The 57,671-nt window shown below is 45.7% G+C and carries 53 protein-coding genes and 1 tRNA gene (1 of these 54 running past the window's edge); 30 read left to right on the top strand and 24 right to left on the bottom strand.

What is annotated here, in order from left to right:
- Positions 1-257 precede the first annotated feature (257 nt).
- Positions 258-334: transfer RNA gene (locus ACX5J7_RS07390), tRNA-Ile, on the bottom strand.
- Positions 335-765: 431 nt separating this feature from the next.
- Between ACX5J7_RS07390 and ACX5J7_RS07395 the strand changes: the two genes are divergently transcribed.
- The 11 genes from ACX5J7_RS07395 to ACX5J7_RS07445 all read left to right on the top strand — a co-directional run bounded on the left by ACX5J7_RS07395 (position 766) and on the right by ACX5J7_RS07445 (position 10,331).
- The gene (locus tag ACX5J7_RS07395; RefSeq protein ID WP_333973165.1) at positions 766-1,575 is read left to right on the top strand and encodes an MbnP family protein; all 810 of its coding nucleotides are present in this window, start codon (positions 766-768) and stop codon (positions 1,573-1,575) included.
- Between the two features lie 297 nt (positions 1,576-1,872).
- Positions 1,873-2,202: a hypothetical protein gene (locus ACX5J7_RS07400; protein WP_015066359.1), complete on the top strand. Its 330-nt coding sequence runs from the start codon at positions 1,873-1,875 to the stop codon at positions 2,200-2,202.
- Positions 2,203-2,561: 359 nt separating this feature from the next.
- Complete coding sequence (locus ACX5J7_RS07405; protein ID WP_483380145.1) at positions 2,562-2,888, top strand: DUF3718 domain-containing protein; 327 nt, start codon at positions 2,562-2,564, stop codon at positions 2,886-2,888.
- A 146-nt stretch (positions 2,889-3,034) separates the two neighbouring features.
- The gene (locus tag ACX5J7_RS07410) at positions 3,035-3,796 is read left to right on the top strand and encodes a LytR/AlgR family response regulator transcription factor (RefSeq protein ID WP_498706671.1); all 762 of its coding nucleotides are present in this window, start codon (positions 3,035-3,037) and stop codon (positions 3,794-3,796) included.
- A 173-nt stretch (positions 3,797-3,969) separates the two neighbouring features.
- Positions 3,970-4,383, top strand: a complete 414-nt coding sequence (locus tag ACX5J7_RS07415; RefSeq protein ID WP_012517424.1) for a CidA/LrgA family protein — start codon at positions 3,970-3,972, stop codon at positions 4,381-4,383.
- Positions 4,376-5,086, top strand: a complete 711-nt coding sequence (locus ACX5J7_RS07420) for an LrgB family protein (RefSeq protein ID WP_333969623.1) — start codon at positions 4,376-4,378, stop codon at positions 5,084-5,086. Before ACX5J7_RS07415 ends, ACX5J7_RS07420 begins: the two co-directional genes overlap by 8 nt.
- A gap of 280 nt (positions 5,087-5,366) precedes the next feature.
- Entirely contained in the window at positions 5,367-6,362 is a 996-nt protein-coding gene (locus tag ACX5J7_RS07425; RefSeq protein WP_020745444.1) for a response regulator, read from the top strand.
- Positions 6,362-6,853: a PAS domain-containing protein gene (locus ACX5J7_RS07430; protein WP_333969621.1), complete on the top strand. Its 492-nt coding sequence runs from the start codon at positions 6,362-6,364 to the stop codon at positions 6,851-6,853. The genes ACX5J7_RS07425 and ACX5J7_RS07430 overlap by 1 nt, the downstream gene beginning before the upstream one ends.
- A 90-nt stretch (positions 6,854-6,943) precedes the next feature.
- Positions 6,944-8,713 carry an Lcl C-terminal domain-containing protein gene (locus ACX5J7_RS07435; protein WP_278383197.1) on the top strand — a complete coding sequence of 590 codons (1,770 nt, stop codon included), beginning with the start codon at positions 6,944-6,946 and terminating at the stop codon, positions 8,711-8,713.
- 2 nt (positions 8,714-8,715) lie between these two features.
- Positions 8,716-9,279: an Lcl C-terminal domain-containing protein gene (locus ACX5J7_RS07440; RefSeq protein WP_081365697.1), complete on the top strand. Its 564-nt coding sequence runs from the start codon at positions 8,716-8,718 to the stop codon at positions 9,277-9,279.
- Between the two features lie 257 nt (positions 9,280-9,536).
- Positions 9,537-10,331 (top strand): YggN family protein, encoded by a 795-nt coding sequence (locus ACX5J7_RS07445; protein ID WP_012517430.1) that lies wholly within the window; start codon positions 9,537-9,539, stop codon positions 10,329-10,331.
- Between the two features lie 124 nt (positions 10,332-10,455).
- On the opposite strand, the gene hemW is transcribed toward ACX5J7_RS07445, so the two are convergent.
- The 4 genes from hemW to ACX5J7_RS07465 all read right to left on the bottom strand — a co-directional run bounded on the left by hemW (position 10,456) and on the right by ACX5J7_RS07465 (position 14,971).
- Positions 10,456-11,595 carry a radical SAM family heme chaperone HemW gene (gene hemW, locus ACX5J7_RS07450; RefSeq protein ID WP_498706675.1) on the bottom strand — a complete coding sequence of 380 codons (1,140 nt, stop codon included), beginning with the start codon at positions 11,593-11,595 and terminating at the stop codon, positions 10,456-10,458.
- Positions 11,588-12,190 carry an XTP/dITP diphosphatase gene (locus ACX5J7_RS07455; RefSeq protein WP_012517432.1) on the bottom strand — a complete coding sequence of 201 codons (603 nt, stop codon included), beginning with the start codon at positions 12,188-12,190 and terminating at the stop codon, positions 11,588-11,590. Before ACX5J7_RS07455 ends, hemW begins: the two co-directional genes overlap by 8 nt.
- A 210-nt stretch (positions 12,191-12,400) precedes the next feature.
- A complete protein-coding gene (gene srmB / locus ACX5J7_RS07460; protein WP_015066365.1) occupies positions 12,401-13,627 on the bottom strand; it encodes an ATP-dependent RNA helicase SrmB in 1,227 nt (408 codons plus the stop codon).
- A gap of 150 nt (positions 13,628-13,777) precedes the next feature.
- Positions 13,778-14,971, bottom strand: a complete 1,194-nt coding sequence (locus ACX5J7_RS07465; RefSeq protein WP_498706677.1) for a tRNA nucleotidyltransferase/poly(A) polymerase-related protein — start codon at positions 14,969-14,971, stop codon at positions 13,778-13,780.
- 220 nt (positions 14,972-15,191) lie between these two features.
- Here ACX5J7_RS07465 and ACX5J7_RS07470 point away from each other — a divergent pair, with 220 nt between their 5' ends.
- A complete protein-coding gene (locus tag ACX5J7_RS07470) occupies positions 15,192-16,103 on the top strand; it encodes an ExeA family protein (RefSeq protein WP_012517435.1) in 912 nt (303 codons plus the stop codon).
- A complete protein-coding gene (locus ACX5J7_RS07475; RefSeq protein WP_498706679.1) occupies positions 16,096-17,343 on the top strand; it encodes a general secretion pathway protein GspB in 1,248 nt (415 codons plus the stop codon). The genes ACX5J7_RS07470 and ACX5J7_RS07475 overlap by 8 nt, the downstream gene beginning before the upstream one ends.
- A gap of 162 nt (positions 17,344-17,505) precedes the next feature.
- On the opposite strand, the gene ACX5J7_RS07480 is transcribed toward ACX5J7_RS07475, so the two are convergent.
- From ACX5J7_RS07480 to mutS, 9 genes are all read right to left on the bottom strand, one after another.
- On the bottom strand, positions 17,506-18,693 hold the full coding sequence (locus tag ACX5J7_RS07480) for a cyclic di-GMP phosphodiesterase (RefSeq protein ID WP_015066368.1): 1,188 nt from the start codon (positions 18,691-18,693) through the stop codon (positions 17,506-17,508).
- Between the two features lie 277 nt (positions 18,694-18,970).
- Entirely contained in the window at positions 18,971-19,576 is a 606-nt protein-coding gene (leuD, locus tag ACX5J7_RS07485; RefSeq protein ID WP_012517438.1) for a 3-isopropylmalate dehydratase small subunit, read from the bottom strand.
- Between the two features lie 3 nt (positions 19,577-19,579).
- A complete protein-coding gene (gene leuC, locus ACX5J7_RS07490) occupies positions 19,580-20,980 on the bottom strand; it encodes a 3-isopropylmalate dehydratase large subunit (protein ID WP_071958669.1) in 1,401 nt (466 codons plus the stop codon).
- A gap of 9 nt (positions 20,981-20,989) precedes the next feature.
- Positions 20,990-22,087 (bottom strand): 3-isopropylmalate dehydrogenase, encoded by a 1,098-nt coding sequence (gene leuB, locus ACX5J7_RS07495; protein ID WP_498706683.1) that lies wholly within the window; start codon positions 22,085-22,087, stop codon positions 20,990-20,992.
- Positions 22,088-23,647: a 2-isopropylmalate synthase gene (gene leuA / locus ACX5J7_RS07500; protein WP_071958671.1), complete on the bottom strand. Its 1,560-nt coding sequence runs from the start codon at positions 23,645-23,647 to the stop codon at positions 22,088-22,090.
- Positions 23,648-24,077: 430 nt separating this feature from the next.
- Entirely contained in the window at positions 24,078-24,818 is a 741-nt protein-coding gene (locus ACX5J7_RS07505) for a hypothetical protein (RefSeq protein WP_012517442.1), read from the bottom strand.
- Positions 24,819-24,962: 144 nt separating this feature from the next.
- Positions 24,963-26,255, bottom strand: a complete 1,293-nt coding sequence (gene eno / locus ACX5J7_RS07510) for a phosphopyruvate hydratase (protein ID WP_015066371.1) — start codon at positions 26,253-26,255, stop codon at positions 24,963-24,965.
- Between the two features lie 59 nt (positions 26,256-26,314).
- Positions 26,315-27,946, bottom strand: a complete 1,632-nt coding sequence (gene pyrG, locus ACX5J7_RS07515) for a CTP synthase (RefSeq protein WP_498706685.1) — start codon at positions 27,944-27,946, stop codon at positions 26,315-26,317.
- Positions 27,947-28,082: 136 nt separating this feature from the next.
- A complete protein-coding gene (gene mutS, locus ACX5J7_RS07520) occupies positions 28,083-30,674 on the bottom strand; it encodes a DNA mismatch repair protein MutS (RefSeq protein WP_474376124.1) in 2,592 nt (863 codons plus the stop codon).
- A 160-nt stretch (positions 30,675-30,834) separates the two neighbouring features.
- Between mutS and ACX5J7_RS07525 the strand changes: the two genes are divergently transcribed.
- From ACX5J7_RS07525 to ACX5J7_RS07540, 4 genes are all read left to right on the top strand, one after another.
- Complete coding sequence (locus ACX5J7_RS07525; protein ID WP_474376122.1) at positions 30,835-31,374, top strand: CinA family protein; 540 nt, start codon at positions 30,835-30,837, stop codon at positions 31,372-31,374.
- A 120-nt stretch (positions 31,375-31,494) separates the two neighbouring features.
- Positions 31,495-32,541, top strand: a complete 1,047-nt coding sequence (gene recA / locus ACX5J7_RS07530) for a recombinase RecA (protein ID WP_012517447.1) — start codon at positions 31,495-31,497, stop codon at positions 32,539-32,541.
- 301 nt (positions 32,542-32,842) lie between these two features.
- Positions 32,843-33,664 carry an ATP-binding cassette domain-containing protein gene (locus tag ACX5J7_RS07535; protein WP_015066373.1) on the top strand — a complete coding sequence of 274 codons (822 nt, stop codon included), beginning with the start codon at positions 32,843-32,845 and terminating at the stop codon, positions 33,662-33,664.
- Positions 33,648-34,844, top strand: a complete 1,197-nt coding sequence (locus ACX5J7_RS07540) for an ABC transporter permease (RefSeq protein WP_012517449.1) — start codon at positions 33,648-33,650, stop codon at positions 34,842-34,844. Before ACX5J7_RS07535 ends, ACX5J7_RS07540 begins: the two co-directional genes overlap by 17 nt.
- 154 nt (positions 34,845-34,998) lie before the next feature.
- Here the strand turns inward: ACX5J7_RS07540 and ACX5J7_RS07545 are convergent, their stop codons facing one another.
- Positions 34,999-35,316: an EscU/YscU/HrcU family type III secretion system export apparatus switch protein gene (locus ACX5J7_RS07545; RefSeq protein ID WP_012517450.1), complete on the bottom strand. Its 318-nt coding sequence runs from the start codon at positions 35,314-35,316 to the stop codon at positions 34,999-35,001.
- 11 nt (positions 35,317-35,327) lie between these two features.
- On the bottom strand, positions 35,328-37,913 hold the full coding sequence (locus ACX5J7_RS07550; RefSeq protein ID WP_474376121.1) for a flagellar hook-length control protein FliK: 2,586 nt from the start codon (positions 37,911-37,913) through the stop codon (positions 35,328-35,330).
- Between the two features lie 308 nt (positions 37,914-38,221).
- Here ACX5J7_RS07550 and ccmA point away from each other — a divergent pair, with 308 nt between their 5' ends.
- The 10 genes from ccmA (at position 38,222) to ACX5J7_RS07600 (ending at position 46,508) form a co-directional block, all read left to right on the top strand.
- Positions 38,222-38,845 carry a cytochrome c biogenesis heme-transporting ATPase CcmA gene (gene ccmA, locus ACX5J7_RS07555; protein ID WP_287148887.1) on the top strand — a complete coding sequence of 208 codons (624 nt, stop codon included), beginning with the start codon at positions 38,222-38,224 and terminating at the stop codon, positions 38,843-38,845.
- Positions 38,845-39,510, top strand: coding sequence for a heme exporter protein CcmB (ccmB, locus tag ACX5J7_RS07560; RefSeq protein WP_012517453.1), 666 nt, complete (start codon positions 38,845-38,847; stop codon positions 39,508-39,510). Before ccmA ends, ccmB begins: the two co-directional genes overlap by 1 nt.
- A complete protein-coding gene (locus ACX5J7_RS07565) occupies positions 39,510-40,292 on the top strand; it encodes a heme ABC transporter permease (protein ID WP_015066376.1) in 783 nt (260 codons plus the stop codon). Before ccmB ends, ACX5J7_RS07565 begins: the two co-directional genes overlap by 1 nt.
- A 1-nt stretch (position 40,293) precedes the next feature.
- Positions 40,294-40,509 carry a heme exporter protein CcmD gene (gene ccmD / locus ACX5J7_RS07570; RefSeq protein ID WP_015066377.1) on the top strand — a complete coding sequence of 72 codons (216 nt, stop codon included), beginning with the start codon at positions 40,294-40,296 and terminating at the stop codon, positions 40,507-40,509.
- Positions 40,510-40,555: 46 nt separating this feature from the next.
- The gene (gene ccmE / locus ACX5J7_RS07575) at positions 40,556-41,050 is read left to right on the top strand and encodes a cytochrome c maturation protein CcmE (RefSeq protein WP_015066378.1); all 495 of its coding nucleotides are present in this window, start codon (positions 40,556-40,558) and stop codon (positions 41,048-41,050) included.
- 3 nt (positions 41,051-41,053) lie between these two features.
- Entirely contained in the window at positions 41,054-43,111 is a 2,058-nt protein-coding gene (locus ACX5J7_RS07580; RefSeq protein WP_498706689.1) for a heme lyase CcmF/NrfE family subunit, read from the top strand.
- Positions 43,104-43,772 carry a redoxin family protein gene (locus ACX5J7_RS07585; RefSeq protein ID WP_498706690.1) on the top strand — a complete coding sequence of 223 codons (669 nt, stop codon included), beginning with the start codon at positions 43,104-43,106 and terminating at the stop codon, positions 43,770-43,772. The genes ACX5J7_RS07580 and ACX5J7_RS07585 overlap by 8 nt, the downstream gene beginning before the upstream one ends.
- 92 nt (positions 43,773-43,864) lie before the next feature.
- Entirely contained in the window at positions 43,865-44,299 is a 435-nt protein-coding gene (locus ACX5J7_RS07590) for a cytochrome c-type biogenesis protein (RefSeq protein ID WP_041703046.1), read from the top strand.
- A complete protein-coding gene (gene ccmI / locus ACX5J7_RS07595) occupies positions 44,296-45,582 on the top strand; it encodes a c-type cytochrome biogenesis protein CcmI (RefSeq protein WP_498706691.1) in 1,287 nt (428 codons plus the stop codon). Before ACX5J7_RS07590 ends, ccmI begins: the two co-directional genes overlap by 4 nt.
- A gap of 2 nt (positions 45,583-45,584) precedes the next feature.
- On the top strand, positions 45,585-46,508 hold the full coding sequence (locus tag ACX5J7_RS07600; RefSeq protein WP_024015825.1) for an MlaA family lipoprotein: 924 nt from the start codon (positions 45,585-45,587) through the stop codon (positions 46,506-46,508).
- A gap of 153 nt (positions 46,509-46,661) precedes the next feature.
- Here the strand turns inward: ACX5J7_RS07600 and galE are convergent, their stop codons facing one another.
- The 8 genes from galE to ACX5J7_RS07640 form a co-directional block, all read right to left on the bottom strand.
- Positions 46,662-47,684, bottom strand: a complete 1,023-nt coding sequence (gene galE, locus ACX5J7_RS07605; RefSeq protein WP_474376118.1) for a UDP-glucose 4-epimerase GalE — start codon at positions 47,682-47,684, stop codon at positions 46,662-46,664.
- Positions 47,681-47,983: a DUF6170 family protein gene (locus ACX5J7_RS07610; protein ID WP_012517463.1), complete on the bottom strand. Its 303-nt coding sequence runs from the start codon at positions 47,981-47,983 to the stop codon at positions 47,681-47,683. The genes galE and ACX5J7_RS07610 overlap by 4 nt, the downstream gene beginning before the upstream one ends.
- Before the next feature lie 99 nt (positions 47,984-48,082).
- Positions 48,083-49,603 (bottom strand): peptide MFS transporter, encoded by a 1,521-nt coding sequence (locus ACX5J7_RS07615; RefSeq protein ID WP_012517464.1) that lies wholly within the window; start codon positions 49,601-49,603, stop codon positions 48,083-48,085.
- Between the two features lie 220 nt (positions 49,604-49,823).
- Positions 49,824-50,942, bottom strand: coding sequence for a KpsE/RkpR family capsule polysaccharide export protein (locus tag ACX5J7_RS07620; RefSeq protein ID WP_474376117.1), 1,119 nt, complete (start codon positions 50,940-50,942; stop codon positions 49,824-49,826).
- An 11-nt stretch (positions 50,943-50,953) separates the two neighbouring features.
- Complete coding sequence (locus ACX5J7_RS07625; protein WP_012517466.1) at positions 50,954-51,628, bottom strand: ABC transporter ATP-binding protein; 675 nt, start codon at positions 51,626-51,628, stop codon at positions 50,954-50,956.
- Positions 51,625-52,404: an ABC transporter permease gene (locus ACX5J7_RS07630; RefSeq protein WP_012517467.1), complete on the bottom strand. Its 780-nt coding sequence runs from the start codon at positions 52,402-52,404 to the stop codon at positions 51,625-51,627. The genes ACX5J7_RS07625 and ACX5J7_RS07630 overlap by 4 nt, the downstream gene beginning before the upstream one ends.
- A 2-nt stretch (positions 52,405-52,406) precedes the next feature.
- Positions 52,407-54,236 (bottom strand): polysaccharide biosynthesis/export family protein, encoded by a 1,830-nt coding sequence (locus ACX5J7_RS07635; RefSeq protein WP_474376116.1) that lies wholly within the window; start codon positions 54,234-54,236, stop codon positions 52,407-52,409.
- A gap of 4 nt (positions 54,237-54,240) precedes the next feature.
- Complete coding sequence (locus ACX5J7_RS07640; RefSeq protein WP_015066386.1) at positions 54,241-54,639, bottom strand: hypothetical protein; 399 nt, start codon at positions 54,637-54,639, stop codon at positions 54,241-54,243.
- 493 nt (positions 54,640-55,132) lie between these two features.
- Between ACX5J7_RS07640 and wecA the strand changes: the two genes are divergently transcribed.
- From wecA to ACX5J7_RS07655, 3 genes are all read left to right on the top strand, one after another.
- Positions 55,133-56,194, top strand: a complete 1,062-nt coding sequence (wecA, locus tag ACX5J7_RS07645) for a UDP-N-acetylglucosamine--undecaprenyl-phosphate N-acetylglucosaminephosphotransferase (protein ID WP_015066387.1) — start codon at positions 55,133-55,135, stop codon at positions 56,192-56,194.
- 112 nt (positions 56,195-56,306) lie between these two features.
- Positions 56,307-57,194, top strand: a complete 888-nt coding sequence (locus ACX5J7_RS07650; RefSeq protein ID WP_474376115.1) for a glycosyltransferase — start codon at positions 56,307-56,309, stop codon at positions 57,192-57,194.
- Positions 57,191-57,671, top strand: partial view of a glycosyltransferase family 2 protein gene (locus ACX5J7_RS07655; RefSeq protein WP_474376114.1) — the 5' portion only. The gene runs 398 nt beyond the window's last position; only the first 481 of its 879 coding nucleotides appear in the window; it begins with the start codon at positions 57,191-57,193; its stop codon lies beyond the right edge, outside the window. Before ACX5J7_RS07650 ends, ACX5J7_RS07655 begins: the two co-directional genes overlap by 4 nt.

Here is a 57,671-nt window from a genome sequence, read left to right on the forward strand (position 1 = left end):
GTAGAGCCATGGGATGGTGTTATCAATCGTGTAAGGTGAATGCTGATCCCCCGTTTATGGGGTAGAGCCATGGTTTTAGAAACTTTGAAAATTATCGAATAAGAGTGATGACCCATTGCGGATGGGATGGTGTTATCAATCGTGTAAGGTGAATGCTGATCCCCCGTTTATGGGGTAGAGCCTAGAATAATAAGTAGCACAGAGGTAGCACCAACCAAAACAGGTTAGTAGTAACTATCGATGAAGCGTAGGAAAAATGGTGGCCCCACCCTGACTTGAACAGGGGACCTGCCGATTATGAGTCGGATGCTCTAACCAACTGAGCTATGGGGCCATTTTGAAATGTGCTGTGAAGTTTTTAATTGCAAATAGCTTTGCGTAACAACCACGAGCGAGCGCAAGTATAAGCAGTTTTATTTGCCTTGTCACGCCTCGCTAGTGGCTTTGTGATTTGTTTGCTTTATTTTTGTTCACTAAGCCGTGTTTTTCAGGTCTTACACCACCTTTTAATGTATCTTTATCTTATCACATCCTTTTACACTTAAAGCTTTGGTGTAACTAAGTGGTATAAGCTTTCGCCATTGTTACTTTAAGCCGCACGTTATTATTGTTTCTATTTGCTCGTGTACCTTGACTCACAAAGGCTAAAAGCATCACTATTGGCGAAAATGCAGATTGTTGAACCAAACGCCTAGAACAGCGGGTGTTAAACAAGCAGTTATTCGTACCAAAATTGCTGAATATTTATAGGAAGTAAATAATTACATGAAAATGCCTTTTCGCATGGGTGCCATGCCTTCGCTTCTTTTAACAGCGCTGCTTGCGCTAGCTGGGTGCGACGTTATTGACTTTAAAGGGCGCGAGCCAGGTGAAATCCCTTTTAAACTGGTGGGTGTAGACACGGGTGCATGCCCTATGCTCATGAGTATCGGGCAAGACCGTTGGAATATCGACTATTTTGGGTTTTACCTAAGCAAGCCAGAAGTGCGTATTGATGGGAAGTGGCAGCGAGTTAAGTTTAAACAAACAAAGTGGCAAACGCCGAACGAAGCCTTATTGAAGTTTCACAATAAGTGTATCACCCCAGACGATGCCAACAGTAAACTAGTGCTTGATGTTTCAGAAGAGCTGTTAAAACTGGCGACTAATCTTCGCTTTACGATGGGGCTGCCTTTCGACGTTAATCACGCCGACGCCCTTACACAGCCTTCACCGCTTAACGATAGTTCGATGTTCTCAAATCGACGAAACGGGCATCAATTTCTAAGGTTGGACGTATCTAAAAACGCTAAGGAAACGCGGGAGTGGTCCTATCATCTAGGCAGCGCAGGCTGTGGGTCAGAGTCTGAAGCAGCTCCCCCTGAAACATCGTGCGCGTTCACTAATCGCGTTGAGTTTATTTTACCAATGACACAGCTAGACACCGATTTAGACATAGAAATTTCAGTATCTAATATTGTTGCGCAAGTCGATATAAACGACGCAGAAAGTTGTGTATTTGCCTCTTCTGAGGTGTCGCCCTGCGACAAGCTTATTCAAAACCTGGTACACAGGCCGTGGATTAAGTGGCAGTAATAGCCTTTGTATCGGTAAAAAAGTTAGGCCTTTGATTGTTTTGTTGTTTGCATTTTTATTGAGGCCGACTAAAACGGCGCGTTTGTTTATCGATATCAATGGTAAAAAGTGAGTATTTAAACACCAAAGGTGCAAAAAATAGCGATTTATTGCTCATTTTGTGTAATTTATGTTTATACTTTGCACGCATATATCAACCAAATGCTGATGTGTTGTTTATTAACATCGTGATAAACTCAAAAACTCAGAATCTTTGTTAATAATCAAAAAAGCAGGTAAGCGGTCGCGGAGATAAGAATGACTGAAAAACCCTTCATTACTAGTGGTCGAAATACCATCATTCACAAAATAAGAAAATTAGATTTATTGGTTATCAATGGCGATGATAACCCGCCTATTATTGTAACTTATAAAGGTATCAAGCAGTACGAAGGCAAAGTGCCTGAAAACAAGCGCGATGCTAAAATGATGGATATGGAATTGGTAGATGTTACTACCAGCGATGTTTTCGGCGACGAAAAAACACTAGTGTTTATACAAACGCTAAATGGTAAAGAATACAAGATTGACTACTCAAAAGTTGGTACGAGTATGTTTATCAAAATCCACCAAGACAGCATTTTCTAAAGCACACTCGCGTCACGCGCAAACAATGTGATTTAGACGAGCGGGGTCGAGTGGTTTGACCCCCGTTGTCAGCTTTCAATAAATTAACGCCACCAATAATTCCTCTCTTTCCCTATCTCTACACGTAACGGTTATTACGTTGCTCAGTTTAATAATGTTGCAAAGTGTGTGTTAAGTACGACTAATAACAGTTTAGACCGATTATTAAACCTTAGCTTTTGTACGCTTGTCGCAATATCGCATATAGCGGTGCTTTAACGTTTTTATAGCGTGAACTTAACATAGTTTCACTAATTTAATGGTGCGGCGACAAAGAGAGGTCGTCACCGCGTCACCGAATATTATCAGAGGAACTTGTTATGTTTATGTCACGCCGTGTTACCCAATTTGCTTTAATTGGCATTAGTTTGTCGCTAACCGTTTCAGCTGCAAGCGCAGCTTCTTACCCCAAAGCTCTTGAGAATGAGTTAATCGCCGTTTGTAAGGCTGTTAAAAGTGATAGCCGTTTGCAGCTACACCGCGCAGTAAAGGCGACAGGTTTGACCATGCGAGATCTGCACGATGGATTAGTTTGTAATGGCCAAGATATGTTGACCTTTGCTGTGACGCACAATGCATCTGAAACCGCTCAACATATTGCACGCCGTATTAATGCAAGCCCCAGTGTATTAACAGCAAAACGCTAGTGAAAACCTTTATGCACTGGCAATTGGGCTACGTAATGCGTGGCCCCTTTTTTCACGCTAACTGGTATTCGCTTTAGGCTGTTGCGGGCTAAGACGATTCGAAAATATTCAACACGAGTACGGTTCACACGTGCAAGGGAACGCAGATGATCGCACTGGTTTTCTTACAATCTGTTGCTATGCAAACTTCGCTTTGTACCATGCTTGAAAAGATCGGCCTATTCAGACATGTTTACGGCGCGCATTCGGTTGGACATAGTTTGGCACTTGCTGAAAAACACCCCCAGTCCATCGGTTTTTATAGCGTGTCGAAGTCTAGCCGTAATCTCGCTTCAAAGCATTGGCTCGCTGTAGGAGATAAAGACGAAGAAGCCATGCTGGCATTTAATCATAATGCTTCAGGGTTCATTACGTCTCCGTTTGATGAACAGCAGGTGCGGTGCACTGTTGAACACGTTAAAGCTAAGCACTATTGCCACAAGCGCGATGTTCAATTTAACCTGTTAGTGAAAGGATTATGTAAGCAATATGGCGTATCTGAATCTGCGCTTTTAGCTACATTGAGGCAGCAGCTCTATAAAAACGCGCAGCCAAATGTAGTAGGAATACGCGCAGAAAACGGATGGTGCTGTTTGAACCCCGCAGACATCAAGTGGATAGAAGCAGCGGGGGATTACATGTGTGTGCAGACATTATCGGAAAGTTACATCGTTCGTACCACCCTGTGCCATTTGTTAAAGCGGTTAGGCGAACACCACTTCAAACGCTGTAACCGGTCGGTAGCGGTTAACGCAAAATACGTAATGCATATAGAACAAAAATTGAATCAACAGCGAGTTGTCATGCACGGTGGCGAAGCGTTTAAAATAACGCACAAATATTACTATCAGTACTGGCATGAAGGCTAAGTTGACGACTCGCCATTACCGACTTTATATTGCTAATTACTGTGCAAACGTGGCGTTTTTAGCGAGTGCTTGCACTTCCCATACTCTTCCCACATAAGACCATGGTACTGCTGGTGGTTAAACCTGCTAATGGTTACACTGTTTTGCTAAACGGGTAAAAAAAGGGAGAGCAAGTGAGAAATGCGATAAACACGGTGGTAGGGGCAGTGTTGGTGTTTACTGCATACTACGTTGGCCTGCTCATCGTTAACCTAACTTCTCTTCCCGTGCCAGGCCCATTGGTGGGGCTTCTTTTATTAGTAGGGGTTTTATTTGCCTTTCCCCAAACAGAGCGCCAGGTTGCTCGGGCTGTTACCTTCCCCCTTAAGCATATGTCGCTGCTTTTTGTGCCAGCGGTATTGGGCGTATCTATTTATTGGTCTGATATCAAGGCTAACGCCCTTGCTATCGCTATCGCAATTATTATTACCACTTCGTTTTGTTTAGGTCTCACAGCGTGGCTGACTCAGGCGCTTCTTAATACCAAAAGCACGCATAAAACGCAGCTAAACAACATCAATAAGAACGAAGGAGGTACAAATGATTGAGGCGCTCAATCACGCCTTTAGTTTACGTGGGCTGTTTTGGATAAGCGTTTCTATTGTGAGCTATATCGCAGCACTTTGGGTCAATAGATTATGTAAAGGGCATCCGGCAGCTCACCCTATCGTTACCACTGCACTTCTCGTATCACTAGGGCTGTATCTTACCCATACGTCAGTTACTGCGTACCAACATGCAGCATCTTTATTATATTGGCTGTTAGGACCAATTACCGTTGCCTTAGCGTTGCCTATTTATCGGCAGTGGCAAAAACTCAAACACTATGGTTGGCGTCTTTTAGTAAGCATTGCTTTTGGGGGCGTGCTAGCGCCAATTGGGGCGTGGTTAACACTGTTTGTGTTAGATGCACCAAGGGCCATGCAGTTTACTATACTGGCTAAATCAATTACTACGCCGCTAGCTATGGAAACAAGCGCCCAGATAGGCGGCATTCCTGCATTAGCTGCAGTATTTGTTATTGTAACTGGCGTGGTAGGGGCGATTATGGCCACTTCAATGTTTTCTTTGTTTAATGTAACTAATAGACAAGCACAGGGGATTGCGCTTGGCACGGTTGCTCACGCGGTAGGCACGGCAAAAGCTATTCAAATGGGAGAGGATGTAGCGGCAATGGCCACATTGGGCTTATGCGTGAACGGCATATTCACTGCTGTCGCGTTACCCATTGTTTTTGGGCTGTTTGTTTAACCATTTGAAAGCAAGATAACTGGGCCGGTTTTATAAATACAGAGTTTTAAGGCAAAGCAAAGTCGGCTGGCAATATTCCCCAAAAGTGCTATTTCTTAGAGAGGCGTTTCGTATCACTATATACGGAAGATTATCTGATAATAAAAGTAGTGACCCAGCCGTTCAGTTAGCAAGCGGGAAAATCGTTACTACAGTTCATTGCAGTTGTGCCGATACAATTGAAATTGCTAGAAAATGCCAGTGGTTTCTGGTCTAAAAAGCTAGGTGGTAAAAGAACTTAATGTTTTCTGTACTCGTATGTGACGACTCTCTGGTTGCCCGCAAGCAAGTGGCCAAGTGCCTTCCTCAAGATTGGGAAGTAGCGGTCCATTTTGCCAAACATGGGCAAGAAGCGCTGACGGCGCTGGCAGAGGGAAAAGGTGACCTTTTGCTGCTTGACCTTAATATGCCCGTTCTCGATGGGTACGGCACGCTGGAAGCAATTCAGAAGCAGGGCCTTAAGACGAAAGTTATTGTCGTATCTGGAGATATTCAACCAGAAGCTCATGACCGGGTGACTTCCTTAGGTGCCTTAGATTTCATTCGAAAGCCCGTTGACCCTAAGAAACTGGCTGAGGTGTTAGATAAGTACAATATTCTTCATGCTGAGGAAGACGATGTTGTAGAAGCGTCCCCGCTAGACCCGGATATTCGCGATTGCTACCAGGAAATTACTAACATTGCTATGGGCCAAGCGGGTGATCACCTTGCCCGTACAATGAATGTATTTGTAGAGCTGCCCATTCCTAATGTAAATCTTATTGAAGTCTCAGAGCTTCACATGATGCTTTCAGATATTGAATGCCACGAGCAGGTTACCGCGGTATGCCAAGGCTTTTTGGGGCCGGGAGTGAGCGGTGAAGCACTGTGTATTTTAAGCGATTCAAGCTTTGATGATGTGGCTAAAATACTTAATGTGGAAGGGGAAGTAGACGATCAACTTCAGTTAGAGCTCTTGATGGACGCCGCCAGCATACTTATTGGCACTTGCCTAACGGGTTTGGCGAACCAAATGGACATTAACTTCAGTCAGGGCCACCCCATAGTACTTGGCCAGCACCGCGCTATCACTGAAATTATTGCCATGAATCAAATCAAATGGAAGCGTACCTTAGCGATAGAGCTTAGCTATGGTCTAGAGGGCTACAACGTACAGTGCGACTTAATACTGTTATTTACCGAAGAGTCGATGAAGATGATGAATTCTAAACTTGCCCACTTGTTGGAGGATTTTTAATGAGCCAACATTTAGATGAGTTCCAAGAATTCCATTGGATGATGGATATGCTTCAGACGGTCGATGTGGGTATTGTTGTTTTAGATAGAAACTTTACTGTTAAAGTTTGGAATGGCTTTATGGAAAGTCACAGCGGCCTTCTGCCTAGCGAAGTAAGAGACAAGAGCTTGTTCTCACTATTTCCTGCCATTAAGCAAGACTGGTTTATGAAAAAAGCGAAGCCTGTCTTCGACTTAAAAACACGCGCTTTCATGACATGGGAGCAGCGCCCCTATTTGTTCAAGTTTCCCAACTACCGGCCGATTACAGGTAGTGAGTCTTTCATGTATCAAAACATCACGCTTTCTCCACTTACATCAACTACGGGCAAAGTGGATTTTATCAGTATGATGATTTATGACATGACTGATGTGGCGGTAGGTAAAAAGCAACTTGAGGCGTTACAGGTAACCGTGTCTGAAGCCCAAGAAGCGAAAAGTTCCTATTCCTAACTGCTGCATATTGCTAATCGGCAATACCATCTATATCAAGTTTTGACTCGCACTACGCTTTAACAAGTAGGTAGTGCGGCGGGAGTACGTATGCAATTCAGTGTGTTTTCAATCTCAAGCTACTTTCCTCGCGCTATCGTTCGCGGATTAGTATTGTTCGCAACAGCGTTACTGCTTGCTGCTTGTGGCGGCGGAGGCGGTGACGGCGATTCAGGTGGTGATGGCGGCTCCGGCAGCGGTGACCTTGTGATAAACGCAGGCCCCGATGCGACTGTTACCGAAGGCGTCACTTACACGTTGAGTGCGCAAGTAAGCGGAGGGGATGGCACATACACCTACAATTGGAGCGCGTCGCCTTCGTTGTCTATCACTCATGAAGACACCAGCGATTCTGCTGCAAGCTTTGTTGCCCCGCTAGTTAATAACGCCACTGAATACACATTAACGGTGTCTGTTAATGACCAAAGTGGCAACACCGCGAGCGACTTTACGGTGATCACTGTGGCGCCGGTTAATATTGCACCTGAAGCGAGCATTGATGTGCCTGAGTGGGATGGGCTACCTGCAAACACATTCCCAGGCGGTGTGGAAGTTATCTTCGACGGTACGGGAAGCAGTGATTCTGACTCAGCGTCCTCTGATGGCGATATATCCGATTACGTTTGGACACAGACATCAGGCACCAATGTTATTACGGGTGTCGACACCAACTTATCTACACTGACTATCGTCACACCTATTGCCAATGAAGAGCAACAGCTAACTTTTCAGCTTGAAGTAACAGACAGTGAAGGTGCTACTGATGTAGAAACCGTTACTATTACCGTACAATCTGAAACCGATACGCTGCCCGTAGTCAGTGCGGGAGTTTCTCAAGGCGTGTTCAGTGGTGAGGTGGTAATACTTGAAGGGGAAGCTAGCACTAGCATTCCAAGTGCCTTACCTCTTACCTACTCATGGGAGCGTAGCAATAACGTTTCATCTACAGATTCAGGCGTTACCATTCGCTCTGTTGATGACAGTGACGCGCTTTCAACCTTTGCTATTGCACCGGCAGTCACCACATCTACAGTTGTTGCCTACACGCTTACCGTGACAGACGCTAATGACAACAGCGTTGAAGACACCATAAACGTGCAAATACGTCCAATGCCAACACCGTTACTCAACGACACGGGCTTTTTGCAGCAGGCCACCAATAACGCGTTAACTGAAGCACAACAAAACGATTTTCCGGGGCAAGATGGTCAAAGAGGCGCCGACATCATTGAACAAAACGGGTTAATTGAAAAAGCGGGTCGCGGTAAAGCTGGCTTTGACTTTACCCGGTTGAATGCAAATGGTGATGAGCAAGATGCCAGTGCTGATACTTGGTCGTGTGTGCGCGATAACGTGACCGGGCTGGTGTGGGAAGTGAAAACTGATGATGGTGCGTTCCAAGATAAAGACTACACCTACTCTTGGTACAGTGAAGAAGTAAACGGCGGGTTTGAAGGTGATCAAACGGGGCTGAATGCGACCTGCTTACTGACTAGCTGTAACACGTCTGCTTATGTACAAGCCGTTAACGCACAAGGTCTATGCGGTTTTTATGACTGGCGTTTGCCTACACATGATGAACTTTTCTCATTAATGCATTTGGGTATTGCCGATGATGTGGCCATTGATGAAGATTACTTTCCTAACACCGGTGCCGTTACCAATGAACCATTGTGGTACTGGACCTCTGTACCGAGTGCAGATGGTGTAAATAGTGACGATGCGCAAAATGCATGGGCGTTAGATTTCGACTCAGGGGTAGATAACTTCCTCAACAAATCATCAGCCGCTCGCGTGCGTCTAGTAAGAGCGGGGAGATAAACATGAATAAAGTAGTCAATGTCAAAAAACGTAACAGCCACGTGCTATCTTCAGTGAAAACCCTTTTTGCTTCAGCGCTTTTGGCCTGTACGTCACTGTCCACGTTCGCTCAGGAGTGTTTGTCTGATGGTCTTGAGACCACGCCAAACGATAATTTTGAAGCGGTTACCACCAGTAGTTTGTTAGATACGACAACAGATTTGGTTTGGAAGCGCTGCGCAGAAGGGCAAACATGGGATGGTTCTACATGTAGCGGCGAAGCGGTTAAGTATACGTGGCAGCAAGCGCTAGTTTTAGCTCACGAAGCAAGTAACGATGATTTACTGGGGTGGCGTTTGCCTAACGTAAAAGAGCTAGCGACGCTCACTGAGCGAGATTGCGTTCGCCCAGCAATTAACAGCTCACTGTTCCCGGCTACACCACCGGATGACTTTTGGACATCTACGCCTTCTGCAGATGACCCCGATCGCGCGTGGGTTGTGGCATTCTTTAATGCCAGTCACTCAATCAAAGAGAAAGACCGCTTTATCTATGTACGTTTGGTTCGAACTTACACAAACGAATAAGCGGTACGCTATCGCCTCTTAGCCTTTTGTCTAGTATCGGCACCTAAGACTTTTTATCATCAAAGCACGCTCTATAATGCGTGCTTTGTTGTTTTAGGCTAGCACGCTTTGAGTTGAGACTATCGCCAGCCTTACTTAAGCAATAGAAGAGATTCGAGCAGATAGGACATCTCGACATGTTCAACCTGATTTTTAGCACGTTAGACTCATGATGGCTTTTTATTTCGCAGTAAGCTAGCCACAATGATGGTATGAAAATGATATCGCGCCTAAAGGCAGCTTTCTTCACAATTTGTTTATTCGCTGGTCTTAGTACATCAGCGCAAGCTGAATATACCTGCAATATTGATTTTGCTTACGGTATTGCTGTTAATAACACACAGCTTAGAGTGATGGACAAAACCCGCACTGTGGTTCAAATAAATGACCGGAATCAATTGTTCATTGGCGGCCGTTGGCAAACCTTAAGCGAACAAGAGCGGCAATGGCTTGAAGAGTATTCGTCTGGGCTACACTATGTGGTGCCGAAAATGATTGTTTTGGCTACGGAAGGTGTAGACCTTGCCATTGATACCATTGAACACGTGTATTTAGGGCTAGTTGGAAGCGACCATGATAGCTATGAACGGTTAAATGCCGCAATGAAACGGGTACAAAACCGGGTTAAAGACAAGTTTAGACACGCTAGCAGTCATTATTTTATTGGGCCGGGATCGCTGGAAAGCGTTGACGAGTTTGTAGACAGTGAAATTGAAGCGCAGCTAGAAGAAGCGATTTCAACCTCGGTAGGTGGAATACTCTCTGCCATTAGCGGCATCAATACCGGGAGCGGAGAAGTGAACCAGGAAAAGGTAGCTGAAATAACCCGCCAGCTTAACAACGTGGGGGAACACTTAGACGTTGGTGACAAAGCCACAACATTGCGCAAAAAAGCAGAGTGGTTCTGTGAGAAACTAAAACGACTTGATGTTGCCGAAGAGAAATTACGCGCCAGCATACCTGGGCTACAGCCATACAATATCATTACTCGGCATGACAAAACCGACGATTAACGTTTTGCTATGCAACATGCCCACGGAAGCACGCGAAAAACTGAAGCTTACAAAAATAGCCTTAAGAAAAAGAACCTCACGAAAAGCCTGCTAAAACGCAGGCTTTTTTAGTATTAACGCTAGGCTAAACAAAGCAAGACAAGAGCGAATTTAAATACCGACGACCTTTTGCGGTTACTTGCCAGTGGGTGTCCGATATGGATAACAGCCCTTGATGCTGTGCATCACACAGGGCACGCTCTACTTCATCAGTTATAGCGATACCGGTAAAGTCGCTAAAATCACGGATAGCGCAAGGCTCCACTAAGCGAAAGCGGTTCATAAAGAACTCGAAGGGTAAATCGCCAGCTTCAACTTGAGATTGCGTATCCAAGTAAGGGCGGCTCATTTCCATGTAGCCCCTTGGATGCTTAACCTTAACAGTACGGTGAATAGTACCATTAGCCGCATCGGTGATTTTTCCATGGGCTCCACAGCCAATGCCTAAGTAATCACCAAAGCGCCAGTAATTTAAGTTGTGACGACATTGGTGGCCCGCTTTGGCATAGCCTGAAATTTCATACTGCTGATAGCCTGCGTTTTCTAAAAGCTTATGGCCCTGTTCCTGTATTTCCCACAAAATGTCATCGTCGGGCAATTCAGGCGGTTTCGAGTAGAAAGGCGTATTGGGTTCGATAGTCAGCTGATACCACGACAAGTGATACGGATTTAAAGCAATGCCTTGCTTTAAATCTGACATAGCATTGTGAACGCTTTGCTCGGGAAGGCCGTGCATCAGATCTAGGTTAAACGTGGGCAACCCCGCACTATGTGCTTGTTTTACCGCGTTTTCAGCTTGGCTTTCATTGTGAATGCGACCAAGCACCTTTAAATGCTTAGGCTGAAAGCTCTGTATACCAACGGAGATGCGGTTCACGCCCGCCTGATAAAAGCCGGCAAACTTTCCTGCCTCTACCGTACCTGGGTTCGCTTCCATGGTGATTTCAGCATTGTCGCTTAGGTTAACGCGCGCTTTTACCCCGTTTAAGATATCTGCCATGGCATCAGCTGAAAATAAGCTGGGTGTGCCGCCACCAATGAAAATAGTTTCAACAACGCGGTCACCAATACGCTTTGCATCAATGGCTAAATCATCAAGCAGGTGGGCCACATATTCTTTTTCGGGGAGGTCAGACTTAAGCCCGTGAGAGTTAAAGTCACAGTACGGGCACTTTTGAACGCACCAGGGAATGTGTATGTACAGGCTTAGCGGAGGATTACGCAAACGTTGCTCTCATTGTATCAAGCAAAATACTAAGGGCGTTACCCCGGTGGCTTATGCGGTTTTTCTCGGCCTTTTCCAATTCAGCAGCGGTGCAGCCGTGAGTTGGCACGTGGAACACAGGGTCGTAACCAAAACCGTCGTTACCAGAACGTGCGCTTAAAATTTCCCCTTCCCATTTACCTTGGCTAACCAGCGGTACAGGGTCGTCGGCATGACGCATGAACACTAAAGTACAGAAGAAGTGTGCCTTGCGATGAGTTTCGCCATCAAGGGAAGCTAATAGCTTGTCGATATTGGTATCATCAGTTGCATCAGCGCCAGCATAGCGTGCTGAATAGATGCCGGGTTCACCGCCTAGGGCATCCACCACCAAGCCTGAGTCGTCAGCAATAGCAGGAAGGCCGGTCACCTGTGCGGCATGGCGCGCTTTAATAATGGCATTTTCAACGAATGTGGTTCCCGTTTCCGGTACATCAGATACACCTAATTCCTTTTGCGCTACTACGTCTACACCGTAATCTGCAAATAAGGATGCAAACTCACGCACCTTGCCTTGGTTACCTGTGGCGAGAACAATTTTTTCTGGAAATTTCATTATGTACTCTTTTGAACTGACGGTGAGCTAAAGCGGAGGGAGGCGGCTGCAGGCGAAACATTGCCTCCACAAACACGCGGTAAACACATCCATGTGCGCTCCGCTGCCGCATCCCTGCGGCAGAGGGTTTGTGTCGGCAATGTTCCACCTACATCCTAGCCCACCGCATTAACTCACCTGAATGTTACTTATTTACTACCTTTGCACTCTTTACTTTTTCTTCTTAGGCTTGGCTTTCGCCTTAGTTTTATCTTTGGCCTTCACTTTTTTCTTTTTCGGGCCAATTTTAGGCGTTTTGTTTTTAGGGCGTAGCTCGTCGATAACACGGGCTTTTAAAGGCTCGCCCATGTAACGCGCTGCTTTGGTTACCATTTCAAAGTCGTGTGCTTCAACCAGTGAAATAGCCGTGCCTTTAGCGCCTGCGCGGCCGGTTCTACCAATACGGTGAACGTAAATATCGGCTTTGCGCGGCATATCAAAGTTAATAACATGACTGACGTTTGGCACGTCAATGCCACGGGCAGCTACATCAGTCGCTAACAAAATAGGGACTTCGCCACTTTTAAAGCGGGCCATAGCGGCGTTGCGTTTGTCCTGCGGCATTTCACCTTGTAACCAGCACACCTGAATATCTTGTGAAGCTAGAAAGTCTTTTAGCATTTGCAGGCGGTCGCGGGTTTTTACAAATACCACCGCCGATGTTGTAGTTTCCTGCTTCAAGATATTCACCAGAAGAGCTTGCTTGTGGTTCATGTCATCAGCAAGGTGATACCACTGGTGAATTTTATTCTTCTCTTTGCGCGACGGGTTTGCTTCAACAATTTCGGGGTTATTAAGAATGTCGTGAGCGAAGGTCTTAACACCTTTACCTTCAAGGGTGGCCGAGAACAGCAGGTTCTGCTTGCGCCAGCGCGCTTCCGCCGCAATTTGGTTCACCACAGTCGAGAAGCCCATATCCAGCATACGGTCGGCTTCATCAAGAATTAAACATTCAATATCGCGACAGTCTGCCGCTTCTTTTTCAATGTGTTCAAGAAGACGGCCTGGTGTGGCGACAAGAATATCTAAGTTCTTGCTAAGCGTCTCTTTATCTGTGCCGTAGTTAATACCGCCAGTAATTACGCCACACACAAGCTGGGTGTGCTTGGTAATGGCAACCGCTTGCTCGTAAACCTGCAAAGCCAGTTCGCGGGTTGGCGTTAAGATCAAAATACGTGTCGCACCCGGCTGTTTGCGCGGGTAATCAAGTAAAAACTGGCATGCTGGCAATAAGAATGCAGCGGTTTTACCTGTACCAGTTGGCGCAGACGCTAAAATATCTCGGCCGTCTAGCGCGTGTGGGATCACCAATTCTTGAATGTTAGTTGGAGCTTCAAACCCCATATCTGCTGCTGCGTGACACAGCGCATCGTCTAATTCGAGTTCTTCGAAAGTCATAGTATAAAAAATGCTCTAAATGAATGGGGCATATTGTAGCATTGCTATACCAAAACATAGAGAAAAACTGCTGTTAAATTCGCACGTAGGAGGTAAAAACACATTCAAATACCAAGTAGTTCACCATATTTGGTACCGGTGGTTTTTAAACTATTCGCCTATCGAAGCAATGGCGTCTAATTTCGCTTGGTTCAGGGCTTCTTTTATCGCTGGGCCTTTAACGCCCGTGGCAATGATGTCTTGCACATTTACTTGGTTGGCCGCGCTCAAAGCGTTTTCTATGTGCTCCTGTTGGCGCTGCCAATCTAAGTCCTTGTAATGAGCATAAGGCGCAAAAGCCTTAAGCAACAGGGTAAAGCGCTCGCTTCTTCGCCATGCATCACAGCCATTGAATAAGGCGAGTAAGTCGGCGGGCGAGTTCTGCGTGTTTAATAGAAAATCTTTAAACTTGCAGGCAAGAATGACAATCTCACTTAGTTGATTCTGCACTTTCAGTCGATTGCATAACCGCTTCGCTTCCTCTTCATTAAGGTGAGCGAGCAGGGCAGTGAACCTTATTATGAGGGTAGTTGTGCCTGAAGAGCTGCTTTCAGGTATTTTGGTTTCAAGCGGTTTATTTTCAAGTTGCCCGCTTTTATCGAAGTTTTCTTTTGCGGCATTTTCTAGCGCTACCGCTGTTTTTAATGTGGCTATCGCCGCATCTAAATTACTTTCTAGTTCAGCAAACCAGTCATTAAGGCCATGAGCTTGGTTTAATACAGTGAAAAACACATGCGGCGTTTTCTCTAAAAGACTACGTTTTGTTTCTTGCCATACGCGCTCTGCGCTTAACGCACTTAACTCGCCGCTTTCGGCCATAGACTGCATTAGCGCCATGGTCTCATTGGCAATGGTAAACCCTAAATAAGCGTAACGAGTGGCAAAACGGGCCACGCGAAATACCCGAAGTGGGTCTTCACTGAAGGCTTCTGATACGTGGCGAAGTAGGCGGTTTTCTAAATCTTTTTTACCACCATAGGGGTCGATGAGGTTCCCCAGATTGTCTTGGGCTATCGCATTAACGGTCAGATCTCGGCGCAGTAAGTCTTCTTCTAACGTTACCGAGCTTGACGCATCGCACACGAACCCAGTGTAGCCTTTACCTGACTTACGCTCTGTGCGAGCAAGGGCGTACTCTTCCTGAGTTTTGGGGTGCAAAAAAACAGGGAAGTCTTTGCCCACTTGGGTAAAACCTTGGCTAAGCATTTCTTGTGGGGTAGCGCCTACTACCACATAGTCGCGTTCAATCACTTTTCTATTTAACAGTGCGTCACGTACTGCGCCACCAACGAGATATACTTGCATGCTCTTCCAACGATTTTTTTTAGTCAGTAATACTTTTTAGATTGGGGATGCATCAACTTTTGGCGTGTAACGAAAATAAACATTCCCCACGTAATAGTGGCGCAGTATAGCAATGTTACAAATAAAATTCGTAGCCACGTCGTTATGCGCTTTCACTTACAGGTTGCGTCTGGTAGTTTAATCCACGTCAAAAACAAAACAAATAGGCGCTTCAGCAACCATGTATTTGAATTATTTCGGGTTAAATGACAATCCTTTTTCGATTGCGCCCAACCCCGATTATTTGTATATGAGCCCACGACACAAAGAGGCATTGGCTCATTTAACATTTGGACTCAGGGAGAGTGGTGGTTTTGTAATGCTCACAGGAGAGGTGGGGACAGGAAAAACCACGGTTTCAAGAAAGCTGTTGCAGCAGCTGCCGGACAATACCCAAGTCGCCATGATCCTAAACCCAACGCTATCTGCATTAGAGCTATTAGCCACAGTATGCGACGAATTGGGTTTGGCATATAACTCCGACAAAGCCAGCTTAAAATACTTCACCGATTTAATTTTGTCGAAATTAGCGGAAAACCATCAGGCGGGTATCAATACAGTGTTAATGGTTGATGAAGCTCAACACTTATTGCCTGAAGTATTAGAGCAGCTGCGCTTATTAACCAATTTAGAAACCAACCGTGAAAAACTGTTAAAAGTGGTGCTAATTGGCCAGCCCGAGCTACAGCAATTGTTAAAGCGTAACGAGTTGCGCCAGTTGGCCCAACGTATCACTGCCCGTTATCACTTACTTCCTTTAACCGCGCCAGAGGTAAGCGCGTATATTGCGCATCGCTTAAGTGTTGCAGAAGGGGACATCAGCATATTCAGTAAGTCTACGCTGCGCGCAGTGCATCAAATTACTGGCGGGATCCCAAGGGTAATCAATTTGCTTTGCGACCGCGCCTTAACGCTATCGTTTACCAAGCAGCATGCTGTGGTTCAAAAGCCCATTTTCTTGGCAGCAGCAGAGCAAATATTGGGCGAAGACGTAGTGAGCCAGCGTGTGCAAAGTCAGCGAAAGTGGTACTTGGTATCCGCCTTTTTCGTCGCCGTTGTGTGTGGTTACGGGGTGGGGAGTTTGTATGTCTAATATCGTAGCCATTGAAAACGTAAAGCCCGGTATGGTGATAGTACAAATACTTAAGCAAAACGGGCCGGTAAAAATTCGAAAATCAGGCTTGGTGACCAGTGATGCTATGGTTCAAGGGTTGTCAGAAATGGGCGTGCAAGAGGTTGAAATAGACCCAGACCAAACGGTGGAGATTGCGCCTGCGGTGCATCATAGAACCCAAACTCAAGCCTTATTGCGAGGCGAGCACGATACGACAGCCAAATTTGATAAGTCGCTTAATGAGCAGTTTAATCGCAGTTTATTCTTACCCACGGTAGAAGGGTTACCATCCGCATGGAAGCTCTATACTAAGCAGATTGCATTATTTGCAGTGGTCATTATTGTCGGTTTGGGTATAGGCTTTTGTGCTGCAACAATCGAACGCTGGTGGCCCATAGTAACTTCACAAACCGCCAAGCTTGAAAGCTCGCCTGCTGCTGAAACGGAAAACAGTACAACGGATAATGAAAATAACGAGGGAACACCGAGCCTACATGCAGCGCAAAATAGAGAAGAGCTAAAACAGGCTTCGGTAAAGGGGGCCTCAGAAAGCGACACGACTTCTCAAACTACACAGGGTAACGTGGGGCAGAATAATTCACAGGGGGATTCTGCTGGCTCTCAACCTATTAGTCCGTCGGGAACAAGTGGCTCTGTTGGTCAAAGCGGTGGTGCTAGCAGTCAAGCGGATGGCCTTAACGCAGAAGTACGACAACCTCTAGCTAACCCAGTAGCCCAAAGCGAGAGCGAGAGAGGCAGCGTTGATGCAAATGGAAAGGAGGCGGCGCAATCACAGCCCGCCTTAGGGGGGGGCACAGCACAAGAATACGAAGGAAAGGTCCTCAACGAGGATACATCGAATTCTGATGTATCGGTATCGCCCGAACTCATGGCTCGCTTTAACGCAGCGGTTGAAGCCCTTGATACTAAAGCCCAAGATAATGAGCGACCTGATGAGAATGTGCTAACGGTGAAAGATGATATTCCCAGAGTAGATCAGCTTCCCGTTCGCTTACTTACGCGGCTTCCTACAATGAACTTTAGTGCCCATATGTACGCGTCTCGCACGGCTGATCGGTGGGTCAGGGTAAACGGGCGGCAACTAGGTGAAGGCGATTGGATTGCCGATAAGGTGCAAATTATTAATATAGAAGCGCAGCGGGTAGTGCTTTCATTTGAAGATGAATTGTTTACCATGGCGGCGTTGACTGACTGGTAAAGACCTGCCACTTAAATGTGACGTATCTTTTATGCGCATTTACTTACGCGAGAAATTAAAAAGGTCCAGCGCGGGGTGAGCTTTAAAAGTAGCACGCATTTCAAAATGACGAATTAGGACTGACGGCGATATTAAATCGGACTCAGGCCTATTAGTGTTAGCTTAAAGTGGCATTTGGTTAACGAAAACGTCTTTAAAAAACTTAGGCAGGTTTAAACTGAACTCTTCTGGTTTAACGCCTGAGACAATTTCATCATCGTACAGACTAAGATCAACACGTTTCACTTCGTTGAAGTGTTGAGATGTAACGCTGTAAAAGGTCATAACATGCGGGCTTACCGGGTCTTTGGGGTTTAGTTTACTTACTATGCCTAGCTTGCCGCTTTTAAGCCTAACCAGTGAACCTACAGGGTGTACGCCAATACACTGTATGAATTGCTTCACCAATTCCTGATCTAAATTTTCAGTAGCAGTTAAACGCTTCAAAGCCTGGGTTGGCGTAATACTGTTTTTGTGCGGACGGTTCGATGTCATAGCGTCATACGCATCAACAATGGCGGCAATGCGAGCAAACTCAGATATTTCGTCGCCCACTAATCCTTTGGGATAGCCGCTGCCGTCAACCCGTTCATGGTGCTGTTCAATAATACACAGTGAGAGGTCGGAAATGTCACCGCACTGAGCGACCAAATCAGCACCTATTTCCACGTGTGTTTTCATTACATCCCAGTCGTTTTGAGAAAACTGCTCCGTATTATTACGAATTTCTTCTGGTTGCGAAGACATGCCAATATCCATCAGCAGAGCGCCTAAACTAACTTGTTCAATGGTGTCTCTGTCGAAGCCAAGAAACTCACAAAAGATACCGCTGAGCACGCTGCAGTTTATACTGTGCTCAAGCAAGTAATGGTCTGTATCTTTGATCATAGTCAGACAGCTAAGCGCATCTTTATTATCAAAAACGCTTTCTATTAAACTTTGCGATAGGGATTCCACTGGGGACAAATCTTTTGCCCCACCATTTTTCAATGACTTTAAAAAGCGGCTTTGGATAGAGAGAGCGCTGTCGTATAAGTCGTTAGCTTCATTAATAGAGTCACGGCCTACAGGCTTCACGGTAGGTTTTTCGGGAGCTGTTTCAGGTTTGACGGGCGCTTTTTCTGCCTTAGGAAGTTTAGATTTGGCAAGGTCAACTTCAACAACCAGAATGCCTTTTGAATTAAGGCTATCAATGATGGCTTGGGTTTTCACAATGCCTTTAGAGCGCATTTTCAATGAGCCCGTTTGTTCAAGTACTTGATTGACGTACATCCCTGGCTGCAAATCATCAATGGGTACCTGTTTTAGCATTATCTCTCCTGTGGAACGTGTTGCCGCATATTCAACTACAATAAAGGCGAATAGTACGATATTCCAATAGAAAAAGTGAGCGGTTTATTAACCTTTAGTATAAAGCTACATTTTTTTAATCTAATCGTTGCTTCGTGTATCTGGACAATAGGACAGTGATTTGTTCTCTGTATAGAAGACGTTGGTTCGTGTATTGCGTCTATTTTGCAGTAGAGGGAAGCAGGTGAATGCTACTTGGTAATAGCATTCACCTGGGTATGGGGTAAGCAGTTAATGCCTACAACCAAGAAGGCTGCTTATTTTCAAACGCTTCTATTTTGCTTGTAAGCTCTAGTGTTTGCCCAATGGCATCTAACCCTTTTATTAGGTTATTTTTGTGATGCTCTGCAATATCAAAGCTAAAGCTCGTATCGTTAAAACTTACGGTTTGCGCTGGAAGATCCACAGTAATCTCGGTTGTTGGATCTGCTTTCACTGCAGCAAATAATGCGTCCATTTGTTCGCTAGACAATGCAACAGGTACTAGCTGGTTGTTAATACAGTTACCGTAGAATATATCCGCAAAGCTGGTGGCGATAACGGTTTTAAAGCCAAAGTCAGCCAGTGCCCAAGGGGCGTGTTCACGACTTGAACCACAGCCAAAGTTTTCGCGCGCTAGCAACAAGCTTGCGCCTTTATGCTCTGCCTTGTTAAGTGAAAATTCAGGGTTTGGCTCTTTTTCTTCCAGGTCCAAATAGCGCCAGTCGTGAAACAAGTGCTTGCCATAGCCTGCGCGGGTTACGCCGGTAAGAAACTGCTTTGGAATGATTTGGTCGGTATCGACATTGGCCTGATCAAGTGGCGCAGCAATGCCAGTGTGTTGTGTAAAACCTTGTTCAGACATAACTTACTCCTGATAATCTCTAACGTCAGCAAAACGGCCAGTGATAGCCGCGGCCGCAGCCATTGCTGGGCTAACCAAATGGGTGCGCGCTCCACGCCCTTGGCGACCTTCGAAGTTGCGGTTACTGGTAGAGGCACATCTATCGCCTGCTACTAGTTTGTCGTCGTTCATACCAAGGCACATTGAGCAGCCCGGTAAGCGCCATTCAAAGCCAGCGTCAGTAAATATCTTATCTAGGCCTTCCGCTTCTGCTTGGCGTTTAACCGCGCCCGAACCCGGTACTACAATGGCAGTCACTGAGTCGGCGACTTTGCCGCGTTTAGCAACTTGTGCCGCTGCGCGCATGTCTTCAATACGTCCGTTGGTACAAGAGCCAATGAATACGTGGTTTACTGGGATATCAGCAAGCTTTTCGCCTGGCTTTAAGCCCATGTACTCCAGCGCTTTTACCGCGCTTTCTTTTTCAATTGGATCGCTGAAATCTTCAGGGGCTGGTACTGGTGTGTTTACGCCAATAACCTGGCCTGGGTTTGTACCCCAAGTAACCTGTGGAGCAATATCTGCCGCTTCAAGTTCAACCACAGTATCAAACGTGGCGCCTTCTTCAGTGTAGAGCGTTTTCCAGTAGGCTACCGCATCTTCCCAGTCTTGGCCTTTTGGTGCGTATTCGCGACCCTCAAGGTAGGCAAAGGTTTTCTCATCTGGCGCAACTAGCCCTGCCTTGGCACCCGCTTCAATACTCATGTTGCACACAGTCATGCGCTCTTCCATGCTTAAACCGCGAATCGCTTCACCCGCGTATTCAATAACATGGCCGGTTGCGCCAGCGTGGCCAATTTTGCCAATAATGGCAAGAATGATGTCTTTTGCGGTAATGCCAACGGGTAGTTTACCGTTTACATTAATCAGCATGCTTTTCGCACGGCTTTGCTTAAGGGTTTGCGTAGCCAGTACATGCTCGACTTGAGACGTACCAATACCGAAAGCAAGCGCACCAAATGCGCCGTGGGTAGCGGTATGTGAATCACCGCACACTACTGTCATGCCGGGTTGAATTAAGCCAAGTTCTGGCCCCATAACATGCACAATGCCTTGCTTTTGGTGGCCAACAGGAAAAAGCTGAATATTATGCTCTTCACAGTTTTTAGCCAAGGTTTGAAGCTGCAGCGCGTTAGCGGGGCCGCACGCATCAATTGCCAATGAACGGGTTGATATACTGTGATCCATAGTGCCAACAGTACGATCTGGACGACGTACTTTGCGGCCCTTTTCGTTTAAGCCCGCGAATGCCTGCGGCGACGTCACTTCGTGAATTAAATGACGGTCGATATAAATTAAGCTGTCTTCACCGATTTGGTCGATAATGTGCGCTTGCCACACTTTGTCATATAAGGTCTTGGCCATGAGGTTCTTTTACTCCTGCGCCATTAATTGTTTTACAATTTCATCGCCTACTTGCGATGTGCTTGCTGCATTTTCACGTTGTTCAGCAGGGAGTAACTCGCCTGTCAGTACACCTGCTTCTAGTGTTGCGACGACCGCTTTTTCGATGGCGTCTGCGGCATCACCTAAGTTCATGCTAAAACGCAGCATCATAGCGGCTGATAAAATTTGTGCGATAGGGTTAGCGATACCCTGACCTGCGATATCGGGGGCTGAACCGCCTGCAGGTTCATAAAGGCCAAAGCCATCTTCGTTCATACTTGCCGACGGTAACAAGCCCATAGAGCCGGTCATCATGGCGCATTCGTCAGAAACGATATCGCCAAACAGGTTAGAGCATAGCATCACGTCGAACTGAGCCGGGTTCTTCATAATTTGCATAGTCGCGTTATCAATGTAGATATGATCAAGCTCTACGTCTGGGTAGTCTTTTGCTACTTCTTCGGCAATCTCGCGCCATAAACGGCTTGTGACCAATACGTTTGCTTTATCTACAGAGGTTACTTTACCGCGACGCTTTTGCGCTGCTTCAAACGCTGCAATAGCAATACGGCAAATTTCCCGTTTGCTGTAGCGCATGGTGTCATAAGCGAATTCCTCTTCGCCTTCACCTTCACGACCTTTTGGCTGGCCAAAGTAAATACCGCTAGTCAGTTCGCGCACAACTAAAACATCTACCCCTGACTTGGCAATGTCTTCGCGTAGCGGCGACAGGCTTTCAAGACCAGGATAAATGCGTGCAGGGCGAAGATTACTGAACAGGTCAAAGTGGCTGCGAAGGGTAAGCAACGCAGCACGTTCTGGGCGCTGCTCTAACGGTAATGTATCCCATTTAGGGCCGCCGATACTGCCAAACAAAATCGCATCGGCTTGTTCGCAGCCTAGCAAAGTTTTAGAAGGCAGGGCTTCACCTTCAGTATCAATGGCATAGCCACCCACAGGGTATGCAGTTCGGTTTAGGCTAACGTTAAACTTCTTTTCAACTGCATCTAAAACCTTATTGGCTTCCTGCATGACTTCTGGGCCGATACCGTCTCCGGCTAGTACGGCAATTGAATACTGGCTCATTTATACTCCCGCAACGCGTTCTTGTTGATTTTTTTGCTGATCGATTTGATCGGCTAAATAAGTGTTGTTTAATACAAAGATCAAGGCTTTAACGCCGGCTTCTACAATATCTGTAGCAAGGCCAATACCATGGAAGCGGCGGCCTTTATAAGTGGCGATAACGCTTACTTGTGCAAGGGCGTCTGCACCTTCACCTTTTGAATCTAGTTTGAAGTCCACAACTTCTAAATCTTCATGCCCTAGTATAGACATAATCGCTTTATAAGCCGCATCTACAGGGCCGTTGCCAGTACTAGACTGGGTAATTTCTTCATTGCCCACTTTCATTTTCACCGTGGCGCTTGGAATGATTTCACGGCCTGAATTCGCTTGAAGATAAAGCAATTGGAAGTGAGCTTGGTCGTGTTTTTGTTTATCAAAGAATAACAAGGCTTCAAGGTCGTAATCGTAAACTTGCCCTTTTTTATCCGCTAACTTCAAGAATGCGTCATAAACCGCTTCTAAATCATAGTCTTCAGCTTTATAACCCAGTTCGGTTAAACGGTGTTTAATTACATGGCGGCCAGATCGCGACGTTAGGTTTAGGTTGTTTTTATTAATGCCCACACTTTCTGGGGTCATAATTTCATAAGTGTTTTGCGCTTTTAAGACGCCGTCTTGGTGAATACCAGACGAGTGACTAAATGCGTTAGCGCCGACAATGGCTTTGTTTGCCTGCACGGGCATATTACAAAGCTGACTAACTAACTTAGAAGAACGCGAAATTTCAGAAGAATTGATATTGGTTTCAAAGCCCAACATGTTCTTACGAGTTTGTAAGATCATGGCAATTTCTTCTAGCGACGCATTACCCGCACGCTCACCAATACCATTAATAGTACACTCTACCTGCCTAGCGCCTTGCTCGACGGCCGCAAGGGAGTTTGCAACGGCTAAACCCAAATCGTTGTGGCAATGCACCGAAATGGTCGCTTTATCGATATTCGGAACGCGATTGAACAGTTGCTGAATAATGCCGCCAAACTCAGTTGGCGTGGTGTAGCCTACGGTATCAGGAATATTGACGGTAGTTGCGCCGGCGTTGATTGCTGCCTCTACCATACGACATAGGTAATCGATATGAGTACGGCCCGCATCTTCACATGAAAACTCTACGTCGTCTGTGTACTTGCGCGCATGTTTTACTGCAGCTACTGCCATATCCACAATTTCATCTTGAGATTTGCGAAGCTTGGCGCCCACGTGAATTTCAGAGGTGGCGATAAAGGTGTGTATACGAAACTGTTCGGCAACGCTCAACGCTTGTCCACAGGCATCAATGTCGCCTGGAAGCGCCCGAGATAAACCACAAACGATAGAGTTTTTCACTTCTTTTGCAATCATTTGAACTGATTGAAAATCACCGGGTGAAGATACAGGGAAACCAGCTTCGATAATATCAACGCCTAACCGTTCGAGCGCCAGCGCAATCTGTAGTTTTTCTTTGGCACTTAGGCTTGCAGGTAAGGCCTGCTCACCGTCTCGCAATGTGGTATCAAAGATTTTCACTTGATTTGTCATGACGCTCTCTCAGTTAAATAGTTTAAAAAAAAACCCGTGCTTGGCACGGGTTTTTGTGAATTTGAATCGCTGGTCGCAATCTACCCGTGCAGTCTGGCTGCCATAAGGAGTAGAGATAGAAGAAGAAAACGAATACGCATTTGCTGTTGTTTCTTTGCTGACCAAGTTGATAGCGACAATGTACCATGTGGCATGATGAGGTCAACCATTGTTTACGATAATGAGTATATTTTTCGCGTATAAAAGCTATCTTTTAATTATTTAGGATATTTATCCTAACCAGGATTTGAGTGAAAGGTGATTTTAAGGTAGAGAGCTTAGGGTCTTAGAGATTTTGTGGCTTTTTTCTCTTTAGGTAGGATGTTTCTACTAAAAAATATAAAATTTCGGTTTTCGGTGTTTTGAATTTTTATTCTCAATTAGTGCATATTTATTGGTCTTTTGGATTTAACGTGAAATTCTTCCAGTTTAATTGCGTCGACAAGCGCATTTCGCGAAGGGTTAATGCACGAGGTGAACGCTTTGACTTAAAGCTCCACGCGTGGCCACAGCATGCTGCGGTTACTATAGCCTTTGAAGGCCGCAGTAATATTTTACGCTCCACAGAAAGCGCCGTTGAAGCAGAGTCATCGTCTGGCTGTGTAGTGGAGTGAATACATTCACCTGTATTAGCAAACCATCCATTCTTGTTTAAATGTAGCTGCGTATTGTCTTGATTAACCATATCAATAGAATCGAGTTCAATGTGCGTACCTTCAATATTTAAAACTAGAACGGGGACAACAAGGCCGTACTTAGCATTTTTTCGATACCAGGACTCCCGTTTTTCTGAATCATCTAAATGATTAATACCGGGGCATTTGGCCGATTGCTTGGCATACCAACTACCATTGTGTGTATCCACTCTTAGCGGCGATGGGTTAGATAAAGCCTCGTTATTTACCATATGTCGAGCAATGGCTTTAACGTGATAGGGCAGGCCGCCCATTCGACGCTTAAGTAAAGAAAGGTTCGTTATTTGACTGTGTGCGAGAGAGATAACTTCCCTTTCGTACAAGGCAGTACATATTTCATTAAATTGAGGATGGCTTCCACCTAGTTCACCAGCGTCACTAAAAAAGCCAACTTGAGTGTTGGTAGTAGAGTGGGAAAGTTCGTCGCCTGGAGCCATTAGGGTTATCAAATGCCTGTCTAGAGTCATTTAACACTACCAAGATTCAGCGCTTGATGCTACACGGTTTAATTAAACAGCGTGAAAAACAGACAAAAAAAGCCGCTATATTAAGCGGCCTTTCATCATTTTAACAGGGGTAACTTACTGGCCTTTGATTTCGCTACGGCCTTTATAGGTTGCTGCGTCACCTAGTGCTTCCTCAATGCGAAGAAGTTGGTTGTACTTAGCAACACGGTCAGAACGACATAGTGAACCCGTCTTGATTTGGCCAGCCGCTGTACCTACTGCAAGGTCAGCAATGGTGGCGTCTTCTGTTTCACCAGAACGGTGAGAGATAACCGCTGTAAAGCCAGCGTCTTTCGCCATTTTAATTGCGTTAAGGGTTTCAGTTAGTGAACCGATTTGGTTGAACTTGATAAGGATTGAGTTGCCAATGCCGTTATCAATACCGCGCTTAAGGATTTTGGTGTTAGTTACAAACAAGTCGTCGCCAACTAGCTGTACTTTGTCACCAATCTTCTTAGTTAGGCTTGCCCAGCCGTCCCAGTCGCTTTCGTCTAGGCCGTCTTCAATAGATACAATTGGGTACTGTGCAGAAAGGTCAGCAAGGTAGTCGCCAAACGCTTCTGAATCGAAGCTCTTGTCTTCGCCAGATAGAACGTATTTGCCTTCTTTGTAGAATTCAGACGCCGCACAGTCTAGTGCAAGTGTGATGTCTTCATTCATTTTATAGCCAGCGTTTTCAACGGCTTCAACGATAACAGCAAGTGCTTCAGCGTTTGAGCTAAGGTTAGGGGCAAAACCACCTTCGTCACCAACCGCTGTGTTTAGACCTTTGGCAGAAAGTACTTTCTTAAGTGCGTGGAAAATTTCCGCGCCCATACGTAGTGCTTCTTTAAAGCTCTTCGCGCCTACTGGCTGAACCATGAACTCTTGAATGTCTACGTTGTTGTCAGCGTGCTCACCACCGTTGATGATGTTCATCATAGGAACAGGCATTGAGTACTGACCAGATGTGCCGTTTAGGTCTGCAATGTGCTCGTAAAGTGCTACGCCTTTTTCAGCCGCTGCCGCTTTTGCTACAGCAAGAGAAACCGCAAGGATCGCGTTCGCGCCCAGTGTTTCTTTGTTTTCTGTGCCATCAAGGTCAATCATGATGCCGTCGATATCAGCTTGTGCTAGTGCGTCTTTGCCTAGTAATGCTGGTGCAATGGTATCGTTAATCGCTGCAACGGCTTTTGTTACGCCTTTACCTAGGTAACGAGACTTGTCGCCGTCGCGTAGTTCTAGTGCTTCGCGGCTACCCGTAGAGGCACCTGATGGTGCAGCAGCACGGCCCATTGCGCCTGATTCTAAGTATACATCTGCTTCTACAGTAGGATTTCCGCGTGAATCTAAGATTTCGCGTCCGATAATGCGACTAATTTTCGCCATGTTTTTTCCTCAACAATGTAATGGGGCGCAACGGGAGAGAGCGCCCCTTTTATTAGAAATTAGTGATTTTCTTTCTGGTACTTTCCTGCCGCAGCAACGAAACCAGTAAATAAAGGGTGTCCATCCCGAGGCGTTGATGTGAACTCAGGGTGGAATTGGCCCGCAATGAACCAAGGATGATCAGGGATTTCCACTACTTCTACAAGTCGCTTGTCAGTGGACAAACCACTTACTTTCAATCCTGCTGCTTCAATTTGATCGCGAAGATTATTGTTCACTTCGTAACGGTGACGGTGGCGCTCATAAATCTCAGCGTTGCCGTACATCTCGTGTACTTTTGTCCCTTCAATAAGGTGGCAAAGCTGGCTACCTAAACGCATTGTACCGCCAAGGTCTGATGTTTCAGTGCGCACTTCGGTCGTGCCCGCAGCGTCTAACCACTCGGTAATAAGGCCAACAACCGGGTAAGGCGTTTCAGGGTTAAACTCTGTGCTGTTCGCGTTTTCCATGCCGGCAACATTACGTGCGTATTCGATAAGCGCTACCTGCATACCCAAACAAATACCTAAGTATGGCACCTTGTTTTCGCGCGCATAGCGGGCTGCCGCAACTTTACCTTCAATACCGCGCTCACCAAAGCCGCCAGGCACTAAGATAGCATCTAACTGCTCTAAAATTTGTGTGCCTTTGCTTTCCACATCTTGTGAGTCAATGTGATGGATATTCACAGTAAGACGGTTTTTAAGGCCGGCGTGTTTAAGCGCTTCATTAACTGATTTATAAGCATCAGGCAGTTCTACGTACTTCCCAATCATGCCGATATTAACTTCAGCGGTAGGGTTAGATTCTGCGTAAAGTACCTGTTCCCACTCAGACAAGTCGGCTTCATTACATTCAAGACCGAAGCGGTCAACAACCAGCTGATCCATACCCTGAGCTTTAAGTGCGGCAGGAATACGGTAAATACTGTCTACGTCTTTTAATGAAATAACGGCTTTATCAGCAACGTTAGTGAACAGCGCAATTTTAGAGCGTTCACTGGCTGGCAATGCACCGACAGAACGGCACACTAAAATGTCTGGCTGAATACCAATAGAGCGAAGCTCTTTTACCGAGTGCTGCGTTGGCTTGGTTTTAACTTCACCCGATGCAGGCATGTAAGGCACAAGTGTTAAGTGCATGAACATAGCGCGTTCACGGCCCACTTCAGTACCAAGCTGACGAATAGCTTCTAAGAAAGGTTGTGACTCGATGTCACCTACGGTTCCGCCCACTTCAACAATAGCCACATCATGACCTTCAGCACCTTCGATAACGCGGCGCTTAATTTCATTGGTAATGTGAGGGATGACCTGAATGGTTGCACCTAAGTAATCACCGCGACGCTCACGCTTCAGTACTTCTTCATATACCCGGCCGGTTGTGAAGTTGTTGCGCTTGGTCATTCGGGTGCGAATAAAACGCTCATAGTGACCAAGATCAAGGTCGGTCTCTGCGCCGTCATCGGTAACAAATACTTCACCATGCTGGATGGGGCTCATTGTGCCCGGGTCGACATTGATGTAAGGGTCGAGTTTTAACATGGTTACGGTGAGACCGCGAGCTTCCAGAATTGCGGCTAATGATGCTGCAGCAATACCTTTACCTAGCGATGAAACTACACCACCTGTGACGAAAATATAATTTGTCATGCGAAACCTAGAACGTTTGGGTTGTATGGTAAATATAGGCTGAGTTTAGAACAAAACCAGCTACACTTTGGACGGGGCGATAGTATACGCAAATTCATGTGGGCAGACAATCAATTTGCCCACATGATGCGCAATTTTACGATTGACTTAAGCGTTTAAGGGTGTAGATGAGGTCGAGCGCTTGGCGAGGAGATAGCTCATCGGGCGATAAGTTTTCAAGCGCTTCCACCACGGGGTGCGGTTTGTCTGGAAAAAGCATTTCTGCTTGTCCTTTCGCATTTGAACTGTTGTCAATTTTTCTGGAGGTGTTGCTTTGCGCTTGCGAAGTGTCACTGCCCCTTGATTCATCACTGGTCATGACGTGTGATGATTCTAAAATAGCGAGCTTTTGCTGAGCGGCTTTAATCACAGGTTTTGGTACACCAGCAAGTTGTGCAACCTGTAAACCAAAGCTCTTGTTCGCGGCGCCTTCAGATACGGTATGCATAAAGCGAATGGTGTCTTCAAACTCCATCGCATTAAGATGCACGTTCACAACGCCCGCTTGCGTTTCGGGTAGTTCGGTCAGCTCAAAATAGTGGGTCGCAAAAAGGGTGTAGGCATTTAGCTGCTTCGCGAGGTAGCTCGCGCAAGCCCATGCCAGCGATAAACCATCGTAGGTGCTGGTACCACGGCCAATTTCATCCATTAACACCAGTGAGTTTTCAGTCGCGTTATTAAGAATATTTGCCGTTTCGGTCATTTCAACCATGAAGGTTGAGCGGCCAGAGGCCAGGTCATCTGATGCGCCAATCCGGGTGAATATGCGATCCAGCTTGCCGATGTGGGCGTTTTCAGCAGGCACATAACTGCCGATGCAGGCCAATAAAGCAATAAGCGCTGTTTGACGCATGTAGGTCGATTTACCGCCCATGTTTGGGCCGGTAATAACGAGCATACGGCGCTCAGTATCCAGTTGCAGTGGGTTGGCAATGAAGGGGTCTTTCATCACGTTCTCAACCACAGGGTGGCGACCGGCATCATAAGTAAGCGCACATTCTTGGCTCAATTTTGGCCGATGCCAATCGAGCGATACCGCGCGTTCGGCAAAACAGCACAGCACGTCGAGCTTGGCAAGCGCTGCGGCGGTTTCAATTAACTTGTTGAGATATGGCGCAAAATTGTCGAACAAGGCTTCATAAAGCTGTTTTTCAAGGGCAAGTGCAGCCCCTTGGCTACTTAGCACTTTGTCTTCGTGCTCTTTAAGCTCAGGCGTAATGTAACGTTCGGTGTTCTTAAGGGTCTGTCTTCGGATGTATTCGGCAGGCGCCAATGCACTGTTAGCACGACTAATTTCAATAAAAAACCCGTGCACTTTGTTATAGCCCACTTTCAATGTGGAAATGCCTGTGCGTTCACGCTCACGTTGCTCCATCGCATCTAAGTAGTCGGTAGCACCTTGTGATAGTTTGCGCAGTTCATCCAGTTCAGCATTATAGCCTTCGGCAATTACGCCACCATCGCGTATAACAACTGGTGGATTATCGATTATAGCGCTGTTTAACAGGGCTTGAAGCTCAGGGTAAGTGCCAATGGTTTCGCCAATACTTCTAATTTGTCCTGTGTCAAAACGGGCAAGAGCATCTTGCAAATCAGGCAGTGCATTAAACGCATTTTTTAAGCGTGCAAAATCCCGAGGGCGCGCCGAGCGAAGGGCTAAACGCGCCATAATACGCTCTATGTCGCCAATGTGTTTGAGCGCACTGCGGATATCTTCAGGATCGTCATTAATAAAGGTGTCTATTGCGTCTAAGCGGCTTTGGAGCTCATGCTGGTCGGTCAGCGGCGAGTGAATGATTCGCTGTAACATACGACTGCCCATGGCCGTGGTGGTAGTGTCCATTACGCTGAACAGGGTATTTTCCTGACCGCCAGACAAATTATGGGTAAGTTCCAGGTTTCTGCGCGTTGCGGCATCAAGCTGAACACGGCTGTCTTGCTGTTCAGTCTGAATGCGGCGAATGTGGGGCAGGGCAGTGCGCTGGGTATCTTTTACATATTGTAAAACACAACCTGCTGCGCCTAATCCTTTAGTGACGCCTTTTATACCAAAGCCATCTAATGTTTTAGTTTCAAACTGGGCGTTAAGCTGTTCATTTGCAGTATCTACGTCGAATTCCCACTCGGGACGCCTGCGTAGCCCTTTGCGATTTTCAACAAGAGACAGGCTTTCAAAGCCTTCAGGGTAAAGTAACTCAGCCGGGTTAATGCGCTGAATTTCAGCCAGTAAGCTTTCATCACTATCGCACTCGAACACCACAAAGCGACCGCTAGTTAGATCTAATGTGGCTAACCCATAATGCATGCTATGGCCGCACACAGCGGCAAGAATATTGTCGCGACGCTCTTCTAATAAAGCTTCGTCGGTTACAGTGCCTGGCGTAACAATGCGCTGTACGGCACGCTCAACGGGGCCTTTGCTCGTCGCTGGGTCGCCAACTTGTTCACAAATGGCAACCGACTCCCCCATTTTTACTAAACGCGATAGGTAGCTTTCTACCGCATGATAAGGCACGCCTGCCATGGGAACGGGCTCGCCACCCGATTTACCTCGCGCCGTAAGCGAAATGTCCAGTAATTCAGCAGCTTTTTTGGCATCGTCATAAAATAACTCGTAAAAATCGCCCATGCGATAAAAAAGTAGAATATTCGGATGTTGCGCCTTTATGCTTAAATATTGGCGCATCATAGGAGTATGTGATTCCAAAAAATGCCTCTGCGAATTTGTTGCTGGGTTTAATGCCTGTTGAAGGGAATAAATGATAAACTCACCCTCTTTAAGATCAAGCGCAGATCTTATGAATAACAGATCTGGTGAATAACAACAGGTGTAACTAGGTATCTCTAAAATGAACGGGACATTTTCAACTGATTCGACAGTAAACGCCACCCCTTTAAGGCTTGATAGTGCATTATCTGCTCAAATTCAGGTATTGGGCGATGCACTTCGAGCAAAAGGTTGGAGTGTGTCTAGCGCAGAGTCCTGTACGGGCGGAGGTATAACCTTTGCTTTTACCAGTGTATCGGGCAGCTCGGATTGGTTTAATCAATCATGGGTAACCTACTCAAACAGTGCTAAACAAAGCCGATTGGGCGTTACCGAGCAAACGCTAGTAGAGTATGGCGCCGTATCTCAGCAAACGGTAAAAGAAATGGCGGACGGAGTACGCCGCAATAGTGGTGCGCAACTCGTTGTTACTGTAAGCGGGATTGCTGGCCCAAATGGTGGCAGTGAAGAAAAGCCGGTGGGTACTGTATGGTTCGGTTTTTTATGTGGCGAAAAAGCGGAACAAATTAAACAAGTATTTAGCGGTGACAGAGATGAAGTTCGCCATCACGCGATCGCTTTTGCTATTTCTCACTTAGTAAAATTGTTGAGTGAAAATTAAAAACACGGGTTGAAACTGTATGCTTGTACAGTATAGAATGTGATCATTATTTGATACCGTCATTAAATGAATAGGCGATGTCAAAACAGAATTTAACCGCAAATCCTAGAGGATACATACGTGGACGATAACAAATCAAAAGCTTTAACCGCCGCAGTAGGCCAAATTGAAAAGCAATTTGGTAAAGGCGCTATCATGCGCTTAGGCGACAACCAAGCCATGGATATTGAAGCGATTTCTACTGGCTCACTAACCATTGATATCGCTCTAGGCATAGGCGGTTTACCGTGTGGTCGTGTTGTAGAAATTTACGGCCCTGAATCATCAGGTAAAACCACGCTAACTCTTCAAGTTATCGCTGAAGCGCAGAAAAATGGTAAAACCTGTGCGTTCGTTGACGCTGAACACGCGCTAGACCCTGTATACGCCGAAAAGTTAGGCGTAAACATTGACGAGCTATTGGTATCCCAGCCTGACACTGGTGAGCAAGCGTTAGAAATTTGCGACATGTTAGTTCGCTCTGGTGCCGTAGATGTCGTTATTGTTGACTCGGTTGCTGCACTTACACCAAAAGCCGAAATTGAAGGTGACATGGGTGATTCTCACGTTGGTCTTCAGGCCCGCTTGATGTCACAGGCGCTGCGTAAGCTTACGGCAAACATTAAGCGTTCAAACACCCTTTGTATCTTCATTAACCAAATTCGTATGAAGATTGGTGTAATGTTTGGTAACCCAGAAACGACAACGGGTGGTAACGCGCTTAAGTTCTACTCTTCTGTTCGTCTAGACATTCGCCGTATTGGTGCAGTTAAAGAAGGCGATGAGGTAGTGGGTAACGAAACCCGCGTGAAGGTCGTGAAAAACAAGGTTGCGCCACCGTTCAAACAAGCTGAATTTATGATCCGCTACGGTGAAGGTATCAGCAAAGAAGCAGAGCTTATTGACCTAGGTGTTAAGCAGAAGCTTGTTGATAAAGCCGGCGCTTGGTACAGCTATAAGGGTGACCGTATTGGTCAAGGTAAAGCAAACGTAATGAAGTACCTTAAGGAACACCCAGAGACAGCAAACGAGATCGAAACGAAGATCCGCCAAGAACTATTGCTTTCTAAAACAGTAAAGGCAGAAGAAGCATTGCCGCAGGGTGAAGACGACGTACTTCCTGAGTAAAATTAACGCTTCATAGCGATTAAAAACCCACCCTTTGGTGGGTTTTTTTGTATCTGCATTTTATACCTTCGACAATACATATTTATTAACACTTCTTGGTAACCTAGAACTTGTACAAAAAAGAAAAACAGGGAATGCTGTAATAAAGTACGATAAGCGAAGACTACAAAGAAAAGTTGGCTTTTGGTGTATCCAAGGTTCAACGTTTCGGAATATAAATAAAGCAAATTTGCGGCTACAGCAAATAAAGCCTTAAACAACGATTAATATTGAGAACAGCTTACATCAAGAGGGAAAGGGAATGATTGAAATATCAGGTCTCGCCAAACGCTTTACGGTGGAAAACCCGAAAAAGCTTAGCGAACAAGAGAAGAAGGACCCGCGTTTAAAAGGGCGTTATTTTCAGTCTGTAAGGGATGTGTCTTTTACTTGCGAAAAAGGTCAGGTTCTTGGACTGTTAGGACCTAACGGCGCAGGTAAAACCACTACATTGCGTATGCTTTCAACAGCGCTTAAACCCGACAGTGGCAAAGTACTCATAGGTGGCGAGGACGTACTTTCTAACCCCAACATTGCGCGAAAGAAAATTGGTTTTCTTTCGAGTTCAACAGGTCTATATGGCCGTTTAAGCGGGCGTGAGAATATTAGCTACTTCGGTGAGCTACACGGCATTTCAAAAAATGTGATTAATGCACGTATTGAAGAGTTAGCTGACTTGCTCGATATGCAAACCTTCCTTGATAGAAGAGCGGAGAATTTTTCATCAGGCATGAAACAAAAAGTGTCGATTGCCCGCGCTGTTATTCACGAGCCAGAACTGGTGGTACTTGATGAACCTACAACCGGCCTTGATATTATGGCAACCAGTACCGTTATGGAATTTATCCAACGCCTTAAGGATAAAGGTACCCCGGTTATTTTCTCTACTCACCATCTTGATGAGGTGCAAACCCTTTGCGACAAGGTGACCGTGATTAACCAAGGGGAAACCGTATTTAACGATTCGCTTGCCGCTTTTAGTGCTTTGTCTGGCAATGACGGGGCCAGCGGTCAGATGCACAAGAGCTTTCTAAAAACACTATCAATGGATACTGAGGAGACGGGCAATGTGGTTAATCTTTAAAAAGGAATTCAAAGAGCTATTGCGCGATAAGAAAACCATCATCTTTATGATTGGTTTACCGCTTCTACTGTTCCCAGCCATTTTTGGTGTCGCATTCTTTTTTATGAGTTCAGCGGCAGATAAAGCAGAAAACGAAGTATTAAAATACGCTATCGTTGGCGAAGCCTACGCGCCAGCAATTGTACAATCTTTTAACGACGCGTCTGATAAGTTTGAACCGGTCGCGATTGGCGATGAAACGGATTATGCCAAACTCATTAAAAACGAAACGTTAGACTTTGTGTTGGTTATACCAGAAAGTTTCGATAGTGATGTATTAAATTCAGGGCAACATAAGATTCAGCTTTATTTAAACGATGCAGGCCTTAACAAAGTTATGGGGCGTGTATCTGACATCATTGATGAATATACCGATGCTTTCCAACAGACCGCTTTTGCGCAGCTTAATCTAGATGAAACTCAGCAAGAGGCTTTGTTGAAGCCAATCAAGATAGAAAAGCAAAATGTGGCGGATGATCGTGAAGTATGGGGTGAACGCTTAGGCGGTATGCTGCCGTACTTCATCTTTATTTTGTGTTTACAGGGTGCGATGGCACCAGCAGCAGATTTAGGTGCAGGAGAAAAAGAGCGCGGTACCCTAGAGACCCTGCTTATATCGCCAATGGATCGTCACAAGTTGGTATTGGGCAAGTTCTTTACGGTTGCCACCGCAGGTATTGTTACTGCGCTAATAACGGTATCTTCCATGGCCATATGGGGCTTGGTATTATCCCAAGGTATGGCAGTGGAATTTGTAGTAGAAATAATGTCTATGATTGGTCTAGTCGACTTTTTACTTATCTTCTTAATGTTGGTCCCGGTTGTGGCAGTGTTCGCAGCAGTATTACTGTCTCTTTCTATCTACGCTCGCTCGTTTAAAGAAGCGCAAAGCTATATGGGGTCGCTCATAATGGTAGTCATCTTCCCTGTTATTATTGCCATGATGCCTGGTGTAGAATTGAAAGGTGGCTGGGTATGGGTTCCGCTGACTAACGTAGCACTGGCGATGAAAGAACTGTTCAAGGGGACTATGGATTACTTCGCCCTGTTCGGAATTTTCACTTCTACAGCGGTTATTGCAACCGGGCTTATCTTCTTCTGCATACACTGGTTTAATAAAGAAAAAGTGTTGTTTAGATAAGTAAGGGCTGCAGTTATTACACTCATTTAAAAATAGCCCGTAATAGCGGGCTATTTAGTTACAATAGATAAAAAGCCCGACTAAGCGTTTTTTACTTTCTCTTTGCTAACGCTTGGATAGAGCTGCCGGGAAAGACATAGGTAGTATTTCTGCCCTAAACCTCAAAATCAACACGTTTGATAATACCTTCCCAGCCAGGCGGTATCTTGCCTTGCAATACATAAGAATAAGCAAGGAGTTCAGCAATAACAAAATACAGTGACTCAGGGATATCTTGACCTACATCGAGAGTGGCCAACACTTCACTTAAATACGGGTCTTCGTGGATTAAAATGCCCGTTTCTTCAGCCATGGCGATAATCGCTTCGGCTAAGTCTCCATAGCCTTTGGACACGACCTTCGGTGTGTTTTTCTTATCGCCACCTTCATATTTTAATCCAATCGCCCGTTTCGCCTTTCTCGTGTCGCTCATCGATGCACTTCTCATACCCGTGTTTCAAAAATTTGATGCGGTCGAGTGTTTAGCGTGTCAGGGATATGACCCCGCTGAAAGCTCGTGTTTTCAACCTCCAGCCCTAATGATTCTAAACGACGATGCAGGTAGGGCAGGGTATCGCTAATGCGTCTTAATACTTCATCATTTGATGCATACAAATCGAGCGTAATGCTACTTTGATCTATCTTTGATTTTGCCAAAACTTGTCCGCTGTCACCAATGTCCAGCTTCATCGTGATATTCCAAAGAGAGCGCTCGCCTGTTTGTGCGTGCTTATTGTTCTGCCCACCTTGCTCTCGTTTTATCAAGAGTTCTGGTGGACTGTGGTGCTGTGAAAGCGATGGCAAAACGTAATAAAAACTATCTTGTCCTTGAATACGGCTGTCCACATTGGCAATTTTGTTTTGCTGGTGGCTACTTAGCAGTGTTTTAAGTTGAGAAAGCAGCTGCTGTCGGCCGTCTAGCTGGTTCATGTCGTGGCTAACACGACTTGGTTGAGCCGTTACCCCCATATTTGCCAACGTTTTTGAAACGATAGAGTCAGGCGCGTCTATTTGCGCTTTTAAGCTAGGCTGACGCTGCATGGCGCGACCCGCTAGTGCCAATTGAACCAAGGCGACCAGCCCTTGAACAAAGCTAGAAGCGTTTACGGGCGAGGTTAAGTTTATTGGTGTGGTAACGAGCGCCTGTGTAGATATAAGCTGCTGCAAGCGTTGCGACAATCCTTGTTCATTCATATCTAGCGCTAGTTTCTTTGTTCCGCTTTTTACCACCTCGATAGCACTTTCATTCTCGCCAGCTACGCTCTCATTTGATTTTGAACCCGCTATAGTGGCGTGACTATCTGAAACCACTGGCGCTATCTCTGCCCCTTTACCTTGTGTAGCCGCCAGTTGTGCAGCGATATTGCTCAGTAAACTATTTGATAAGCCTTTGGCCTGTGAGCTTAACGCTTGTGCGAGAGAGGCAAGTGATACAAGCGAGGGTTTACGCCCACTGTCTTTTCCCTGCAGGCCATTATTCTCTGCTGAAGCGGCATCTTTCCCTTCAGTTAATATAGCTTTTGCCGATGCTAGCAGTTGTTCCTTGGGTGGCTTTGGAGGGCCGATAAATTCCCCATTGGATACCTTGGCTTGAGAAGCCTTCGCGTTGAGCGCATCAAGGCCTTTAAGTTGCTGCAAAATTTTATCAAAATGCTGAGCTTCATGTGCTTTAGGCATACCCTGGCTGGGCGGTAATCTTTCATTCTCCACAATAGCTATGAGTTGGTTTAGTGCTTGGTTTGTACTGCCTGTTTGGCTCAGTAATACTCGAGAAAGTGCAGTGATGGCATTGTGAACATCGGTGCCTTTAAGCGATGTGGGAACTTCAGTTTTAACGTTTGGCTGAGAAGATGAGGTTAAGCTAGCGCTCGTGCCGGCGAAGGCTTCGAGCCCTTTCGCTGTCGCTTTTGGTAATTGCGAAAGGTTAAGTTTATTTACCTGCTCCTGCGTCAGAGTCGGGGCCGCAAGGGAAGACCCCTTGCTCTGAGGTATATCAATTTGTAATACCGCATTTTGTTGTGATGTACGAATCGAGAGCTTGTTGTCAGTTAAGGTCAACGCAGAAAGCACTTTTAACGCGTTAGTGTCGGCACCAGAACCTTTTAAAAGCGCGTTAAGTCGAGGCGGGTTACTCAAGTTATGCTCAACAGCTACGCCACCTTGCTTAAGTGCGCTGGAAATGAACTGTTGTTGTAAGTTGGTACTTACATTTTTATGAGTCATGGCAGCGAAATTATTGTCGTTGGTTGTTGGGCCAGCACTTTCATTGGACGAACTTTGAGAGATTTGCAGCGCGATTCCACCGTTGCTAGCTCGGCTTAATCCTATGACGACCTGTTGTCCAACTAGCTTTTGAAGCGCTGCTTTAGCCGTGCTATCAAGCTTTTCAGTATTAATGTCCGATAGGGGAATAACCTCATTTTTAGCGGTGGTGAGCATGAGTTGCCCAAAATTTTCACTCTTTGTAGAAATAGAAAGTTGACCTTTAAGCGTAACGGCGGCGTTATTTGCAGCAAGAGCTTGTGCCACGGCTTTCAGTAATTCAGCTTTTTCGGGCGCAGACAATGGCACCTCTTGTTGAGACAAGCGTGTAGAAAGCAGCACTGCAGAGTGAGTGTTTACCTGACTTTGAGAAGTATTTTGAGCACTTTTCGCTTCTGGGCCTGAGATATGGTTAGGGGAGGTAGGCAAAAGTGCAAGCTGCGCATTATTAATTGCTTGGTTAGAAAGCTTAGCGCTGACTTCTGCGGGTAAGGCAACGTTAAGTACTTGAGCTGCTGACGATACATTATTTGGTGTAACCGTTATCGATAGCACTCGTTCAGGTAAGCGTTCAACTATTACTTTCGCGGCATTATCTAAGGTGGCTGCCTGCGACAGCGCAGCGTTGGCAATAGCGGGAGAAGTACTTCGACTCGCCCCTTGAGTAGCGGTATCAAGGTTTACTGGTGACGATAAAGATGTTGGCGAAGTCGAGCCCGTTGACTGATTCAGAGCGGCTGCCAATAGTGATGATAATGGTGTTGTCATAATTGAGATATCGGCATAGTCGCGCTTTTCCTTACTTATTTGAGTATAGCAAAGTGCTTTGAGGCTGTTTCATCATTAATAAGCGCTCACTAATAAAGTACAGCGAAACCATTCGTTCTTAAGGCAGATGAACAATTCATCTTTGCGCTGAAAGACAACCCACCTTTGGTCTAAGGGCTCTTTTGAAAAATGTCTTTGTCTTTGAAGTAAATCATATTTAATTGGAATTCGCGACTGCGAAAAAGCGTTCATGTGGTAGACTAGCGCCATTTTTTAAAACCTCTTTTTTAGGTTGGAGTAGCCAAGTAGTGTTAGAGGCGTGCGGATTAACGTGCAGCAAACGAGACAGAACCCTTTTTGAGGGGCTTTCACTGGTTGTTAATACTGGTGAGTTGCTGTATTTGCGCGGGCCTAACGGTGCAGGGAAAACCAGCTTACTTCGCATATTAACTGGGCTGAGTGCACCTGAGTCGGGCGCCGTTTCATATAATGGAATGGACATAGCCGAGGACAAAACAGACTATTATCGCGATCTTTTCTATTTAGGACATAAGAGTGGTACTAACGGCAGCCTTTCTGCCTTGGATAACTTATCGTTTTGGTTAGCTCAACACAGTACATCGGTGCAAGAGAACGTGCTTTATGACGTCTTAGCGAAAGTGGGTTTAGTTGGGCTTGAAGATGTGCCTGTTAGGTATTTATCGGCTGGTCAACAGCGTCGTGTTGCGTTATCGAGACTATGGCTAAAGCCAGCAAAGGTGTGGGTATTAGACGAACCGTTTACAGCGCTTGACGTAAAAGGGGTTCACTTACTTGAAACGAGTATGAAAGAGCATGTTAGTCGCGGTGGACTTATTATTACCACTTCGCATCAACCACTGTCAGAAACCGCTGGGGAACACCGCGTATTTGACCTGGAGTATCGCTTTTAATGTCACTTTACCAAGGTATTTTTAAACGCGACATGCACATTGCGTTCAATCAAAAAGCGGAATTGGTGCAACCACTGATGTTTTTACTCATGGTGGTAACCTTATTCCCTTTAGGTGTAAGCCCTTCTCCTGATACTCTTCAGCGCATTGGACCGGGGGTAATTTGGATTGCGGCAATTTTGTCATCACTTATGGCAATGGAAAGACTGTTTCGCGATGACTTCCAAGACGGTTCGCTAGAACAGTATATGCTCTCTGGTCTGGCGTTGCCGGCAGTGAGCGCGGTGAAGGTAGCTGCCCATTGGCTGGTCAGTTTTGTGCCTTTATTATTGCTTTCTCCGCTGCTAGCGATGTTTTTGAATCTAACGGTCGATATGTATATCGCACTCGTTTTAACATTGTTGCTGGGCACGCCATTACTTTCTTTAATTGGCGCCATTGCGGTAGGACTTACCGTTGGATTGCAAAAAGGCGGGGTACTGTTGGCATTGCTACTTATCCCTGTCTTTATTCCGTTACTGATATTTGCCACGTCGGCTGTGGATTCTGCCGCACTGCAATTACCTTATCATGCACAACTTGCTATTATCGCCGCCATGCTGTTGTTGGCTGCGGCGTTGGCACCGTTTGCCATAGCGTATTCTTTAAAAGTGAGTCAAAACTAATGTGGAAGTGGTTACACCCTTACGCTAAAACAGAGCGTGCGTATCAGCTTTGTTTAACCTTACAGCCTTGGTTTTGGGCTGGCGCGTTACTGTGCCTTAGCGTTGGTACGGTATGGGGGCTGGCGTTTGCGCCTCAAGATTATCAGCAAGGTGATTCGTTTAGAATTATTTATATCCACGTTCCTAGCGCAATCTTGTCTATGGGCACCTACGTAGCCATGGCCATCGCTGCGCTTGTGGGGATGGTGTGGCAGTGGCGAACTGCTTATATGAGCATGATTGCTATGGCGCCAATAGGGGCGGTGATGACTTTTATTGCGCTTTTCACAGGTGCTGCATGGGGAAAACCTATGTGGGGCGCATGGTGGGTGTGGGATGCACGCCTAACTTCAGAGCTCATTCTGCTTTTCTTGTACATGGGCGTAATTGCCCTTTATGGCGCATTTGAAGACAAACAACAGGCCGGTAAAGCCGCAGGCGTGATGGCGCTGGTGGGCGTAGTAAATATCCCCATTATTCACTACTCGGTAGAATGGTGGAATACGTTGCACCAAGGGGCGACAATCAGTAAGTTTGATAACCCTTCTATTGCGCCAGAAATGCTGTGGCCGCTGTTAATTAGTTTACTTGGATTCGCATTTTTTATTGGTGCAGTAACCACAGTGCGCCTTCGAAATGAGATTGTTTTACGCGAAATGCACAGGCCATGGGTGCAAGCTTTGGCTATCAGTCAGTTAGCTTCTAAACAGCAAGTTAACCACAGCGTGAAAGGGGGCAACTAATATGCAGTTTGAATCGTTGGCCGACTTTATCAACATGGGGGGCTATGCATTTTATGTATGGCTGTCGTTTGGTGTGACATTTGCGGCCATGGCTATCATCGCCATCCAAAGTTTGATTAAACACCGTAACCTTTTAAAACAGGTTGTGGTGGAAAAAGAGCGCAAAGCGCGCATTAAAAAAGCGCGACAGCAACAGCAAGAGAGTACATCGCTTTAACTTGCGTTTTGTAATTGTTTATTAGTTTTTTCGAAGTGAGAGTTGCATGAACCCGAGACGAAAGCAGCGACTGGCCGTAGTGGGAATTATCGGTTTTTTAATAGTAAGTGCAATTGGATTAATGCTTTACGCGCTAAATGACAGTATTGACCTTTTCTATACGCCAAGCGAGATCATTGAAGGTAAAAATGGTCAGAAGCCCCAGATAGGCCAGCGCCTTCGCATAGGCGGAATGGTAGTGCCGGGTAGCGTTAGCCGCGACAGTGAAAGCTTAGCCGTCAGTTTCGACCTTATCGATACCGGTCCTACCGTTACCGTAACCTACACGGGGATCCTTCCTGATTTATTCCGCGAAGGTCAGGGCATTGTCGCTACCGGCGTACTCACCGATGTTGGGGCGATTAAAGCGCAAGAAGTATTAGCTAAGCATGACGAAGAGTACATGCCGCCAGAACTTGCTGAAAAAATGAAAGGCATTAAGCATGTAAAACCTGAAAATATGCCAACGTATGAGTCGTCAAACGGCGCCGGGAGCAAATAATCTATGGTGCCTGAAATTGGAAATATCGCGCTAACGTTGGCATTAGTGCTCTCTATATTGTTGGCAGTCTATCCGCTATGGGGTGCTCACCGTCAGCACGAAGCGTTAATGGCAACCGCCAAACCACTGGCAATTGGCTTATTCACCTTCACGCTTATTGCCTACGTGTGTTTAACGTACGCGTTTGTTACTGACGATTTTAGTGTGGCCTACGTTGCGCAACACTCAAATAGCCGATTGCCCATTTACTATAAGATTACTGCTGTTTGGGGCGGTCATGAAGGCTCTTTCCTACTGTGGGTATTGATGCTTTCAATCTGGACCGTGGCAGTGGCAATATTCAGTAAGGGGATACCTCTTGCCATGGTCGCTAGAGTACTGTCGGTATTGGGCATGGTAGGCATTGGTTTTTACTTATTTATGCTGCTTACCTCAAACCCTTTTAACAGCATGCTACCGTTTTTCCCGGTCGACGGGCGAGATCTTAATCCGCTGCTGCAAGATTTTGGTATGATCATTCATCCGCCTATGCTCTATATGGGGTACGTAGGCTTTTCTGTTGCCTTTGCGTTCGCTATTTCTGCGTTAATTTCGGGGCAACTAGATTCGACATGGGCGCGGTGGTCTCGTCCTTGGGTGATTGCTGCGTGGGCCTTTTTAACCGTGGGAATTGCCCTAGGTAGCTGGTGGGCATATTATGAACTCGGCTGGGGCGGCTGGTGGTTCTGGGACCCGGTAGAAAACGCATCCTTTATGCCATGGCTTGTAGGCACGGCGCTTATGCATTCGCTGGCAGTGACCGAAAAGCGAAAAGCGTTTAAGTCATGGACAGTGTTACTGGCAATTGCCGCATTTAGTTTGAGTTTATTAGGCACTTTCTTAGTACGTTCCGGAGTTATTGTTTCGGTGCACTCTTTTGCAAGCGATCCTACTCGAGGCTTGTTCATCTTGGGCATATTGATTGTACTTAGCGGTTTTGGGTTGCTGCTTTATGCCATGCGTGCGGCCTCGCTTAAAAGCCCTGGGCGCTACCAAGCGTTTTCTCGTGAAGTGCTGTTAATGGGCAACAATGTCTTTCTGTGCGCAGCAACTTTGGTTGTTCTGCTTGGTACACTGCTGCCCCTTGTTCACAAAGAGTTAGGCTTAGGCAGTATTTCTGTAGGCGCCCCGTTCTTTAACCAAATGTTTACGCTTCTCATTGTGCCTTTTGTATTAATGCTGGGTTTAGGTCCACTAACGCGCTGGAAACAGCAAAAAGCCAGCGAACTGCAAAAACAACTATTGGTCGCAGGCGGTATTGCACTAAGTGCAGGTGTACTAGTGAACTTTGCCTACGACGAACCAACCTATATGGGTGTGTTGGGAATGGTGTTGGTGTTTTGGATCCTCGTCACCACAGTGCAAGAAGTCATGCAGCGTTTATCAGCTATGCCTTCAAGTAACTCTGATAATGCCTCGGTGATGGCTAAACTTCGCAAGCTTACGCCAAGTCACTGGGGCATGGTGCTAGGCCATGTGGGCTTTGCTATCTGTATTATTGGCATTACGCTGGTTTCCAATTATGAACTTGAGCGCGACGTGCGTATGGATATCGGCGATACCGTCTCGCTGGGTGGCTATGACTTTAGCTTTAGAGATGTACGGAAGGTGGAAGGTCCGAATTTTAATGCAGATAAAGGCATATTCGATGTTTATAAAAATGGCGAACTGATCGCGCATCTAGAGCCAGAAAAACGGTTGTACATTGTGCAGCGCATGCCCATGACAGAAGCGGCTATTCATTCAAACCTAGCGCGAGACTTATTTATTGCCATGGGCGAGCCGTTAGACAATGGCGCATGGGCTATTCGTATTTACATTAAACCGTTTGTTATCTGGCTATGGGCGGGTGCGGTTGTTATGGCGATAGGCGGTATTTTTTCTATTAGTGATAAGCGCTACCGCATGGCGAAAGTGAAAAAGTTGAAACGTGTACTGGGCAGTAAATCTGTAGCTTCAACAGGTACACCAAATACCCACGCCTCTGCCGTGTCACGAGTATCCACAAAAGGAGATGCATAATGAAAAAAAACTGTCGTTGGTGGCTATTCCACTCGTGCTCTTTTCGTTGCTAGTCATTTTTCTTTTTAAAGGGCTTTTTTCCGACCCGCGTGAATTAGATTCGCAGGTTAAGGATAAAACATTACCGGCCTTCTCGCTGCCAGATTTAATGCAGCCGGACGTGACATATACACCAGAAGATTTAAAAGGGAAGGTTACTATCTTAAACGTGTGGGGCGTATGGTGTGTAACCTGCGCGGTTGAAATGCCGTATCTAACACAGCTTAAAAATGAGCAAGATGTTCATATAGTCGGTTTGTATTTCGATCAGGATTTAGACCCAGATTTCGGTACAAAAACGTTGAGCCGTGTTCAGCAAGAAGTGACTGAAATGCTAAGTCGCTACGGGAATCCTTATGCCTATAATATTTTTGATGTATATCGCGATACGTCGTTAGACTTAGGCGTGACCGGCGCACCAGAGCATTTTGTGATTGATGCTAATGGCGTTATACGCATGCATCATATTGGCGATATTAACGAGCGCGTTTGGAACACAAAAGTTGGCCCCCTTTATAATAAGTTGGTGGCACAAGCGGCTAAAACACAAGGTGCAGATGCGCACATAGAGGTAAACGCGGTAATGAGCGATGATAAAAGCGCTCAGGGAGGGCTGCAATGAAACTACTCCCCGCCGTATCTTATGTATCCCCCCAATATACTGGCGTTAACAGGCTAAAAAACGGATTTGGCCTATTAACACTTGCGCTTTCTATGGTGACGCTGTTATGGGTAATAACAGCATTTTCCGCCCATGCTGCCCAAGATAAATTCTCATTCGAAAGCCCAGAACAGCGAGAGAGCTTTTTACGGCTAACTGCTGAACTACGCTGCCCTATGTGTCAAAACCAAAACATTGCGGACAGCGATGCCATGATTGCTCACGATATGCGCCGTAAGGTGTATTCGCTATTAAAGCAGGGCAAAACAGAGCAAGAGGTAATAGCGTTTATGAAGTCGCGCTACGGTGATTTCGTACACTATCAGCCACCGGTGACAGCGGCTACGCTTTGGCTGTGGGCTGGCCCTGTATTGTTTATTTTTATTGCCTTAATTGTGGTAGTGCGCCGCAAATCAGTCACGCCACCAGAAGATATGGCTGCCAAATTGGCTAAAGCAGATGAAATGTTGGAGCGAGAGAAAGAATGAGTTGGTCTGAGTTTTATATTATTGTTTCAGGCTTAATTACGCTTGTTCTTCTCATTATTGCCTTCCCTTGGCTGCGCAGTAAAAACCACGCAAAGCAAGACAGTTTAAGTAATACGCAAATTGTAAAGCAGCGCTTAGTTGAGCTCGAGCGCGAAGTGCAAGAGGGGCTTATCAGCGAGCACGATAAACGACAGGCTGTAGACGAGCTTAAGTTAGCCTTGGTCGATGAAAGCGCTTTTGAATCGCTTAAAACAGGCAATGCCAAATTACCGTTGGCAATAGGCGGCGTCTTAGCGCTAGTTTGCGGTATTGTAGTGTATGCCCAGGTTAATCAGATGGGGCGCGTGGCTAAAGCGCAGCAGGCTATCGACGCTTTGCCAGAGTTAAGTCAGCAGCTTGCCAGTGGTAATGCCAATAACCTCACCCAGGAAGATATAGCAAGTCTGGCACTGGCTATTCGCCAACGTCTTCGCGAGGAGCCTCAGGATGATACCGGCTGGATGTACTTTGGCAGATTGATGCTGAGTATAGGGCAAGAGGTGCAAGCTATAGAGGCAATCGATAAAGCGGTAAGTTTATCACCATCAAATTCCGCTAATCGTATCACGCTTGCGCAAGCGTTAATGACTACCGGCGATGTAAATAACCTTGAACGAGCACAATCTATCTTATTAGGCTTGCTACAAGATACACCGCAAAACGATAATCTCGCGCTTATGATGGCCGTGGTATCTGCTCAGCTCGGAGATTTGGACAACACGCGGCGCTTTTATCAACAAGTAGAGGGCAAGCTTCCTTCTGACAGCGATATGGCTCAGCGCTTGAGCGCCCGCATTAAGGAACTCGAAGGCAATTCCAGTGAAATGGTGTTGCTTCAAACGGGTGGAACAGTGCAAAAGCAGCCAAGTGTTAATGATGGTGGCAATGCCATTGAAACGGGCTTTGACGTGACGGTGAGTTTGTCTAAAGAAGCGGATGCAAACGCACCTAAAGCGGGCTTTTTAATTGTGTTCGCACAAGACGCAAATTCAGACAATAAAATGCCGGCAGCTGTGGTGAAATTACCCATTGAAGATTTCCCGATCTCTGTATCGTTAACGACTGATAATGCCATGATGCCCCAGTTTACTCTTGCTACACTCTCTGAGGTTGTAATAACCGCTAGGCTATCTCAAGATGGTAATGTGGCAGTATCTGAAGGGGAATGGCAGGGAAGCACAGAAGCAACGGTTGTGGCTAACGAACTCTCTTCATTAAGCGTTATTATTAATAAGGAATTATAAGTATGGATTTGTCAAAATCACTCATCGCTGGGTTGATTATTGCAACGAGCTTCTTAGGCGGTTGTGCGAGTAATAGCGCGCAAGAACAAGCTGATGTAGCTAGAACTAACAGCGCTGCTGTTGATACATCCGACCCCCGTGATCCATTTGAACCGGTAAACCGCAAGTTATGGGATTTTAACTGGGATGTGTTAGATGCCTATATTTTGCGCCCCGTTACCGTTACCTATGTAACGGTAATGCCTCAGGCCGCACGTACGGGCTTAGTAAATATTACGGATAACCTGCAAGAACCCGCGAACTTTCTAAACAACATGTTTCAAGGAAAGGTAGATGACGGCTTAGACAGCCTGGCGCGGTTCCTTATCAATACAACCGTTGGGTTAGTCGGCACCTTTGACGTGGCGAGCAAAATAGGTATTGAGCGCAAAGAAGAGCAGTTTGGAGAAACCCTGGCCGTATGGGGGCTAGATACGGGTCCTTTCTTAATGCTGCCATTTTTAGGCCCCAGCGACCCCCGCAGCTTTACCGGTGACTATGTCGACGGCTTCGCGTTTCCTATGTCGCTGCTTGAGGGCTCTGTAAACCTAGCGCGTATCGGAATATCGGTACTTGAAACAAGAGCGCAGTTGCTAGATCAAGAAGCGCAGTTAGAGCAGTCGGTAGATGACTATGCGTTTGTAAAAAATGCCTATTTTGAAAACCTAGAGTTTCGTGTTACCGATGGTAAGAGCGGTGATAAAGCCATAGATGATGAGCAATTAGATGACTTTGCTGATTTTGAAGCGATGCTGGAGGGCGGCGATTTTGACGACTATGATGGGGCAACTGAAGACGTTGATGAAGCCTCGCTTATAGAAGACAAGCCAACCGAAAAGAGCGAAAAGTCAAAGGGTGAAGACAAGTCTGAGGATGGCAACGAGTAATTCGGGTGCGAGAAAGTGTCAACGAACCCAAAGCGCGCAAATCTGTATTTATAAAAAAACGCTATGCAATTGCATAGCGTTTTTTTTATATTCTTTCACGTATAACTAGCGTTTAAGGTCTTGTGCATAAGAGCACATCTGGTCGCTCAAAAACTAGTCTTTAGGGTAGCCCATAGGGTTTTGTGACTGCCAATTCCACGTATCGGCGCACATGTCTTCCAGCCCTTTTTCTGCATGCCAGCTAAGTTCTGTAGCCGCTTTCGTCGGGTCGGCATAACACGCCGCTACATCGCCGCTTCTGCGAGGCGCAATTTTGTATGGAATAGTTTTACCTGAGCCTTTCTCAAAGGCTTTAACCATTTCGATTACAGAATAGCCTTGGCCTGTACCTAGATTATATTTATCTAGCCCCATGTTTAAGCTAAGGCGGTCGAGTGCTTTTAAGTGACCATTGGCCAAGTCTACTACATGGATATAGTCGCGAACGCCGGTGCCATCCACGGTATCGTAATCATCACCGAATACGCTAAGTTGCTCTAGCTTACCTGTGGCTACCTGTGAAATGTAGGGCATCAAGTTGTTTGGAATGCCGTTAGGATCTTCGCCAATTTGTCCAGATTCATGGGCACCTACCGGGTTGAAGTAGCGAAGCAACACAATATTCCATTCATTGTCTGAAGCATATAAATCGCTAAGCATGTGCTCAACCATTAATTTAGACATACCGTAAGGGTTCGTTGGTTGCCCGGTTGCCATGTCTTCGCGCAATGGTAACGATGCAGGGTCGCCGTAAACTGTCGCAGAAGAGCTAAAAACAATGTTCTTAACGTTATGCTTTTGCATTTCTTTACATAGCGTAAGCGTACCGTACACGTTGTTTTCGTAGTAGGAAAGCGGCTTTTGTACCGATTCACCCACGGCTTTCAACCCGGCGAAGTGAATGACCGCTGAGATACTGTGTTCACTGAAAATATCATCAAGCACGGCGGTATCGCGGATGTCGCCTTGAACGAAAGTTACCGACTTGCCCGTTAATGCTTCTACCCGGCGAAGTGATTCTGCACTTGCATTGGCGAGGTTGTCTAAAACAACAACACCATAATCTTGTTCAAGTAATTGTAATACCGTGTGACTACCGATGTAGCCTGCACCACCAGTGACTAGGATGGTTTTCATGCATTCTCCTTGCTAGACGGTTGCGCGATGTACTTCGCGCTTATGGAATATTGAATAGGTTTTATAACCAACGGATAGAGTAAAAATACCACAAAAGCCCACAGTAACGAGGTCCAATTTGAGGCGGTTTGTAGGATCAGCGCAAATACGGGCACAATAACCAGCAATTTAAGTACGTTTAGCAGGGTTTTCTCGGGAACAGTAAGTCGCTTTGAGGCTTCATCAAGACGTTTAACCCGCTCAGTAAGTGAAAGGCCTTGTAGGGCCGGAATGTCTCTTGTAGAAAAATAAAACTTCATAGGTTTACTCAAAGCCCTTAATAAAAAACCGCCGGAACGTAACGTTGCGGCGGTTATTGTAGAAGAATTGGTTAGCACTTAAAACATGCTAACAATAAATTACGCTTTTTCTTCAATGCCTGCTTTTTCCCAGAAACGAGATTTAAAGCTCATCAAGCCAATCACTATAGCGATCGCGATGCTAAACAAGGCAATTTGAAGATACAGGTCCGGCATTTGCTCTACCTTCTCTGGGTCGAAGTTACCTGAAAGCAGGCCAGCAATGATGTTACCAATAGAGTAGGTCAGTACGAATACCCCCATCATTTGCCCTGCGAAACGCTTCGGCGACAGTTTACTTACTGCACTAAGTGCAACTGGGCTTAAGCAAAGCTCACCAACCGTGTGTAGAAAGTAAGTCGTAACTAGCCACATAGGCGCTACTTTAAGGCCTTGAGCTGCGTATTGCGACGCCATAAACATCACCAAGAAGCCCGATGCCATAATAACGATACCCACTGCACATTTGATGGTGTAAGACGGGTCTATCATTCGCTTGGCTAGGTTTATCCAAAGGGCAGCGAAAAAAGGCGACAAAATGATAATAAACAGCGAGTTTGAGAGCTGGAACCATACGGTTGGAATAGCGTCCATCCCAAACCATGAGGTTAATAATGACCCGCTTTCAAGAACGCGATCAGTATAGTTTTGCGCAAATAGGTTAAGTGAAGAGCCTGCTTGTTCAAAACCAGACCAGAAGCACGCCGATGCAACACACACTAAAAACAGTGCCCACATGCGTTTTTTCTCGTTATCACTGAGTTGGCCTTTGAAATAAATAAACCCAAAGTAAAGGAAGAAAATAACAGTAAAGACCACCGCGACTTGCTGAGCAAGTGCCACTGGTTCAATAACAATGGTGCCCATATGTGCCAGTACAATTACTGCAGCAGCAATGGCTAAAACGCCATATACGCCCATCCACGCGCGCTGTCTAGCTGCGCCTTGGTATGGGTTTGCCGGCGCAACAGAGTCTGGTGACAGTGAGCGGTTGCTAAAGTAATACTGAATAAGACCGATCGCCATACCAATAGCGGCTGCGCCAAAGGCATAGTGCCAGCCCCAGTTTTCCTGAAGGTAGCCTGTAACAAGGTAGGCGATAAGTGAGCCAATGTTGATACCCATGTAGTACAGAGCATAGCCACTATCACGGCGTCCATCGTCGTCACCGTATTGTTGACCAACCATGGCAGAAATATTGGGTTTAAGTAACCCTGTACCTGAAGCTACAAGAATAAGGCCCACGAAGAACAGGTTTTGCAAGTCAATGGCAAGCACTACGTGGCCCGCGAAGATGATGATGCCGCCGTACCACACCGCCTTTTTCCCGCCAATTAAGCGGTCAGCTAACCAACCGCCGGGTAACCCTAAAAAGTATACCGCACCGGTGTAGAGACCGTAAATTGCCCCTGCTGTTGCCACAGTAAAACCCAAACCTTGGGTTTGTAAGCTTGCAGTCATAAAAAGAACAAGTAGCGCGCGCATGCCGTAGTAGCTCATGCGCTCCCACATTTCGGTAAAGAATAGCGTTCTCAGGCCCCCTGGATGGCCAAAAAAGCTCGTATCGTTAGATGGTTTCATAATTATATTTTAATTCCATATTGCTTATGGTTGTTATTGTAGAGCGCTTATAGGATAGGCTCTTTGATAGTAGTCCGTAAGGCGGATAGCTTCTTATACTAGAGCTTGCTTCAAGACACAAGATTTGGGCGATAAACTTCATTAAAGCAGTGTCAATCGGCTAAGTCTTGAACTACGTAGCCGATTGACCTTTTCGCTATTAAGGTACTAACGTGAGGTGCTAAAGTTCGCGGATAGTGGCAACCACAATTCGCACAATACCGTAAATAAGCAGTAGCGAAACACCGAACAAAACAAGGTTATAAATAACCGTGGGATAAGCGTTGTCATCTGGCAGCGTAGGTGACTCCACCGTTACCAAGTGCTGAAGCTTTTGATACGCCTCTACTCGTGCATTCTCTAAGGTGATTAATGACGACGAATAGGCTTGTATAGCAAGCTGTAATTGAACCTGAAGGTTGCTGTATTGCGCCATCAATTCGCTTACTGATAGGGCTTCACTTTCCCCCTCTGCAGTACTAATTCGCTCTTTTTGCTTTTCTACTTCTTTTTGAAGTGCGGCAATTTCGCGTTTGATGTTTATCACTTCAGGGGCCACGTTAGACATCATGGTTGACATCGTACTTAGCTCGGCCTTTTTCTGTGCAAGCGTAGCTTGAAGAGAAAATGCGATTTGCTGAAAAGCTGCGCCTTCTGCAGACGGATCAAGTACATTGTATTGAGATTGAAAACCTAAAATCTCGGTCTTAGCCTGTTGAAGCTTTTGCTCAACAATTTCGTGTTCACCTTTGGCAAAGGTCAATTTTGACTTAGCGAGATCGTTATTGATGTTGTTGATGAACTCTTCCGCTTTATCGACAATCGCTTGGTTTATGATTTTTGCATATTCAGCATCGAAAGCCCGAGTACGCAAGCTAATTACAGACGACGCGGAATCTACGCTCACTTCAATATGGTCGAGATAAAACTTGTAAAAATCTTCCTGTTTATGCGAAGACGAAAGGCCACTAAACATATCAGCTTTATCAGACATGTAGTGTTCTCTAAGTCCAATGGTTTCATCGAGGTACTTAATCATATCCGCAGACTGTATATAGGCTTCGACAAGTTGACTTTCAGTGCCACCTGAAGCGCCAGAAACACCGGCGGCCATTAGCAAGGACGACGGATCGAAACTGCTGCCTCCATCACTTGATTTAACGATAAGTTGGCTATGGCTTTCGTATTGAGGTGCCGCCCATAGAACAAGATACAATGCATAGAGTACCCAAGGAAGTACAAGGATAAGTGCTTTGTTCTTGCTAAGAAGGGCATTGAGCTGTGTAAGAGATTTTTCCACTGTGATTGAACCTATTTGAGTGATTTCTTATTGTCTGCATCCTGCGTGTAAACGTCGATGCCTTCTTCGAGATCGTGATAATAAGTGAGATTGCCATCATCAATGATGACGGCTGAAGTGCAGAACTCTCGTATCTGATCGAGTTCGTGGCTCACCATGATAACCCCTGCCTGTTCACTTTTTTCTTTAAGTGACAAGCGAGCCTTTTTTCTGAAAAGCGGATCACCAACTGATGTCGCTTCATCTATCAGGTAAATATCGAAATTGATATTCATGCAGCATGCGAAAACAAGTTTTGCGCGCATACCTGAGGAATAAGTGCGCACAGGTAGATCAAAGCGTTTGCCTAACTCTGCAAACTCCTGCACTTTTTCTTCATATTCGGGGAGTGAAGCCACATTATTAATTCGGCCAACAAAGCGGGTGTTTTCACGCCCTGTCATCTGCGGATGTACGCCAGTTTGAAGCGCAACCGGCCACGACATAGATTTGTTGGTTAAAACTCGGCCTCTATCGGGGTATTCGCTTTTCGCAAGCATGCGAAAAAGGGTGGATTTACCCGCCCCGTTCTTACCTAAAATGGCGACATTGTTTTCCGTAGGGAAATCAAAGTTTAGATTTTTAAAAATATATTGAGGCCCCATTTTACTGGGGTAGCTCTTGGTTAAATTCTCAATTCTAATCATCGAGATAACACCTTCTTCCAGGTGATGTGGTACATCGAAAGGCTTAGGAAAAGGAAAACGATTGTAATTTCAATAAGAAAGTTTAACGACACGCCCTTAGTACCATACGACTCAAAGCAGGCATAACGGGCCAGTTCGTTAAAGTGGACCAGCGGGTTCCATGTCAAATAAGGCCAGTACTCCTCTGGTAAATCTTGAAGGCTGAAGAATACACAGGATATGAACATCAAAGGTCTTGTAAGCATGGATTTAATTTTATCCACTTCAGGTACAAACGCTGCTGCAATGGCAAAAATAAGCCCGATAGATATGGAAAATACCCAAAGTAAAAGAAATAACGAAATTAAAAGTAGAGGGTCATTAACTTCAAAGGTCTCGCCCATAAGATATAACGCAAGGCTCAACAGTGCTACAACGACAACCTTGATTGAAAACTCTAAAAAGCCGGCAGTAAGTACCGCTGATATGGGCTGTACTTGCCTAAACGCATAAAGAGGTTTATTCCGACGGACCGACGTCGATACGGACTGTAGACAGGTAGTTAAGGACTGAAGCCCCACCATACCAATCATCATAAAGAGAAAAAGGGGGATGGAGTGGATGTCATCACCGCTTATTAACCCTCTAAGATACGACAGTGCGAAAATGAAGGCAAAAGGCTCTAAAAAAGCCCAGCCAAGCCCAAACTTATCGTTGAATTTACTTTGAAGCTCACGCAGGAAAAGCGCGAAAATCACGCCTCTCCATGCATATAGCTGGTCTTTAAAGGTTACCATGTTTAATCAGTAGCTACGTTAGCGGCAATCGCAATTTGATAAACGATTTGGGTAATGTCTTTAACCGCTTGCAAAATCTTCGTATCGATAGCAGGTAACACAATGATCTGATCGCCAGGCTCAAGTTTACTATCATTGCTTGATAAGAATGAATCGTTCACGCTAGTAAAGGTAACGTTACCGTTTTTACGAACGATAAGAATACGTTCATCTTCAGCCCGCTCGGTAAAGCCACCAGCCCATGCAACGTAGTCTTCTGTGGTTGCATCTGGGTTAAACACGACAGACTGCGGAAGCAGTACTTCTCCGCCAACGTGTATCAGGTCGGTGACTTCTGGAATAACGATCGTGTCATTAGGCTCAAGAAGAATGTTAGCAATCTCGCCATTTTCAGATACCACCACTCTGCCTTGAGGCTCAACTTGTCGTGCGCGGGTAATAAAGTCAGCCACAAGTTGTGCTTCTTGGGCGCGAATCGCCCCTTCACCAGTTGAACTAATTGGCGCCGTGTACATGCTTCGCTCTAGGCGTTGTAAGCCTTCTTCGATAATCTCTTTTTGTTTTACCGCTACGCTTTCTCTTAAAAGGTAGATATTTTGTGTATCAGAAAGGGTGGTATCAGCTTCGATGTGGTCGAGTACATCAATGAGTCTCGCGCCTTTATCCACCATTACTTGAGAGGCCCCCGCGAAAGCACCTGCTACATTAATGCGGTAAATTTGAGGTTCGTGATCGGCAATATACTCAACAGTGTCGCCGGCGCTCAGCTTAAGCGACGCAAACTCTTCCACGCTTACGTAGCGTGCAAATTGCTTATTGTAGCGAATTCCTGAAACCGAAGCATGAGAAGCAAACTCACCAGGGCGTGCAAAGTAATTAACTACACCACCGTTAAGCTCTTCGTTTAAAAACTCGAAAGTAAAACTATTTCGCGCGCCGGTTTCAACCACAATAGTGTTGCCAATAGGGTGCACTAAAATGGTATCGCCGTCCTTAAAAGAAATCTCAGGCAGCTTTCCGCTTCTAAAAAAGGCGTACAAATCTGCTGAGGCCACGACTTTGCCGTTTCGTACAATGTCAATTTGTCTAAAACTACCCCGTTGAAAGTCAATTCCGCCAGCGCGCTTTAAATAGTACAAAACGCTATCTGAAGCTAGGCCTGCGTATTGACCAGGTCTTAGCACTGGGCCTGATACGTAAAGCGATACCGGTGTTGACGTTAAAAGGTTTACGTAAACATTGACGTCGTTGGTGTAAACTTGGCGGATTTTGCCGGTTACAGTTTGGTTTACGCTGCCTGCGGGTGTATTTGCTATGCGTATAGGACCAATATTGGGAATAAAAATGTTACCTTGATTATCCACGGTAACAACATCTGAAAAGTTTACTGCACCCCAAAGCCAAATTGAGATTTTATCGCCAGGGGCAATCAAGTAATTGTCGTTTAATCCCGAGCTGCGCTCAGACTCGAAGCCACCGATAAATAAGTTAGCCGCAAAAGGCGGGTTTTCCATAGGCGCTTGCGCTGGAAAAACTGTATCGATAGTGGGTTCGCCTGGCAGGTTTACTCCGTTTCTAGGCTGCGTAGAAAACTGACCCATCGTATTGGCTGAAGTCGATGCACCGGGCAACGTACGCTGGGTTGAAATGCTTAAAGGAGAGACCGACGGAGTAGCTGCACCGCTTTGCGATTGCTGTGCTCGCTCTCTTAATTGCTGTAATTGCTCAACGCTTTGCGCAGACGCAGTGTTAATAAATGCACTGCAAACAGCCACTGCATAAGCGGCGAAAGTTAGCGCCTTAAAAGAGTTTTTGATGTTCATAAACTTCATTGAATTATTCACCTTGCGCTGTTGCAGAGGCGACCAAAGGTGAGATGACTCGCCATTGGCCATCACGTTGACAGGTCGTTACTTTGCGCTGCGCGCCTGAAGGTGTGGTTTCACCGTCTTGTAAAGAAAACCGGATACATTTATTCCCAGTTGCCGAAATATAATGCTTTATTGCTTTATAATCGTAGCCGTTAAAGCGTATTGAAAACGATTCTTTGGTATCGTGATAAATATTGGCTTTTGGAATATTTATTGCAAGCTCTTTATCTGGTGCAAGAGAATAAGCAAGTGAAGAATGCACCAGGGGTATGTCAGCTTTGGTAACTGTAGGTGAGTTTGTGCACCCAGCTGCGCTTATCGTCAGCGCGAATGGCAAAATTAATCGTGTGAATTGTTTGAACATTAGCTTTCATATCCATATAGCAATTTCGCGCTAGGATAACATAAGTTTTAAAAAAAGCATGTTTGCTATCGCGCTAGCAGTGTCGTTTGAGCCATCTGATTGACAGTGAGCAGCGCAGCAAGTTCAAAAATGAAAACAAATGTTATCAAAGAAAGGAATAAAGAGAGTTGTGAGTCGTTATAACTTCTAAGATTGTTAACATCACGGTGCGGTTTAACGGGTTATCTAAGTTATTTTGCCGGCTTCTCTATTACAAGATGGGTTTTAACATGTTATTTTTGCGATTAGGGTGGTTACTTAAACGAATGTTTTATATTATATCGGGGTTTTCTATCCGCATATTCATATTAAAAAGCCCTCATCGCGCTGGAAAAAATGGAAGTTGTAAAAAAATGGAAGCGACATTTAGTTTGTTTACCAAGTTTGTATGTGCACTGGCTATCAAAGAAGCGAGAAACGTTTCTCTAGCTGGTGACGAGAGGTTGTGTGTTTTATGCTAGCGTATTTGCAGTTCGTCCCGCTTTTTACTGCATTTTTTGTTGCCCTCATTCTGTTAGTGGTGATGACCCCATTGGCGCATCAGTTTGGTCTCGTTGACCAGCCTTCAGCGCGAAAACGCCATGCCGGAATCGTTCCATTAACCGGCGGTGTTGCGATTTTTATGGCAGTCCTTGTTGCCAGTGTTGCCACTGATGTATGGATGAAAAATAACCCGCTGTTTTTCACAGCTTCTGCTTTTATTGTGCTACTTGGCATGTTGGACGACCGTTTTGATTTAAGTGCCAAAGGGCGCTTAATGTGTCAGTTCGGTGTGGCTGCTATTATGGCGTGGAGTGCACAGAATTACATTACATCATTAGGCAATATCTTTGGTACAGGCGAGGTAATGCTTGACCTAGGCGGCTACTTTTTCACTATTATTTGCGTTGTGGGCGTTATCAATGCGTTCAATATGATTGATGGTATTGACGGCCTAGCCGGCGGAATGAGTTTAGTGATATTGCTCACTGTTGCTGGCTTTTTAACGTTTACGGGCCACGGCGCATCGGTTATGGAGCCACTGATTATAGTAGCGGCTATCGTTCCCTTTCTTGCTTTCAACTTAAGTTGGAAAGGCTTTAAAGGTAATAAAATATTCATGGGCGATGCGGGAAGTATGTTTGTAGGCTTGACCATCGTTTGGCTGCTTGTTGACCACACGCAAGGTGAGACGGCAGCGTTCAGGCCTATTACTGCGGTATGGCTAGTGGGTCTCCCTCTTATGGATATGGCTGCTATCATGTATCGTCGCGCGCGCAAGGGGCAGTCTATGCTAAAGCCCGATAGACAACACCTTCACAATATCTTTATGCGCGCTGGGCTAAGTAGCAGAAAGTCGTTGGTCGCCATCCTATGCTTAGGTGCGTGCTATTGCCTGATTGGTATCCTCGGCGAGGTTTATCAGGTGCCAGAGGCCGTAATGTTCTGGGGCTTTATGGGCTTACTCGTTATTTACAGCCTAGTCATTCAGCATATATGGAGTGTATTGCGCTTCGTTAAGCGCTTAACATCATAGTTTAAGTAAAACCATAGCAGGCTGCATAAAATCTCTGTAACATACCGACCAATAAAAGCGCACTTATGAGCGCTTTTATTTTCTTTGTTACTTATTTTTCTGGTAAAAACTCTTGATAAATCAATTCTCTATTCTTCACGATAAAAACAAAAAACAGCATGTTGAATCGATTGTTGCGATGGCGGTTTATCAAGCTGACAATGCAAAATGGCTTCGTGAAGCGATAGACAGTATTACAAAACAAACCTATACCAATTTCTTATTTGTTATCGTCATTGATGGCCCGGTACCACAAGCCATTTCAGGGGTGCTCAATGATGCAGTAAAGCGTGACGACAGAATAATTCTTGCGCAAAACAGCCATAACATTGGTTTAGCAAGTTGTATGAATGCTGTGATCGATTTTTCTATGCAGTTCAAACCTACTTTTTTTGTAAGAATGGACGCTGATGATATATCAGAAGAACACAGGCTATTACGCCAAATAACCTACCTCAAAAGGCATAGCAATATATCTGTGCTGGGGTCAGCTCTAACGGAAATAAATGAAAGTGGGTTCAAGGTAGGGGCACGAGTTATGCCAGCGTCTCACAAACAAATCGTGCGTATTCTTCCACGCAGGTGCTCACTTAACCATCCTACCGTAGTTATTCGCTATAACGTTTTCAACGATGGTCATCGCTATAACGGGGACCTACTCAACACGCAAGATTACTTTTTTTGGATCACGCTCGCGTCGAAGGGATATATATTTAGAAACCTTAAAGATAGGTTGTTAAAGTTCAGACGCGTAAACAACTTTTATAAGCGCCGCGGCCTAAGTAAGTCTTTAAACGAGTTTAAAGCTCGCGTGTACGCTATTACCAAGCTAAAGCAATTTTCCCCCTATAACTTTTTCTATGCTTGTGGCGTACTTTCATTGCGTCTAATGCCGGGTAAAATCGTTAAATTAGCCTACAAGCTTGATAGGCATTTGTTAGAGAGGTTTGGTAAGCATTGACTACTGGCGTTGTCGTAATATTATTTAACCCAGATGTTGAGCACGTAAATGCCCTCATTAATGCGTTTACGGCGCCTGAGTGGAATATAGTATTAGTTGATAACTCGTTTGAGCGAACGCAGTACTCAGCCTCTCGCAATGTTACTTACATTCATTGCTCAAGCAACGTAGGCATAGCGCAAGCGCAAAATATCGGCTTAAAGAGGCTTTTTGATAATGATGTCGAGCATGCGTTTTTGCTCGATCAAGATAGCTTGTTTTCTCCTGACATTGCCCACGAACTGCTGAGGCAATTTCTCCAACTTGAAAAAGAGCATTCCATTGCCGCTATTGGCCCTTCTATCTACTGCCAATTTTCTGAGTGTGTTGACAAGGGCGTACTGCAAAAAGGAAAGCAAGTTTCTAATACGCTGAAAGAAGTAAAGCAAATCATAGCCTCTGGTATGTTAATTTCTCGCTATGCCTTCAACAAAGTGG

Source organism: Alteromonas infernus, from assembly GCF_902705815.1.

Bases quoted from the DNA above. Each gene is read 5' to 3' on its own strand.
- ACX5J7_RS07395 (WP_333973165.1), top strand. From the start codon at position 766: ATGAAAATGCCTTTTCGCATGGGTGCCATGCCTTCGCTTCTTTTAACA.
- ACX5J7_RS07400 (WP_015066359.1), top strand. From the start codon at position 1,873: ATGACTGAAAAACCCTTCATTACTAGTGGTCGAAATACCATCATTCAC.
- ACX5J7_RS07405 (WP_483380145.1), top strand. From the start codon at position 2,562: ATGTTTATGTCACGCCGTGTTACCCAATTTGCTTTAATTGGCATTAGT.
- ACX5J7_RS07410 (WP_498706671.1), top strand. From the start codon at position 3,035: ATGATCGCACTGGTTTTCTTACAATCTGTTGCTATGCAAACTTCGCTT.
- ACX5J7_RS07420 (WP_333969623.1), top strand. From the start codon at position 4,376: ATGATTGAGGCGCTCAATCACGCCTTTAGTTTACGTGGGCTGTTTTGG.
- ACX5J7_RS07425 (WP_020745444.1), top strand. From the start codon at position 5,367: ATGTTTTCTGTACTCGTATGTGACGACTCTCTGGTTGCCCGCAAGCAA.
- ACX5J7_RS07430 (WP_333969621.1), top strand. From the start codon at position 6,362: ATGAGCCAACATTTAGATGAGTTCCAAGAATTCCATTGGATGATGGAT.
- ACX5J7_RS07435 (WP_278383197.1), top strand. From the start codon at position 6,944: ATGCAATTCAGTGTGTTTTCAATCTCAAGCTACTTTCCTCGCGCTATC.
- ACX5J7_RS07440 (WP_081365697.1), top strand. From the start codon at position 8,716: ATGAATAAAGTAGTCAATGTCAAAAAACGTAACAGCCACGTGCTATCT.
- ACX5J7_RS07445 (WP_012517430.1), top strand. From the start codon at position 9,537: ATGATATCGCGCCTAAAGGCAGCTTTCTTCACAATTTGTTTATTCGCT.
- ACX5J7_RS07455 (WP_012517432.1), bottom strand. From the start codon at position 12,190: ATGAAATTTCCAGAAAAAATTGTTCTCGCCACAGGTAACCAAGGCAAG.
- srmB (WP_015066365.1), bottom strand. From the start codon at position 13,627: ATGACTTTCGAAGAACTCGAATTAGACGATGCGCTGTGTCACGCAGCA.
- ACX5J7_RS07465 (WP_498706677.1), bottom strand. From the start codon at position 14,971: ATGCAAGTATATCTCGTTGGTGGCGCAGTACGTGACGCACTGTTAAAT.
- ACX5J7_RS07470 (WP_012517435.1), top strand. From the start codon at position 15,192: ATGTATTTGAATTATTTCGGGTTAAATGACAATCCTTTTTCGATTGCG.
- ACX5J7_RS07475 (WP_498706679.1), top strand. From the start codon at position 16,096: ATGTCTAATATCGTAGCCATTGAAAACGTAAAGCCCGGTATGGTGATA.
- ACX5J7_RS07480 (WP_015066368.1), bottom strand. From the start codon at position 18,693: ATGCTAAAACAGGTACCCATTGATGATTTGCAGCCAGGGATGTACGTC.
- leuD (WP_012517438.1), bottom strand. From the start codon at position 19,576: ATGTCTGAACAAGGTTTTACACAACACACTGGCATTGCTGCGCCACTT.
- leuC (WP_071958669.1), bottom strand. From the start codon at position 20,980: ATGGCCAAGACCTTATATGACAAAGTGTGGCAAGCGCACATTATCGAC.
- leuB (WP_498706683.1), bottom strand. From the start codon at position 22,087: ATGAGCCAGTATTCAATTGCCGTACTAGCCGGAGACGGTATCGGCCCA.
- leuA (WP_071958671.1), bottom strand. From the start codon at position 23,647: ATGACAAATCAAGTGAAAATCTTTGATACCACATTGCGAGACGGTGAG.
- ACX5J7_RS07505 (WP_012517442.1), bottom strand. From the start codon at position 24,818: ATGGCTCCAGGCGACGAACTTTCCCACTCTACTACCAACACTCAAGTT.
- eno (WP_015066371.1), bottom strand. From the start codon at position 26,255: ATGGCGAAAATTAGTCGCATTATCGGACGCGAAATCTTAGATTCACGC.
- pyrG (WP_498706685.1), bottom strand. From the start codon at position 27,946: ATGACAAATTATATTTTCGTCACAGGTGGTGTAGTTTCATCGCTAGGT.
- mutS (WP_474376124.1), bottom strand. From the start codon at position 30,674: ATGATGCGCCAATATTTAAGCATAAAGGCGCAACATCCGAATATTCTA.
- ACX5J7_RS07525 (WP_474376122.1), top strand. From the start codon at position 30,835: ATGAACGGGACATTTTCAACTGATTCGACAGTAAACGCCACCCCTTTA.
- ACX5J7_RS07535 (WP_015066373.1), top strand. From the start codon at position 32,843: ATGATTGAAATATCAGGTCTCGCCAAACGCTTTACGGTGGAAAACCCG.
- ACX5J7_RS07540 (WP_012517449.1), top strand. From the start codon at position 33,648: ATGTGGTTAATCTTTAAAAAGGAATTCAAAGAGCTATTGCGCGATAAG.
- ACX5J7_RS07545 (WP_012517450.1), bottom strand. From the start codon at position 35,316: ATGAGCGACACGAGAAAGGCGAAACGGGCGATTGGATTAAAATATGAA.
- ACX5J7_RS07550 (WP_474376121.1), bottom strand. From the start codon at position 37,913: ATGACAACACCATTATCATCACTATTGGCAGCCGCTCTGAATCAGTCA.
- ccmB (WP_012517453.1), top strand. From the start codon at position 38,845: ATGTCACTTTACCAAGGTATTTTTAAACGCGACATGCACATTGCGTTC.
- ACX5J7_RS07565 (WP_015066376.1), top strand. From the start codon at position 39,510: ATGTGGAAGTGGTTACACCCTTACGCTAAAACAGAGCGTGCGTATCAG.
- ccmD (WP_015066377.1), top strand. From the start codon at position 40,294: ATGCAGTTTGAATCGTTGGCCGACTTTATCAACATGGGGGGCTATGCA.
- ccmE (WP_015066378.1), top strand. From the start codon at position 40,556: ATGAACCCGAGACGAAAGCAGCGACTGGCCGTAGTGGGAATTATCGGT.
- ACX5J7_RS07580 (WP_498706689.1), top strand. From the start codon at position 41,054: ATGGTGCCTGAAATTGGAAATATCGCGCTAACGTTGGCATTAGTGCTC.
- ACX5J7_RS07585 (WP_498706690.1), top strand. From the start codon at position 43,104: ATGCATAATGAAAAAAAACTGTCGTTGGTGGCTATTCCACTCGTGCTC.
- ACX5J7_RS07590 (WP_041703046.1), top strand. From the start codon at position 43,865: ATGGTGACGCTGTTATGGGTAATAACAGCATTTTCCGCCCATGCTGCC.
- ccmI (WP_498706691.1), top strand. From the start codon at position 44,296: ATGAGTTGGTCTGAGTTTTATATTATTGTTTCAGGCTTAATTACGCTT.
- ACX5J7_RS07600 (WP_024015825.1), top strand. From the start codon at position 45,585: ATGGATTTGTCAAAATCACTCATCGCTGGGTTGATTATTGCAACGAGC.
- galE (WP_474376118.1), bottom strand. From the start codon at position 47,684: ATGAAAACCATCCTAGTCACTGGTGGTGCAGGCTACATCGGTAGTCAC.
- ACX5J7_RS07610 (WP_012517463.1), bottom strand. From the start codon at position 47,983: ATGAAGTTTTATTTTTCTACAAGAGACATTCCGGCCCTACAAGGCCTT.
- ACX5J7_RS07615 (WP_012517464.1), bottom strand. From the start codon at position 49,603: ATGAAACCATCTAACGATACGAGCTTTTTTGGCCATCCAGGGGGCCTG.
- ACX5J7_RS07625 (WP_012517466.1), bottom strand. From the start codon at position 51,628: ATGATTAGAATTGAGAATTTAACCAAGAGCTACCCCAGTAAAATGGGG.
- ACX5J7_RS07630 (WP_012517467.1), bottom strand. From the start codon at position 52,404: ATGGTAACCTTTAAAGACCAGCTATATGCATGGAGAGGCGTGATTTTC.
- ACX5J7_RS07635 (WP_474376116.1), bottom strand. From the start codon at position 54,236: ATGAAGTTTATGAACATCAAAAACTCTTTTAAGGCGCTAACTTTCGCC.
- ACX5J7_RS07640 (WP_015066386.1), bottom strand. From the start codon at position 54,639: ATGTTCAAACAATTCACACGATTAATTTTGCCATTCGCGCTGACGATA.
- wecA (WP_015066387.1), top strand. From the start codon at position 55,133: ATGCTAGCGTATTTGCAGTTCGTCCCGCTTTTTACTGCATTTTTTGTT.